The sequence below is a fragment of the Hyalangium versicolor genome (assembly GCF_020103695.1).
Classification (GTDB): domain Bacteria; phylum Myxococcota; class Myxococcia; order Myxococcales; family Myxococcaceae; genus Hyalangium; species Hyalangium versicolor.
Map to the genome: position 1 here is coordinate 136928 of NZ_JAHXBF010000023.1, position 56492 is coordinate 193419.

A 56492-nucleotide genomic window follows, 5' to 3' on the forward strand; every position below is an offset into this window, starting at 1 on the left:
CGGGTTGCGCATCTCGACGTCCAGGTCCCCCACGGGGACGCTGTAACGCGCCATGGGAGTCATCCCGACCTGCTTCCCTCCAATGAAGACCTGGCCCCAGGGGTTGGCATCCACGGTCAGCAAGCCACGGCGCCTGGGCTGAGCCGACACCTCCTCATCCACGGAGAGAGGCGGTTTGCCCCCGGCATCGCCAGCATCCAGCGTCGAATTCACCACGCCAGCATCCATGGGCTCGGATGGCGAAGCCCCAGCATCCGATGGTTCCGAGGACACCGCTCCCGCGTCCGAGAGCACAGCCTGTCCCCCTCCATCCTTCCCTCCGTCCGGCTCCCCGAGCCCTGCGCCCGAGCCGGTGGAGCCGCTCCCATCCTGTAATGGCTGGGTTCCCTGAGAGCTGTCGGGCCCCACGGGCCGAGAGCCCTCAGCCGAACCGAAGAGCAGGATCCACCCCACCCCAAGCCCCACCACCGTGAGCACTCCCACCGTGATCGCCATGGCGATCCACCGCCGCGTCCGACGCGAAGGGGGAGCATCCATGGGGACCGTCCCATCCCCCTTCTGCTCCAGGGGACGAGGAACATACGGGGCCGCATCTCCGCGCGGCTGCTCCAGCTCCGCCATCTGCGGCGCGGCCACGGTCCCCACCGGCAACACCGTCTCGGGGACGGTCCCTGACCGCGGCTCGCCCGGGGGCGGCAGCGTCCCGGGATGCGGCTCCGCCGACAGCGAGGGTGTCCCCGGATGCGCCTCCCCGGGCTGCGATGGGGCCGTCAACACATGCGCATCCAACGTCTGCCGGGAGAGGCTCTGCGTCCCCTGCCGGCCCGTGCCCCCTGCCCTGCTGGGATTGGCATTCAGCGCCGCGAACGTGCGCGAGGCCCGGTCGAGCGTCCCCACCACCGAGGGGCACACCTCACGTACCAGCGCCCCGAGCAGCTCGGCCCGCTCCTCGGCCGAGGGCGGGGGCAGCGCGTCCCGGAAAGCCCGCGCCGAGGCGAAGCGGCGGTGCGGATCCTTCTCCGTGGCCCGGGTGATGGCACTCACCAGCTCGCGCGGCAGGTCCGGCCGCAGCGTGTCCAGCATGGGCAGCGGATCATGCTGGATGGCCTGCAGCGACTCCTGCGTGGTGCCGCGCACGAACGGAGAGCGCCCGGTGGCCAGGAAGAAGAGCGTGAGCCCCGCCGCGAACTGGTCCACCCGCGAGTCCAGCCGCTCGAAGCGCAGCTGCTCCGGCGCCAGGTAGTCCATCTTCCCGCGCACCACGCCGGGCCGCGTCTGCCCCACCGCCGCCTGCACCTTGGCGATGCCGAAGTCCGTCAGCTTCACCTCGCCGTTGATGGACACCAGGATGTTGTGCGGCGTCACGTCCCGGTGGATGAGCCCCAGCGGCTTGCCGTCCGCCCCCGTGAGCGTGTGCGCGTAGTGCAGCGCATCCAGCAGCGCTCGCGCCACGTGGAGGATGAGCGGCGCGCTCAGCGTCCGCTGCTGGGCGGCCAGCACCCGCACCAGCCTCACCAGCGAGACGCCCCACACCAGCTCCATCGCCAGGAAGTAGCGCTCGTCCTCGAGCCCCAGGTCGAGGATCTGGACGATGTTGGGGTGGCTCATGCGCGCGCAGAGCCGGGCCTCGTCCAGGAACATCTTCACCACGTGCGACTCTTCCGCCAGGTGCGGCAGCAGCAGCTTGATGGCCAGCGGCTTCTCGAAGCCCTCCAGCCCACGCTGCACCGCGACGAACACCTCCCCCATGCCTCCGCTGGCGAGCTTCTCGCCCAGCAGGTAGCGCCCCAGGGGAATGCCCGTCGAAGCGTCCATCAGAAGGCCGGGAGGATCGGCGGGTTGGCGGCAATGAGCCCTGTGGCGACCGACAGCAGCGACAGCATCCCTCTCCTCGAGTCCGACGAAGCAGCCCCGACACGGTGCACTGCTTCTCACCCAGAGCGAAGTCTATATCGCGCTCGCTCCCCGAGTCGCTTTTGCCCCCCTACGCCAAAGGTGTCCCAAACGAGAGACAGATGGCCCCCCACGCATTCTCCGGACCTGAGAATGCTGTCCGAGGCCCACCCTGTCTTTTCAGGGACTTAGTGCTGGCCTGCCACAGGCTCGGGAAAGTCGCCCCAGGGGCCGAAATCGGTTAGAGGCACGAGCCAGCCATGCTCGTCTCGCTCATCATCCCCGTCTACAACGAGACCGCCACCCTGGCGGAGCTGCTCCGCCGGTGCATCGCGGTGGACTTCCCCAAGGAGCTGGTCATCGTGGACGACTGCTCCAAGGACGGGAGCCGCGAGTTCCTCCAGGAGCTGTCGGAGAAGGGGCTGAAGCTGCTGGGCGGCAACCCGCACAACCGCAACGAGCTGCGCGTCATCTTCCAGCCGCACAACCAGGGCAAGGGCGCGGCGCTGCGGCGCGGCTTCCAGGAGGCCACCGGGGACATCCTCCTCGTCCAGGACGCGGACCTGGAGTACGACCCGCGCGACATCCCCAAGGTCATCCAGCCCATCCTCGATGGCGAGGCGGACGTCGTCTACGGCAGCCGCTTCACGGGCACGCCGCGCCGGGTGCTCTACTTCTGGCACACGGTGATGAACAACCTGCTCACCATGCTCTCCAACATGGCCAGCGGGCTGAACCTCACGGACATGGAGACCTGCTACAAGGCCTTCCGCGCCGAGGTGCTGCGCTCCGTCACCGTGGAGGAGGAGCGCTTCGGCTTCGAGCCGGAGATCACCGCCAAGGTGGCCCGAGGCAACTGGCGCGTCTACGAGGTGCCCATCAGCTACCACGGGCGCACCTATGAGGAGGGCAAGAAGATCGGCTGGAAGGACGGGGTGCGCGCCCTCTACGTCATCGCCAAGTACGCGGTGAAGCGCTAGGCCCCTGTTGACCCGCGGACAGTGCGCGGGGCCCCATCGAGCACCCCGGAACACTGGACTCCTGGACTGGGGGCCAGAGATGCCTGTCCTCGGGGCGATTCTTACGTTCTGAGTGTGCTACCGAGATTCCTCCTCTACGGCTGTGCCGGGTGGGTCCTCGAGGTGTGCTTCACGGGGACCAGCGCGGCGATCTTCCAGAAGGACGCACACGGGACGGCGAAGACGTACCTGTGGATGCACCCCATCTACGGGGCCACGGCCCTGGGGATGGAGTTCCTCCACGACCGGCTGCGCTTCCTGCCACGGCCGATTCGAGCGCTTGCCTACACGGCCGTCATCTTCGGGGCCGAGTTTGCCACCGGCTGGCTGCTGCGGCGGGCGCTCGGCCGCTGTCCGTGGGACTACCGGGAGCAGGGCTGGAGCGTGAAGGGGCTCGTCCGCCTGGACTACTTCCCCTTCTGGTACGGCACGGCCCTGGCCTTCGAGCCGGCCCGAGAGGCCCTGCTGCGCATCACCAGCGAGGCCCTGCGCCAGACGCCCGAATTCCGCCATGCCGTGGCCGAGGGCGAAGTCCAGCCCCTGGCCTGCCAGGGGTCGGTCGAGGTCGAGGCTGGGGCCACCGGGGAGACGTTCCAGGAGGCCCTGAAGGCCGAGAGCCAGGCTGGAAAGGTCTTCCCTGGCTGATTGCCCTCCAGTCCACGCTCTTTTCGGAACGTGGGTTTTCTTTCCGCCCACCGCGCCGCGTAGTAGTACCTTCATGAATCGCGGCCTTTGGCTTGCTTGGGGAAATTCCGCAGGACTCCCGAAAGTTTCCGCCCCCGTATGTTCGACTGGCTCCACACCCTTTTCTCGCGTGACCTGGCAATCGACCTGGGCACGGCGAACACGCTTATCTACATCCGCGGCCAGGGCATCGTGTCCAACGAACCCTCCGTGGTCGCCGTCCAACAGGACACCCGGGGCGGCAAGAAGGTGCTCGCGGTAGGCAAGGAGGCCAAGGAGATGCTCGGGAGAACCCCGGGCAACATCGTGGCCATCCGTCCCATGAAGGACGGAGTCATCGCGGACTTCGAAATCACCGCGGCGATGCTGCGCTACTTCATCCAGAGCGCCCACAACCGCCGCACGCTGGTCAACCCGCGCATCATCATCGGCATCCCCTCGGGCATCACCGAGGTGGAGCGCCGCGCGGTGCGCGAGGCCGCCGCCAACGCGGGCGCCCGTGAGGTGTACCTCATCGAGCAGCCCATGGCCGCGGCCATCGGGGCGGGCCTGCCCGTCACCGAGCCCAGCGGGAACATGATTGTGGACATCGGTGGCGGCACGTCGGACGTGGCCGTCATCAGCCTGGCCGGCATCGTGTTCGCCAAGAGCGTGCGCATCGGCGGCGACAAGCTGGACGAGGCGATCATCCAGTACGTCAAGCGCAAGTACAACCTGCTCATCGGTGAGCGCACGGCCGAAGCCATCAAAATGGGCATCGGCACCGCGTACCCCACCGATGAAGTGATGACGATGGAGATCAAGGGCCGCGACCTGGTGGCGGGCGTGCCGCGGACGCTGACGGTGAGCAGCGACGAGGTGCGCGACGCGCTGGCCGAGCCGGTGAACGGCATCGTCGAGGCGGTAAAGCTGACGCTGGAGCGCACGCCGCCGGAGCTGGCCGGAGACATCGCGGACCGCGGCATCGTGCTGGCCGGTGGTGGCGCGCTGCTGAAGAACCTGGACACGCTGCTGCGCGAGGAGACGGGCCTGCCGGTGTTCCTGGCGGAGGATCCGCTCTCGGCGGTGGTGATTGGCGCCGGCAAGGCGCTGGAGTCCCTGGACATCCTTCGCCAGGTCACCCAGCCGGGCTGAGTCCCCGCCCGGAGTCAGGGAGGCAGAGGCGGCCGCCAACCCGGCACGCGCACGGCCTGGTAGAAGGGCCGCTCGTTGTAGTCCGGATCGAGCGCATGGCGAGCCATGCCGCCCAGGCCGTCGATCCAGCGTGCATGGGCCAGCTCCACGAAGCGGTTCTCCTCCACGGCTCGAGCGCGCACGACGTACGCGGCGGCCTGCAGTCCCGGAGGGAGCATGAGGAAGGCGGCTCCCCGCTCACCCGAGAGCGCGTAGGACTCGAGCGGCTCGCGGGCCGCCATGAGCGCGAGGCTCGAGGTGAGAAGCCGCTCGGCGGCCTTCGCGTCTTGGAGGCGTGAGAGCTCCAGGCCGAGCAGTGCGGCGGTCTCCACGTCCAGGTTCCGCACCACCGTGTCCGAGGCCAGGCGGGCCTGCTGCAAGGCCTTGTCCAGGTTGTTCACGGCCATCTCGGTGAGCACGATGGCGTCGTAGGCGGCGCGGTCGTGGATGGCGGTCAACTGTTGCTGCGAAAGGGCGCTCTTTCCCGAGAGGAGCTCGAAGAGGGCCATCCGCTCGGGAGCGGTGGTGACGCTGGGAGGGAGGACCGCTCGCGCGGTGGACTCGAGGGTCTTGGGGCCCACCACCCGGGCGAGCCGGGCGGCGAGGAGGGCGAACTCCCAGGAGCGGGATTCGGGCTTCTTCGTAAACTCGAGCACCGCGTCGGGGGCCGCGGGGATGAGACTGGTGTCGGCGACCAGGGCGCGCACGCGCAGTTCCACGTCCTCCAGGGACTCGACACTGTTGTACCTGGCCTGGTCCAGCAGGCGCAGCGCCTCCGAGGAGTCGCCGGTGGAGAACCGGAGGCGGGCCACGATACGCATGACCTCGGGAGAGTGGGGGAAGCGCTCCAGGAGGTGCTCATAGAGGGCGCGCTGCTCGCTGGGGGGAGCCACACGGGCCTCCAGGATGGCCCTCTGCTCGGACGTCGGCACCTGCCGGGCCGAGGCGCTGTAGAGGGCGTACGCCTCTTCCCGCTTGCCCAGGGCGAGGAACAGATCCTGGGCGATCCGCTGGATGGCGAGCCGTTCCGGAGGCATGGCCGCGAGTTCCTGGGCCAGGATGAACGCCTGGGACGACTGGTTGCGCACGAGAATGTCCGCGGCCATCACGATGGGCTGAAGCTGGGTAGGGTCCGCCAGGAGGAAGCTCCTGGCGAGCTCCGTGAGCTCCTGCCAGCGCTGCGCCTTCTCGTAGTCGAGCAGCCGCTGCTGCCAGTCGCCCTGCCACCGCAACTGATGTTCGTCCTCGAGGAAGGCGGTGCGGCCATCCAGCAGGCTCGGGCCGGTGCCCTTCTCCACGTTCTCGACCTGCAAGGAGGCCGCGCCCAGGATGTTGTAGACGGCGTGCTGCTTCGCCTCGAGCGAGAAGTCCTCGAAGGGTTGCTTCTGGCCCGGCCACATCGCCTCGACGCGGTAGGGCTTGCCCAAACGGAAGAAGGAATCCCGAACCCGCCCTCCGGAAGGCAGGGTGTAGGTCCTGTCGTCCACGTGAACCACCACGGGTCGCGAGAGTCCGTTGAAGATCTGCACGTCGCGGGTGATGAAGGGAGGCACGGTCACACCGAAGGCGGCGAGGCCCAGCCCCCCGAGAACCAGGGCGGTGGTCCGCCGCGAGGCGCGGGTGAGGCGTGAGGGTCCGGCGACGCGGCCGAGGACTTCGAGCTGCTCGTCCCCGTTGCGGCGGATGAGGTGATCTCCGAGCGACCAGATCGGCAGACCCAGGAGGCAGAAGGCGCGGTTGGCGATGAAGGGCGTCTCCTGCTCATCGAGGGGCGGGAGCCCGATGAACCGCGTCCCACAGCCCAGGAAGCTTCTGAGCGAAGGGGGCCGATCAGCCATGACGAAGAGGGCTCGGTTGGCGAGGAGCTCTCGAAGGGTGTCACGGGCAAGGCCTGCGGGCTCGCGGGCAAAGCGGGCGCTGAGGGCGGAGTGGACGGAGAAGGCATCCGCTCGGGCCAGCGCGAGTGAGAGCGCCTCGTCCGGCAGGAGCGAGACCATGGCGGGGGCGCGTTCGGTGAAGCCGCTCGGATCCGCTTCCAAGGGAAGGGAGGCGGCAGGAGCGTGCTCCTGGAATTGGGGTGGAGCCGGCTGGGAGGACACCCTCGACATGGCCTTATTGAACACGGAACAGGAGGGTGGAGCGCAAGGGGGGCACCTTGTGTCAGGCTGGGAGCCAGAGATGGAGCGTCGAGTTCGGAGTGAAAGAGGGGGCCGCCCAAAGGCGGACGAAGGCTTGGGGGAGGGAGGTTTCCTCCGCGCCTCGCAGCTGCTGGAGAGGGGGCAGTTCACGGAAGCGTTCCGCCTGTTCCTGGAGGCCGCGCAAGCAGGGGACTCCAGAGCACAGGTGACCGTGGGCTACCTCTACGACACGGGCCAGGGAGTCAGCCAGTCACGCACCCAGGCGCTGCTCTGGTACCGCAAGGCCTCGCACAAGGGCGTCGCATCGGCAGCCACCAACATCGCGACGATCTACCGGGATGAGGGCCGGCTGCGATTGGCGGTCCGGTGGTTCGAGAAGGCGGCTGCGCTGGGAGATGACGAAGCGCTGCTCGACATGGCGAGGCTGTACGCAGGCCCGTTGGAGGAACCCGCGATGGCCCGGAAGCTGTTGTCCCGAGTGCTCCGCGCGAAGCGGGCGAGCGAAGACAACCGGGAGCAGGCGGAGCGCCTGCTGCAAACCCTGGAGCAGCGCCAGCGCCTGAGTCGGTGAGGTGGATGTCCGCCGGACTGCTCCCGAGCTGGTCCTACCCGCATACCAGTTGGCACAAACCGCGCCCGACGGGGCCACCTCGTTCGGCTTCCGTCACGGCTCAGGCACGCTGGCCGAGCCGAACCAGTCGGCCCGGTCTCTCGGCAGTGATGGTTCCCTCTTTTTGAACAGCCCGGCCGGCGACAAAGGTGGCCACATAGCCCTCCGCTCTCTGCACGAAGCGCCTGCCTCCGCCTGGCAGATCCCTGAACGGCGCGGGCACTTGGAGCGCGAGCCTTCGCGGATCGATCACGTTGAGATCCGCCCGCATCCCGGGCGCGATGACTCCGCGATCCGAGAGCCCCACGTATCTCGCGTTGCGGGACGTCAGCATCTCGACCGAGCGCTCCACCGGGACGCGATCCCTCGCTCGATCCCGTGACCAGTAACTCAACATGAAGGTCGGGAAGCTCGCGTCGCAGATCGTCCCCACGTGCGCGCCCGCATCCGAGAGCGACGCCAGCGCTCGCGGGTGCTCCAACATGCGCCGCACCACGTCCAGCGAGCCCTCGTTGTAGTTGAAGATCGGGAAGTAGATGAGGTTCGAGCCGTCTCCCTCGCACAGGTAGTCATAGAGCACCGCGAGCGGTGGCTGCCCGCTGCGCTTGGCTCTCACCAGGAAGGAGTCCGCCAACGTCGGCTCGTAGTTCGGCCGCGTCCCGAGGGGGAACATGCGCGCGCTGATCAGGTCGATGCGCTGCAGCAGGATATCCACCAGCGGTGGGATGGGCGTTCCATCCCCCGCCAGCCGCTCGGGCTTCTCGGAGAGGATGCGCGCACGCCGAGCCGGGTCTCGCAGGGCTGCGGCCTGCTCGCGAGGTGGCAGCGCGGCGAGCTCTTTGTAGCCCGGGAAGCCAATGAACGGATGGAAGCTTGCGTCCAGCCCGAGCAGCACGCCGATGCCGCGCGCCGCGGCCTGGAGATACATCGGCAGCCCCCGCTCCACCGCCGCCTCCACGCGCTGGCGGATGGCTTCGTACTGGGCTCCGCCCGGGTCCCGCTGAAGCCACGTCATCGACAATGGCCGGCCCGAGGCGCGGGCCAGCTGCTCGACCAGCTCGAACTCCGCGTGGAATCGATTCGGGTCCCTGAGCAGATCGAAGTCGCTCACGACTTGCACCACACCGTGCGAGAGCCCCTCGAACGCCCGTGCCAACCCCGTGAGCTCCAAGGCACTGGCTTCCGAGGCAGGCGTCTCCCGGCCCTCCGCGGTCCGGTGGTTGTCCGTCCGCCCCGTCGTGAGCCCCGCCGCCCCCGCGACCAGCGCATCCCGCAGCAGCTCGCGCATGGCGGCAATGTCCTCGGGAGTCGCTGCCTCACTGGCCTCCGCCCTCTCGCCCATCACGTAGATGCGCAGCGGGTCGTGAGGCACCTGCACCAGAAAGTCCAGGCTGTGCGGCACCGCCGCCAGCGCATCCATGTACTGCGGGAAGCGCTCCCAGCCCCAGCGGATGCCCTCCGCGAGCGCCGCGCCAGGAATGTCCTCCACGCCCTCCATCAGCCGGATGAGGCGCTCCTGCCCACCGGGACGGACCGGCGCGAAGCCGACGCCGCAGTTGCCCATCATCAGCGTCGTCACCCCGTGGTGGATGCTGGGCGAGAAGGTCTCGTCCCACGTGGCCTGGCCGTCGTAGTGCGTGTGGATGTCGATGAAGCCCGGAGTCACCCACGCGCCCGTCGCATCCACGCGCTCGCGCGAAGCTTCGGTGATGCGGCCAACCTCGACGATGCGTCCATCGCGGATGCCAACATCGGTGGTGCGAGGCGCCGCGCCCGTGCCATCGACGACAGTGCCTCCCTCAAGCAGCAGATCGAGCATCTTTCCTCCTCCACAGGAAGGCCAGGGTCATTCCAGAGACGATGTGCCAGATACCCCACAGGCTGGCGATCACCACCATGCCTGGGTCGGCCTTGAACTGGACCGCGATGATGCCCAGCGCCAGCCCCGAGTTCTGCATCCCGCCCTCAATCATCACCGCGCGACGGTCTCGCTCGGGCACGCGCATCGCCATGGACGAGATCCACCCGAACGCCAACCCCAGCGCGTTGTGCAGCACTACGAGCGCGAAGCGCGGAAGGATCTGCGCGGTGAGCAGGTGGCGCTCGTGGACCACTCCGAGCACGATGAAGGCCACCAGCGCGGCAAGGCTGAGGTTCCCCAACGGCTTCTGCAGCTTCGCGGTGAGCCCCGGCAGCCAGTGGCCGAACATCAGACCCAGCCCCATCGGCACCGCGAGCAGGAACACCAAGCTGAGCCACAGGCCCGAGGGGTCCAACTCCAGCGTGCGCAGCCAGGAAGCGGTCGCCGGGTTGGTGCTGATCATCCAGCTGAAATGAAACGGCGTGAGCACCAACGCCAGCAGGCTGGCCACGGCCGAGATGCTCACGGAGAGCGCGGTGTTTCCGCCACCTTGATGGGTGATGACGTTGCTGAGGCTGCCGCCCGGGCAGGCCGCTACGAGGATCATCGCCGCCTCGACATTGGGCGGCAGGTCGAGCGCCAGGGTCACCAGCCACGTGCCCACGGGCAGCAACACGAATTGAGGGATGAGTCCGCAGATGACGCTGTGGGGCATCCGCGCGACGCGCCGGAAGTCCTCCACCCGCAGCTCCAACGCCACCGAGAACACCAGGAGCGCGAGCACGAGGCTCAACACGAGCTGCTGCGAGGACATGAAGGGGGTGGACCTCCGCAAGCGGCACCCTCGCCGCTGATGCGGTCAGCCTAACGAGGGTTGCCGGTGGCGCCTATCCCTACCCTCTCCGGACAGTGCCTCCTCGCTCGCTCCTTCCCTTCTGGACTGGGGTTTACCCCAGGGCCTGCCTCGAGTGAGGCTCCCGGGGAAAGCCCTGCACGATGCGGCAGTCCGCGGGGCCGGCACCGGTGCTGGACCGGTCCTACCAGCATACCAGTGGGTACAAACCGCGCCCGACAGGGCCCCCTCGTTCGGCGTATGAGAGCCCCACCATGGCAACGATATTCGAGTTCCTGAAGAGGGTCGAACAACGCCCAGGCATGTTCCTGTACGCTGACGAAGAGGATTGGGAACTCCAGTTTCGCAACCTGAAGATGCTGCTCATCGGCTACGAGCAGGCCCTCTGGAATCACAAGCTGGATGAGCCCGGTAGGGACTTCCTGGACCAATTCGGTGCCTACCTGTTCGAGAAGTACGGCTGGAGCTCATCGTCGGGCCCCATCGCCGCGATACTGCGCGAGACGCCCAGTCCCCACGAGGCCTGGAGGACCTTCTGGCGAGAGGTCTGGGCCTTCCGGGACTCGATGCTCAAGAACTGAGGGCGCGCACCTCGTTCAAGATGCGCGCCCTCGCCTGCTGATAACCCTGTCAGCCCGTCAGTGCTTGCCGAACTCCAGCGGCACGCCCTTGCGCCGGGCGTAGATGAACGCCTCGAGCGCCTTCATCTTCGGGTCGTCATCCGCCAGCGGCTTGCCTCGCACCGGGTTCTGGATGCACCAGTTGATCATGTCGCGCAGCATCGCCACGCGCCCCAGTTGTACCTGGTACTTCGGGTACGTCTCCGGGTGCGTGTTCGCCGCGTCCGGGTGGCACATGTCGCACGACACCGCGATGGTGCCTCCCAGCGCATCCGCGTCGTGGAACACCCGGTTGCCCTCCTCCACGAACGCCTTCGTGGACTCGGCCCAGATCGCCTCGTCCCGTTCGCTGAACGAGCCATAGGTATGGCCCGACTGGATGTTCGTCTTCAACTGAGCCCCGGCCTGAGGAGCGCCCGAGGCAGAGGTCGGCCCCGCCGTCCCCACCGAGCTGCCCGCCGCCGGCTTCTGCGGCGTGGGCGAGACCGCCGGAGGGCTGCGAGGGCCCTGTGGATTGGGGCTCGGCGGAGGCGTTGGAGCCTGCGCCACCAGCTGCCCGGACGCGGGCGCGGGCACGTCGTCCCAGTTCGCGTTCGGGTTCTTGCGGCGCCACTCTTCCATCAACTGGCCCGTCACCTGGAGTGCCTGGGAGCGAGACATCTTCCCGCCCTCCTTTACCCCCTTCACCTCCATGGCCGTCTCGCCGTCGCACAGGCCGACGACGAGGTTGCCTTTCTTCGAGGCCGGCAGCTTGTGCTCGGGCAGCGGCTTCTTCTCGAGCAGCGGCGACGGCTCGGTGGCCAGCGCCGCGCCTCCCGCGATGGACGTCAGCGCGGCGAGCGCCGTGAGGAGCTTCGTTCGGAGAGTCATATCGGCTTCCTCTCTAGTAGCTGGGGAGCTTGGTGCGCGGCGGTGCATCCGAGGCGCCGTTGGACGAGAGATAGCTCGCACGCACGGTGATCGGATTGCGCTGCCACAGGTTGTAGACCTTGTTGACGAGCCCGGACTCGAGCACGTCCACCCGCCCATCTCCGCACCCGTCGAACTGGCTGAACGGATCCGGGCGGTTCATCTGCACGGTGACCTTGGGCAGGCCCTCGGGCGCATACGGCCACGGCCACGCGGTGGACAGCATGCCGTGGAACTGGATGTTCCCAATCCGGTTGGTGAGCAACTGGTGCGTGTGCCCGTGAATCACCGTCACCTTGTCGAACGGCTTGAGGATGGCCTGCACCTCGTCCGCGTCGTCTGTCCAGAAGTTCCACGGCCGGTAGTACTTGTAGAGCGGCGAGTGGCTGAACACGATGACCGGCGTCTTCTTGTCCACCTTGGCCAGGTCCTGCTGCAGCCACGTGCGCTGCTCTCCGCCCACCTCGAAGCGGGACTGGATGCCATTGTCCAGGCCGGCGACGATCTTCATCCGCTCCATGGGAGACAGACCCCGCTCCGTCCAGAAGTCCTTCTCCAGGATGGAGTTGAGCACCACGAAGTGGATGCCCTTGTGGTCGAACGAGTAGTTGGGCGCGCCGAACAGCTCGCGCCACTTCTCGCCCATGTCGAGGAACCAGTCGTGCTCCCCGACCATCATCTTCACCGGCGCCTTCACGCTCTTGAGGATCTGCGCGCCCAGCGCCAGTTCCTCGGCCTGTCCCAGCTGCGCCAGGTCTCCGCCGAAGAGGACGAAGTCCGGCTGCGGATCCAGCGCGTTCACGTCATCCACCGCCTTGAGGATGGCGCGCACGAACCGGTCGTTCAGCTCCTTCTTGTACAGGTGCGTGTCCGAGATGTACGCGAAGGTGAAGCGCGGCTTGTCCGTGCTGCCCTGCGCCTCGGCCACCTGGACGAGCTGGAAGCTGTTCGGAGTGATGAGCCCCATGCCGGCGGCCACACCCGCGGACATGCCCGCCACGCGCAGGAAGGCGCGGCGGTCCAGCCGCTTCAACCCGTCGAACAGCTCCTGGCGCTCCTCGTAGTACTTCGTCTCGACGCTCTTGAACTTGTTGGACATGGTGCGCCTCCCCTATTTCTTCGGTGCACTCGTGTTCTGGATGGACAGCGGCGAGCCGTACACGCCAATGCCCGCCGGGTTTTTCACCTTGAGATCCGGATCGGGTGCCAGGTCCCCCACGTTCCCCTTCTTCCCGGTCGCCACGGCCGTGTCCCGCTCCGGGCGGTTGCCCTTGCGTGCCCGCTGCCGCGCCAGCTCCTGCGCGTTGAACTTGTCGAAGCGCGCATCCGTGAGCGTGAAGAGGAAGGCCACCAGGTCATCGATCTCCGGCTCGGTGAGCCCCAGCCGCTGCATCCCCCCGTCCAGGTACGGGTTCTGGATGCCTCCCTTGTTGTAGTGGTCCATCACGTCCCACAGCGTGACGAGCGAGCCGTCATGCATATACGGGCCGGTGATGCCGATGTTGCGCAGCGTGGGCGTCTTGAAGGCCCCCACGTCGTTCTCCTGCTTCGTCACCAGGAAGCGGCCCAGCTCGGAGAACTTCGTCTGGAGCGCCAGCTCGTCGATCTGCTTCTCGTCCCCGGTCCGCACCACCCGCAGGCCCTCGCGCGCCAGTTGCACAAAGTCCTGCTTGTGCGCCGCGATGCCGATGTTGTGGAACTTCTGATCCGAGAAGAGCGGTTGGGTGATGTTCGCCGCGTGGCACGAGTTACAGCGCGCCTTGCCGTTGAAGAGCGCCCAGCCATTCTTCTCCGAGGCCGTGAGCGCCTTGTCATCCCCCAGGATGAACTTGTCGAAGCGCGCGTTGCCCGAGTACTGGGTGCGCTCGAACGCGGCGATGGCCGCGGCCAGATCGTCGTAGTTCACGTCCCTCCCAAACACCTTCTGGAACTGCGCGGGGTACTCGGGCAGCCCCTTCACCTTGGCCACCACCGCCTCCGGCGAGGCCATCCCCATCTCGATGGGGTTGAGGATGGGCAGCTTGGCCTGGTCCTCCAGCATGCTCGCCCGCCCGTCCCAGAACTGCGAGGCGTTGAACATGGCGTTGAGCACCGTGGGGCTGTTGCGCATGCCCTTCTGGTTCTTGATGCCCACCGAGGTGTCCTTGCCGTCCACGAAGCCCTTGGCCGGGTCATGGCACGTGGAGCAGGACACGGAGTCATCCGCCGACAACCGCTTGTCGTTGAAGAGCTTCTCTCCCAGCGCCACCTTCTCTGGCGTGGGCTCGGCCCCAGCAGGCACCGAGATCTTCCACAGCGCCGCGGACACGCCGGGTGGCAATTTGGGTGGAGGAGGCGCGGCGCGCGGCGGCTCGGCCGCGTGAACCGCTCCAGCGCTGAGCAGGACGGCGACCGTCCAGGCGACGGAGGACCTGAGCTTCATGAGCAACCCTCCCAGGGCCGGGAGGTGTGTCGCGGCGAAGTCCGCGGAGCCCCCGGCCACAGGCATGCAGGCAAGCACCCGTCCTCCCTACCCGTCACGTTTCGACTCGCCAGACGACCCGCCAGTGTTGACCAGCCGTCACCCGGTGTTGCTTCCAAGGGAAGGTTCCGACACTCACGAGACACGAGGAGGAAGCGATGATCGACCCGGGGGAGTTGCACGAGGGAATGACGGTCAGGGACGTTGACGGGCGCAAGCTCGGCACGGTGGGCAACATGGGGGCCACGCAGTTCGAGCTGGAGCAGGGTTCGCCAGCCCGGCGCGACTTCGTGGTCCATGTGCATCAGGTGGCTCGCGTCCAGGAGCGAGACGTCTTCCTTCATCCCCACCCGCGCGTCGCGGTTCCCCCCGAAGAGGAGGAGCTCCTCCGGCGCTAGAACCGGGGCGGGGGATGGCGCCACGCCCACCCAAGCAGGCCGGCTGCCGTGGCAGGGGCCAGGAGGGAGACCGTGATGATGACCCAGTCGAGCGCTCCCTGGGCGCGTGGCGTGTTGTAGACGGCGGCCTGCCAGGCCGTCAGGCAGGTATCCAAGGCGATGACGCCGCCGAGCAACCCCGCCAGCCACGAGCGCCAGCGGTGGAGCAACCCGAAGAGCGCCCCGGTCAGCCCCACGTCGAAGAGCACCCACGCCCATTGGACACCGCGGGAGGGGAAGTGTGTCGTGCTGACGGGGAGCGCCAGCAGCACCGTCCAGGGGATGAGCAGCATCGCCAGCATGCGGACGATCAGATCCGCGCGCCGCAGCAGGGTGGACACACCGAAGCGCAGAAAGCTGCCCCGAGCGAAGGCACGCAGGGCGTCATACATGGGCCACACGTTGCTGGTGCGCGTGGGCCAGGCCAGGTGGATGACGTCCCACGCGTGTGGCCTCAACCGGGCCTTGAAGGCGCGCAGGCCCTCGAAGTCGAACAGCGCCGAGCCCCAGAACCTCGCCGCGCGCAGCCAGGGCGCCACCTCTCCCGAGAGTGGCGCCAGCCCCAGCGTCACATAGCGCCGACCGTCCTGGGCGGCGGCGCGCATGGCCGCGTCGACCATCAACTCCGTCGAGCCATTGGGCGCCCGGGGATCCCGGACCACATGCTGAAGCAGCCACCCCTGCCTTGCGAAGATGGGAGCAGCCGACAGGAAGCACACCACCTGGCCCTTCAGCTCTCCCACGAAGGCGCGGCGCTCCTCGGGGAACTCGAACGGAGAGACCTGGACGAGGAAGCCCATGGGTGCCATCCGCCGCGAGGCGAACCAGCGCTCTAGCAGCCGCTCCACCGCTCGCCGCGTGGGGTGCTCGGGATTCCTCAACTCCTCCGGAGCCACCGGGCGCACGGTGACGCCTCGGGCGCGAGCGCGGCGGAGCTGTTCGCGCAGGCTGCGGCTGGAGCGCAGCGTCTCCTCCCAACGCTGGGGCTCCCACGTCGGCTGCTCACCGATGGGCATCATCTCCACCGGGACGAACTCGGCGAAGCGCGCCTCCGTGGCGAAGAAGCAGACCCGCCGGCCCCGCGCCTGCGCCGCCGCCTCGAAGTCAGCGGCCACCTGCGCCAGGCGCTCGGGCGGACCAATGGGCGCTCCCGCCGCCACCCACGCTCCCCCCGTGTCCACGTACGCGACGCACGCATCCGCCGCGTCGTCGAACCAGTAGTGGAACCCTGGATCCAGCACCTGGAAGGAGGTGGAGTTCCAACCGTACCGCTTGAGCAGCTCGAGGACCCGATCGTGTTCGCGCTGGGGTGAGGGTTCGTCCATGGAGCAGGTTCAGGCGGGGCTCGGCACGCGCGAGCCCGGAGGAGTCCTCGTGCCTCCGATACCTTGCTCGCGTCGCAAGGCGTCGTCCAGCCGCCGCTGGTGGGCGGCGAGCAGATCGCTCCGGGTGAGGATGCCCACCACCCGTGTCGGCGCGTCGCGGCGCACCACCGGCAGGCGGCCCACCCCCTCGGACACCATGTGGTCCGCCGCCTCGCGCAACGAGCAGTCGTCGAAGACGACGGCCGCGGAACGGCGAACCACGTCGCGCACCCGCCGCCCGGCCGGCTCCGTCCCGTCCAGCAGATCCCTCCGGGTGACAACGCCCACGATCTGACCGTCCGCGCCCACCACCGGGAAGCCCTGGTGGCTGGTTCCCGCCACGCCCGAGGCAAGCCACGCCCGGACCTTCTCCAGGGCCTCGTCCGCCGCCAGGGTGACGACCTGCCGCAGCCCGAAATCCCGCACGAGCGCATGGGCCAGCGCATCCACGGCATACTCAGTGGGGACCCGAGCGCCCCGGCGAGCGATCTTCTCCGTCATGATGGAGTGCCGCATGAGGAGCGTGGAGACCAGGTAGGCCGCCGTGCACCCGCCGAGCAGGGGCAACAGGCCCAGGGGCTGGCGCGTCGTCTCGAAGGCGAACACCACCGAGGCGAGCAGCGCCCGCGAAGCGCCCGCGAAGATGGCGGCCATGCCCACCAGCGCTGCGATCCGGATGTCCACCCCCAACCCCGGGGCCAGCCATACGAGCAGGGAGCCCAGCGCCGAGCCGATTCCTCCGCCCATGGTGAAGAGCGGGGCCAGCGTGCCGCCCGAGGTGCCGCTGCCGAGCGCGATGGACCACGAGATGAACTTCATGAGGCAGAAGAACAGCATCGCCGCGCCGATGAACCGGCCGCTGATGATGTCCTCGATGTTGGTGTAGCCCACGCCCAGCGTGCGCGGGGAGAAGTACCCCACCACGCCCACCACCAGGCCACCCAGCGCCGGCCACCACATCCAATGGAGCGGCAGCTTCTCGAAGGCGTCCTCGATGATGTACACCGCGCGGGTGGCGAACACGGAGGCCAGCCCGACCACCGCGCCCAGCAGGATGTAGCAAGCGAGCGCGGCGCCTCCCGGCTGTACCAGGTCCGGCATGCCGAACGCCGGCGCGCCTCCATTGAAGGCGATGCGCACACCCGTGGCAGTGGCCGTGGCCAGCGCCACCGGGATGACCGAGCGCGGGCGGTACTCGAACAGCAGCAGCTCCACCGCGAGCAGTACCGCGGAGACGGGTGCTCCGAACGTGGCCGCCATGCCCGCCGCGGCGCCGGCCGCGAGCAGGGCCTTGCGCTCGTTCGCGGTGACCTTCAGCAACTGCCCCACGAGCGAACCGAGCGCCCCACCCGTGGCGATGATGGGCCCCTCCGCTCCGAAGGGCCCGCCGGTGCCAATGGCTACCGCCGACGACAGCGGCTTGAGGAACGTCACGCGGGGAGGGATGCGGCTCTGGTTGAAGAGGACCTGCTCCATCGCCTCGGGGATGCCGTGGCCGCGGATGGCCCGTGAGCCATAGCGCGCCATGAAACCCACCGCGATCGCGCCCAGCACCGGGATGACGATGACCCAAGGCCCCAGCGCGTGGTCCGCCGGAGAGACGGGCGCGACGGAGAGCCGGCCAAAGAAGGCCAGGTTCGTGAAGAAGTGGATGAGCCGCGTGAGCACCTGCGCCACGAAGCCCGCGGCGATGGCCAGGAGGATGGCGATGCCGCTGATAAGCACAACGCGGCGATCCACCGGCTCCAGCGCGGTGGGGGCACGCACGCTCTCCAGCGTGGGGCCCATCGAGGGAGCGATCGGGATCACTTCGGGGGAGATGCCCTCGGAGACTTGGGTGAGCTCAGGCTTCTTCATGGTTCCGTGTCCGCTTGCGGCGCCCGGCCGGCGCCTCGTCTTCGAAAAAGAGGGTAGGAGCTTCGACATCGGCGCCGCTCTCCCGGACCAGCTCCAGCAGTCCCCGGGCGAGCGCTCCACGCTCAGCGGCCTTCATGCGGCGCAACCCGGAGATGAGGCGAGCCTGGGCCATGGGCGGCGCGCGGCCCAGGAGCGTGCGCCCGGCGGGAGTGAGTGCCACCTCCGCGCGGCGGGCGTCCGATTCGGAAGTCCTCCGGCTGACGAGGCCCCGCTCGATGAGCCGGCTGACGACGACCGAGACGGAGCTCTGGTGCGTGAGCGTGCGCTCGGCCAGCTCTCCGATGGAGCAGGCCCCCGCCTCCGCCAACTGCTGCAGGACGAAGAGCTGGGCTCCGCTGATTCCCACCACCCGCTCCGAGGCCCGGGCCGACACGCGCAGCAGCCGCACGATGCGCCGGATGGAGTCCATCACCGTGCGGATGTCCTCCGTGTCCTCCGCGCCCTTCTCTCGGGAGCGCGCCGCACGCGGACGGGGATTTGTATGGGAGCCCATGTATTTCTCCGGGCCGAAGGTACGGCCCTGCGGGGCGCTTCGCAAGCACGGATGAACCGGCACGCACCTGCTCCCCCACCCGGTACCCTGACGGCCAGTGAGGCCATGGCGTCCCATAGGCCCACCTCACCCCACCGCCGTCCTGTGCCGGGTGGTGGACACCCTGCCCGGGAGATCCGATCCAGGAAGGGCCGCTCCGATTAATACAGGACAGGCATCCCTCTCCTCGCAGGAGCGAGCGATTTGAACCTTCGACTCCCTCTCGCCCGCCGGTTCGCCATGGCCGGGCTCCTCTGTCAGACGTTCCTCGGCGTGTGTCCCCTCTCCGCGCATGCGCAAGAGCAGGACGAGAGCCCCTCAGGCAACGGCCGGTTGCTCACCACCGAGTCCGCCACCGTCATCGCCCACCCGGTGCTAGGGCTGCAGCGCTCGGCGGTGCCGCTGGTGGCGGGGCTCGCATTGGATACCTCTCTGTACGCGGACCTGCTGCTGGCCCCCAACCTGGGCCTGCGCTGGGCGGTGGCGGCCGGGCCTCACCGGCTCGTGCTCGGCGCGCGCTACACGCACTTCGTGGGCGCCTCCGTCTACTCCTCCGTCGTCGAGTCCAACGAACCCGCCATCCAGAGCTTCGAGCCGAGCCTGTCGGGCCCCACCTTCTATGGCACCTATGGCCTGGTGCTGGGCCCCCTCACCGTCCAGGGCGAGGCGCGCTTCGCCCACTACGAGTCGGACTACCTGGCGGTGACGGGCGCGGCGGCCCTGCACCTCACCTCGACATGGTCGGTGATTGGCGAGGCCGGCGTGCGGCTGAAGGGCGGCTCCGAGCTGCGCGCCGCGGCGGGCGTGCGCTACGGGGGTGAGCACCTGGGCCTGGCCCTCGGCGCCGCCTACGTGGATATCGAAGACCCTGCCTTCCCCGGCGACAAGCTCCCCATCGTGCCTGCCTTTGACGTCTCCTGGACCTTCCGATGAGCCACCGACCCATGAACCGCGCGCTCTTTATCTGCCTGCTGCTGTGCTCCGCCTGCTCGGCGGAGATCTCGGTCGAGACCGAGCCCTTCAATCAGAAAGTCCCCGTCACCTCGCTGTTGGAGCCCGTCTACGCGGAGGTCGCCATCGACGTGCCGGACGAGGCGGTGGGGGACGTCATCGTGGACGAGATCTCCGCCGACCTGACGGTGGTGAACCCGGCCAAGGCGCTGACCCTGGAGACAGGAGTGCGGCTGTCGCTGAGCGGCAAGGCCACGCCGGAGGATCCCGTCCTCTACACGAACACCAACCTGCCGGCGTACTTCAACACCGCGTCCATCCTGCTGCCCACGCAGGCGTTCGCGCCGGGCCAGAGCAAGCCCTTCACCATCAAGGATCCGGTGTTGGTGAAGGCGGCGGGCAAGCCGCGCATCTGGCTCATCGTCAATAACACCGTGAAGCGGGTGGGCCTCGGCACGGACACGCTGCCGTTGGACATCCTCCTGCAGAACATCGTGTTCCGGGCCACGGTGACCAAGCCCTTCAATGGCGTGGCGGGAGGGCTGGAGGTGGGCGGGCTGTGAGCCCGGAACAACCCTGAAGAGCAGGCCGAGACAAGGTCCAACGCTGGACAGGCGTGCGGGTCGGGCCCTGGCCTGGCACCAATCTCCGTGAGCCCGCGCCTCCGTGGGGCTAGATTCCCAGCCCCTATGGCGCACCTGACCGAAGACAAGAACTTCCGCCTCCCGCGGACCGTCCTCCCCCGCCGCTATACGACCACGCTGACGCTCAACCTGGATGAGCGCTCCTTCTCCGGCACGGAGACCATCGAGTTGGAGGTGACCTCGCCCACGAGCGAGATCATCCTTCACGGCATTGCGCTCCAGTTGGGCAAGGTGACCTTCCGCACCGACAGCCGGCAGTACGCCCCCGCCTCCATCCGGGCGGTGGAGCAGAGCGAGACGGTGGTGCTCCAGTTCGAACCGCCGCTCCCCACCGGTGCGGCCTCGCTGGACGTGGAGTGGACGGGGCGCTTCACGCAGGGCCTGCGCGGTCTGTACCTGGCGGGCAAGGTGGCCGCCACCCAGTTCGAGGCGGCGGATGCCCGGCGCCTCTTCCCCTGCTTCGATGAGCCGTCCTTCAAGGCCCGGTGGGCCATCACCGTGCGGATTCCTCCCACGCCGGGGCTGGTGGCCCTGTCCAACGGCGCGGTCGTCTCGGATGTCGTCGAGGGCAATCTGCGCACGGTGAAGTTCCAGGAGATGGATGTCCTCAGCTCCTACTTGATTGCGCTGGTGGTGGGCCCCTTGGTGGGCACTCCGGAGCAGCAGGTGAATGGGGTGCCGGTGCGCACCTGGTCGCTGCCGGAGAAGGCGCACCTGACGCGCTTCGGGCAGGACGCGGCGCTGGCGGCGCTGCCTCGGCTGCAGGAGTACTTCGGGCTGCCCTACGCCTACGGCAAGGTGGATCAGGTGGGCATCCCGGACTTCGAGGCCGGCGCCATGGAGAACGCGGGCCTCATCACCTACCGCGAGGTGGCGCTGCTGCTGGATCCGGCCACCGCGCCGCTGTCGGTGCAGAAGCGGGTGGCCGAGGTGGTGACGCACGAGCTGGCGCACCAGTGGTTCGGCAACTGGGTGACGATGGTGTGGTGGGATGACTTGTGGCTCAACGAGGCGTTCGCCACGTGGATGGCCTACAAGATCGTCGACGGCTGGCGGCCGGACTGGCGCGTGTGGCTGGACTTCGACACGGGCAAGGCGGCGGCGCTGCACCTGGACGCGCTCAAGTCCACGCACCCCATCCGCGGTGAGGTGCGCAACGCGAGCGAGGCCGGTGAGAGCTTCGATCTCATCACCTACGAGAAGGGCGGCGCGGTGCTGCGGATGATCGAGGGATTCCTGGGCGAGGGCCCGTTCCGCGAGGGCATCCGCCAGTACATGCGCACGCACGCGCGCAGCAACGCGGTGGCGGATGACCTGTGGCGGGCGCTCGGGGCGGCCTCGTCCCAACCGGTGGTGGAGCTGGCCAACGCGTGGATCGGCCAGAGCGGCTACCCGCTCATCTCGGTGAAGGTGGAGGGCCGGAAGGTGTCGCTGAGCCAGCGGCGCTTCTATTCGGAGCCGGGGGTGAGCAGCGGCGAGCGCTGGCCGGTGCCGGTGGTGCTGCGCTTCGAGGACGGGGGCGGCGTGCGCGAGCACCGCTTCGTTCTGCGTGACGCGCAGACCTCGGTGACGCTGGAGGGCAGCGGCGAGGTGAGTTGGCTGTGCGCCAACGCGGGCTCCACGGGCTTCTACCGGGTGGCGTACGACGCGGACGCGCTGCAGAAGCTGGCGGCAAACCTGGGGGCGCTGGCGCCCTCCGAGCGCATCTCCCTGCTGGCGGACCGGTGGGCGCTGGTGCGCGCGGGGCAGGCGTCGGCGGCGGACTTCCTGGATCTGGCCGGCCGCTTCGGCGGTGAGGAGGACGACGCCGTCCTCGACGAGTTGGTGGGGCGGTTGGGGTACGTGGAGGCACGGCTGGTGGAGGGTGAGAACCAGGAGCGTTTCCGCCGCTGGGTGGAGAAGCTGCTGGGCCCGGCGCTGACGAAGCTCGGGTGGGAGCCGGCAGCGGGTGAGACGGATCGGGTGAAGCTGCGGCGCGCGGCGTTGGTGCGCGCGGTGGGCGTGCTGGCGCGGGGCGGAACGGCGCTGAACGAGGTGCGGCCTCGGGTGACGCGGGCGGTGGGCGGAGACAAGGCAGCGCTGGAGCCGAACCTGCTGGACAGCTCGGTGTACATGGCGGCGCGGGCGGGAGACTCGGCGCTGTTCGACACGCTGCTGGAGAAGATGAAGGCGGAGCCGGATCCGGCGACGCAGCGGCGCTACCTGACGGCGCTGGCCTCGTTCGAGGATGCGGCGCTGGCGAAGCGGGGCCAGGAGCTGTTCTTCACGGATGCGGTGAAGATGCAGGACGTGACGATCTACCTGGGCGGCCTGCTGGGCAACCGGACGGGGCGGGACGCGTGGTGGCAGGTGGTGCAGCAGCGGTGGCAGGACGTGGTGGCGCGCACGGGCGGGGCGCCCATGCTGCTGCGGCGGGTAGTGGAGGCGCTGGGAGCCCTGCGCAACCGAAAGCAGTTCGAGGAGGCGAAGGCGCTGCTGCAGGCGCACCCGGTGACGGAGGCGCAGCAGGCGATGGCGCAGACGATGGAGCGCCTCAGCCAGGATGTGGCACTGAGCGAGCGCGCGGGCCCGGAGGTGTCGGCCTGGATCAAGCGCCAGCCTTGAGCCACGGGCTCGCTCGCGGAGGCCGGCCCTTCAAGAGATGGGAGAGAAGTAACCTTGCTCTTCCCACCGCTGAGAGGCACGCTCGACGCGGAGCCGCGGCGTTACTTGCGCCTGGAGGATCATGAGCCATCCCTTCAACAGCCTGACCATCCACAGCCTGCGTGGCGTCAAGGGCCTGGAACTGCCCGGGCTAGGAGGGGTGAATCTGCTGGTGGGGGGCAACGACTCCGGCAAGACGACCGTGCTGGAGGCCCTAGCGCTCTACTGCAACCCGCTCGACATCTTCGCCTGGGACTCTCTCTCCATGGAGCGCGAGTCCCTGGGTACGATCATTGAGGGTCCGCCCCCAGGAGAAACCCGCCTGGACGCTTTGCGCTGGCTCTTTCCACAGCATGTAGTCACGGGCTCAGACGAACCGTACGAAGGCGCGGTGTCCCTCTCTGCGGATGGAACCTTTCCAATCCGCAAGGTCCATGCCCGGTATCGAGAGACACGAGGACTGGCCCCAAGACGACAGCCCCCGAGCACACACCCGTATGGCATCAAGCTGTATCCTTTCAGTTCCCGAGAACTTCATCGCGAGCGCCGCGGTGCCGAACTTGAGTTCGAGGCAACTCCTGGCTTTGAGCCAAGGGTCATCACGCTGTGGGCGGACGAGCGTTTGGATGATTCGCAGAGGGCACCGGGGCCGGTTCTTCCCTACCGGCTGCTCAACCCGTCAGAGCTCTACCTCGACTCATTCTCCGTCGCAGACTTCACGGAAGCACGATTGGCAGGACTCCAAGGCGCGGTGAAGGACCTCTTGAGAGCCTTCGACCCGCGCATCCAGGGGATCGAGATCCTCGCGCCCCAGGGCCGACCTACCCTCTACCTCCAGGACTCCGTTGCTGGGCTCGCTCCGATCAGCGCGTTTGGAGACGGTGTCCGGCGTGCACTGTCCTTCGCGTTGACGATTCCCACCGTGACGGATGGGATCGTGCTGATCGACGAGATCGAGACGGCCATCCACATCTCGGCGCTGAGCAGGGTCTTCCGCTGGATACGCGATGCCTGCCAGCAATACCGCATCCAGCTCTTCGTCACGACCCACAGCCTGGAAGCGGTGGACGCTATCCTGGGGACTGACACGACCCAGCAAGAGGACATCGTCGGTTTCCGGCTCGAACGGGGAGAGGAACACACCTCGGCGAAGCGCTATGGCGAGGATCTCCTCAAGCGCCTGCGCTATGAGCGCGGCCTCGACGTGAGGTGAGCGTGAGGTACGCCTATCTCGTCGTCGAAGGCCCTCACGATGTCGAATTCGTAGGCCGGCTCCTCAAGCCGTACCAGTTCACACGCATCAGGCTCGAATCGCGGCTGGATCCATACTGGACGCCAGTCGTGCCCACGAAGTTTCCTTTCGGTGGAGACCTGAGCCAGCGCGTGCCTGTACCCACGTTCTTCTCTTCAGTGGACGTGTCCGTCGCGGTGAATGCCGCAGGAGGAGATTCCCGGATTGCCCCCCAGGTCGAGGAGACCCTCGCCGTGCTCTCGACCAGGCCCCAGGCCATCGGTGCCCTGCTCGACGCGGACTCCCAGAACTCACCCGCACAGCGGTTCAATACGGTGCGCGCGGAGCTGAACCGGCTTGGCCTGCCCTTCCCTGCTCAGGCCGGACAGGTGTCTGCGGCCACTCCACAGTGTGGCATCTTCGTTCTTCCCGACAACCAGACCGCAGGCACCTTGGAAGACCTGCTGCTCGAGTGCGCCCGCCTCAGCTATCCGGGGTTGCTGACCTCGGCCCAGGCCCTGGTGGGAAGCGTCCGACCCGACGATTCTGCCTTCACCGCGGAGGACATGAAGGACTTCCGCAAGCCAGCGGGCTCCGAGAAAGCCACCGTGGCCTGCATCGCGGGCATCCTCAAGCCTGGCAAGGCCGTTCAGGTGTCCATCCAGGACAACCGCTGGTTGGATGAACAGACGATGAACAGCCTCCCTCGCATCAAAGCAGTGCAGCGCTTCCTCGCGGATCTCCTGTCGCTGCCGTGAGCGATCGCTGAGCCGCCCAGAGAAACCCCGGGCCCTTGAAGGAGGCCCCCCTCCGGGCGCGGTCCGGACCACCTGGTAGGGTTGTCATACCAGTTCGGTCCAGGTCCGCCGACCGAGGGCCCCTGCTTCAGGAGGAGCCCTGGGTGAGAGGCTGAGGATCGAGGTCCAGTGCCCACCAGTGGGCACCCACTGCACGAGCGTGCCCACTGAGTGCCCACCAGTGGGCACTCACGCATGTGCCCGTTCAGGGTGCCAGGCCCATGTCAGGCTCAGCCACTGACCGGGCATGTGGAAGACCCATGAGGTAGGGTGGGCCCCTGGGGGCAATGGCCCCCCGTCGGAGATCGCCCATGGGTTCGAAACAAAGTTTGCGGGAGGTGGACCCCCTCTGCCTGCCACCGGGCCTGCAGCTCGGCCCCTGGCGCATCCTGGCCTGGAGAGGACGCGGCTCCTACGGCACCCTCTACCGCGTTCAACTCGCCAGCCGTCCCGAAGCGGGCTCCTTCGCCCTCAAGCTGGCCGTGTCTCCCGGGGATGAGCGCTTCGAACGCGAGGCATGGCTCCTCCAGCGCATCCAGAGTCCCCATGTGCCCCGGCTCCACGCGCAGGGCATCTGGCGACATCCCTCTGGAGCCTTCCCGTACCTCGTCATGGACTGGATCGACGGCGAGCCGCTGTATGAGTGGTCCGCGCGTCGCAACCCTTCCTCGGCTCAGTGCGCGGGGATGCTGGCCCAGGTGGCTCGAGCCCTGGAGGCCACCCATGCCATCGGAGGCCTGCACCGGGATGTGAAGGGCGCCAATGTGCTGGTCCGTCCGGCGGACGGCCGCGTCTTCCTCACCGACTTTGGCGCCGGTGACTACCGGGGCGCCACCACCCTCACCTCGAAGCTGCTGCCCCCGGGCACTCCCGCCTACCGCAGCCCCGAGGCCTGGGGCTTTCTCTATCTGTTCCGCCGCCACCCCACCGTGCACTACCCGGCCAGCGCCTGCGATGACCTGTTCGCCCTGGGCGTCATGGCCTACCGCTTGGTGACAGATGAGTACCCGCCGTCCACCCACCCCGAGGAGGACGAGGCCAAGGTGTGGCGCGAAGGAGGCCCTGGCCCTCGGCCACCACGAGCGCTCACCGCTCGACTGAGCCCGGAGCTGGATGCGGCCATCCTGCGGCTGCTGTCCGTGCTCCCAGATGACCGCTTCGGTGGAACCGCTCGCGGAGCGGCCGAGGCGCTGATTCAGGCCGCTGGGAGCTCGGATCCCTCGGCGCACGAGCCCCTGTTCGGCTGGGGAGCCGGCCTCCCCCTGCGTTGGCGCAGCGTGGAGGTGGTCCGCCGCGCCACGGAGGCGGATGCCGCCGCGAGGAAGGAATTCGAGCTGCCCACGTTGAAGGAGCAGGCTTCGCCTCGAGCCGGGCTGGTGCCACCTCAAGCCCTCGTGCCGCAATGGAGCGCGGAGCTGGCCGTGGGATTCGCAGGGTTGCTGCTCGCGGGGCTCATCGTGGCGTTGTTCTACCAAGAGCCTCCGCTGGCTTGGAGCAGTGCGCCTCGGGAGCACCGTGCGGAAGAGAGTGCATCCGTGGGCGACGGGGCCCTCTCCGCACCCGTCGCGCTGGAAGAGACGCTCCCCACGCAAGACTCAGGGCGGGCGGTGAAGATGCCCATGCCCGACCAACCCCTGGACGGACAGCGCAGGCCACCATGCAACAAGTTCGGCGAAGTGCTCCTCAACGGCGGGTGCTGGCTCAGGGTTCCTGACATCCGCCCGCCGTGCAAGGAGGAGGGCAAAGAGGATGGGTATGCCTGGAAGGGGGCCTGCTACGTGCCCTCGTATCCTCCGCAGCGTCGCCCCACCTCGACTCCGCCGTAGGCTTCCGCGGGCCTGCCTCCCCTCTCTTGTGTGTGCACGGCGATTCCCATCGCGCTATCGGCGGCGGCGTACAGAGCTCTGTGCAGGTGCCTTTCCAGAGAGGACCACCTCCAGGAAATTGTGGACCACGGGTGAGGACTCCTCCGGACGGATCGCCAGCGTCAACCCGGCCACCGGTGCCTTCCCCGCGATCGGGATGTACTCGACGCCAGCGACGCGAATCTGCGCGAGCGAGGCCGGGACCAGCGACACCCCCAGCCCAGCGGCGATGAGAGGACCGATCGAGGAGAGCTGCGGTGCCTCGTGCCCGAGCATGGGTTCGAAGCCCGCGCTCCGGCACGCCACGATCACCTCGTCGAAGAGGCCCGGTCCGGCGTGTCGGGAGAAGAGCACGAACCGCTCTCGTGCCAACGCCGACAGCGGGAGCGCATCCGCCTTGGCCAGCGGATGACTCGTCGGCAACGCCACCACCATCGCCTCGTCCGACAAACGATGGGCCTGAACACCTTCAGGCGTGCTCCGGCCGGGCCGGATGAACACAGCATCGAGCTCGTTCCTCGCGAGGCGCTCGAGCAGGCTCGCTGTCGGCGCCTCATCGAGTGTCAGCTCGACCTCCGGATGCCGGCTCGCGAAGAGCCTGATCGAGGTGGGCACGATCGAATCGAAGGCGGCCGATCCCGTGAAGCCGACGCGAAGTCGTCCCACCTCTCCGCGTGCTCCGCGCCCAGCCGCCACCATGGCTCGCTTCGCCTGCTCGACGAGCGCCCGGGCCTCGGGAAGGAATGCGACGCCCGCCTCTGTCAGCTCCGCTCCATGGGGTAGGCGCCGGAAGAGCGTGCAACCCAGCTCCTCCTCGAGCGCTCGGATCTGCAGGCTGAGCGGTGGCTGACCGATCCCCACCTTCGCTGCCGCGCGAGTGAAGTTCCGCTCCTCCGCGACGGCGAGGAAATACCGGACGTGGCGCAGCTCCATGCCATATCTCCAAGCTATAGCGACTAGCTACCCGATATATTGGACTGTAGGTCCGCTGACCGGCAAGAAGGGCACATCAAGGAGCGGACAAACATGAGCGATGTGCCTCGCAAGACGTTTCTCATCACTGGAGCAAGCTCAGGCTTGGGCCGAGCCTTCGCGGAGGCGGCCCTGGCCGCCGGACACACCGTCGTCGGAACGGTCCGCAACGAGTCCGCGCGGGCCACGTTCGAGGCACTTGAGCCGCACCGCGCGAAGGCCGTCCTGCTCGATGTCACGGACTTCGCCCGCATCGAGCCGGCCGTCGCGAAGATCGAGCAGGACTTCGGCCCCGTCGATGTGCTCGTCAACAACGCTGGCTATGGGCACGAGGGCATCCTCGAGGAGTCCTCGATAGAGGAGTTGCGCCATCAGTTCGACGTCAACGTCTTCGGCACAGTTGCCATGATCAAGGCGGTGCTGCCCTTCATGCGCCGGCGACGCGCGGGACATATCGTCAACGTGACGTCGATGGGCGGATTCATCACCCTGCCGGGGATCTCGTTCTACTGCGGGAGCAAATTCGCGCTCGAAGGCATCACCGAGACGCTGGCCAAAGAGGTGAAGGGGCTCGGCATCAAGGTCACCGCGTTGGCGCCCGGCTCGTTCCGCACCGACTGGGCTGGACGGTCCATGGTTCGGACCGAGCGCAGCATCTCCGACTACGACGCGCTCTTCGACCCCGTCCGCCATGCGCGTCAGGAGAAGAGCGGCAGACAGGCGGGAGATCCCACCAAGGCAGCGCAGGTGCTCCTGCAGCTCGTTGCGATGGAGCACCCTCCCGTGCATCTGCTGCTCGGCAACGATGCCTTGAAGCTCGTGCGAGAGAAACTCGGAGCGCTCGAGGCGGAGATCCAGAGGTGGGAAACGATCACCCGTTCGACCGATTTCACGTAAGGCTCTTACGGACTCGGAATGCCCTGCCCCTCACCATGTGTCGATGAATCGGCGGCGGCCCTCGCGCGCCGGTCGCGGGACGGAGCGCAGGCCTCGCAGGATCCACGAGCGCGTCTCCGCAGGATCGATCACCGCATCGAGCTCCAGGAGCGAGGCCACGTTGATGGCCTTCCCGCGCTGGTGCGCCTCGGTGATCATCGCCTGGGCCATCTCCTCCCGGGCTACCGGCTCTTCAATCGCTTCGAGCTGCTTGCGCATACCGATGCGCACGGCGCCCTCCAGGTTCATCCCTCCGAACTCGCCCGAGGGCCAGGACACGATGAAGAACGGCGCGTGGAAGTGCCCACCAGCCATCGCCTGCGCGCCGAGTCCATACCCTCGCCGCAGGACCACCGTGAAGAACGGGACCGAGAGGCTGGCGGCATTCACGAACATCCGGGACACGTGGCGCACCAGAGCAGTGGTCTCGGCCTGTGGCCCCACCATGAACCCGGGCGTGTCACACAACGAGACGATCGGGAGCCCGAAGGCATCGCAGAGCTGGAAGAAGCGCGCGGCCTTGTCGGAGGCGTTCGCATCGATGGCGCCACCCAGGTGGAAAGTGTCGTTGGCGATGAGCCCGAGCGGCTGTCCCTCGATTCGCACCAGCGCCGTCACCAGACTTCGCCCGAAGTCGCGGCGCAGCTCGAGCACGGAGCCCGTGTCCGCCAGCGTCTCGATGATGGGCCTGATCTTGTACGCACGGCGGCGGTTCTCGGGCAGAACGGATCGCAGTGCCGACTGGTCGGCACACGGCCCGGGGGCCGTCGCTCCTTGGAAGTACGAGAGGTACTGCTTCGCCGCAGCTACTGCCTCCGCCTCGTCTCGCACTCGGATGTCGATGACGCCGTTGCGCGTCTGGACGTCCGCGGGGCCGATCTCCTCGGGCGCGAACGACCCGAGCCCACCGCCTTCGATCATCGCGGGGCCACCCATGCCGATGTTGCTGTTGTCCGTCGCGATGACGACGTCACAGCAGCCCAGCAGCGCCGCATTCCCGGCGAAGCAGCGCCCGGAGACAATTCCCACCCGGGGCACGAGTCCCGAGAGCGCGGCGAAGGACAGGAAGCTGGGGGTGTCCAGGGCCGCAATGGTGTGCGTGTCCGTGTCGTTCGGGCGTCCGCCACCGCCCTCGGCGAAGAGCACCACAGGCACGCGCCACTGCGCGGCGAGCGCGATCATCCGGTCGAGCTTCTGGTGCCCGACCAGCCCCTGCGTGCCAGCGAAGACCGTGTAGTCGTAGGCCATCACCAGGGTGCGTGCGCGCTCGTCATTGAAGAGGGAGCGGTTGACGGTGCCCAGGCCGCAGACGAGGCCATCCGCGGGGCTCACCCGGATGAGGTCCTCCATGGAGCGAGACGAGCGCTGCGCGGCGAGCGCGAGCCCTCCGTACTCGACGAAGCTGCCCGGATCGACGAGGTCGTCAATGTTCTCCCGGGCCGTGCGCTGTCCCGTCTTGCGTCGCCGGACCACGGCCTCCGGACGTCCCGCATCCGAGGTAGCCGCGAGCCGCTCGCGGAGCTCCGCGAGTTCGGGGCGGACCTCGCCAGGGGACGAGTTCCCGCCGTCGCCATTCGTATCGCTCATGCGCGAGGGATGATGCCTCGGGAGGCCAGCAGGCACCAGCACAGCCCTGCGAACAGAACCGGGCCGGATACACTGGGCCGCCGTGAAGATACGTCGTGGAGAGGAATGAATGATGCGAAGGCTTATGGCGGAAGGACTGGGAGCGATGGTTCTACTGGGCACGGTGGCCAGTGGCGCGGAGCCTGCGTCCAAGGCCGCTCCCGAGGTGCTCCCATTCGACGCCGCTCAGGCGCCGAAGGAGCTGGTCCAAGGCAAGGTGGTGGGTGGGGCGCGCTGGAAGGATTCGAACGGGGAGACCCTGCTCGTCCTCTCCGAGAAGCCCTTCCAACGGGCCTTCAAGCAAGGCGACATGGTGGATGAGGACGAGGGGCCGGTGAAGGGCGTGGAGCTGACAGCCCTGCTTGGCGTGCGCGAAGGCAAGAAGGTGCGCGTGCTGCGCAAGGTCTGGGAGGCCTCGCCTGGCTGCAGCTTCGACAACACCACCCACTTCCTTGCGCCCAAGGACCTCGAAGTCACAGACCTGGATAAGGACGGCGTGGGGGAGGTGACGTTCGCCTATCAGGTGCAGTGCACCAGCGACGTGAGCCCGGCCTCCCTGAAGCTGCTCATCCTCGAGGGAGGCGATAAATACATCGTGCGCGGCACCACGAAGGTGCAGGTGGCCGAGAACGAGACGATGGGCGGCGAGCGGCAGGTGGATGCCTCGCTGGAGAAAGGGCCTCCCGCCTTCCTGAAGCACGCCTTGGGGCGGTGGGAGCGCTTCGTCACCCACCGCTGGGAGCAGGAGTAGCGGCAGGACGAGGCACAGCCCGCTTCACGAGCGCCAGAACGCGGCGTGAGCCTTCGCGAATGCTTCGAAGGACCGAGGCTCATGCCCTGTGACTCGCGAGACGGTATCCGTCACCCGAGCTTCGGCGCCTTGCCGTATCCCCTCGTCGAGCTGAACGAGAAGCCGTGCGTACTGCTCCGGCATTCCCGTTCCCACCATGTGACGCCGAGCTTCGTCCGAGTCCACGTGTACGTGCTTCATGGGGCGTCCCGCCACCTGGGAGAGGATGGCCGCGATGTCGTCGTAGCTCAGTGCCTGAGGACCGGTGATGACGTGCGCCGTGTCATGCGAGGCCTCATCGGCGAGTGCCCGCACGGCCACCTCAGCGATGTCTTCGGCATCGACGAAGCCTACGCGCCCATCACCCGTGGCCGTCACCATCCGCCCCTCGCGCTTGAGGCTGCCTCCATGGTGGTGCCCCGCATCCACGAAGTTCTGCATGAACCACGACGGCTGGAGCACGGCCCACTCGGGCGCTCTCTCGTGGAGAACCCGGTGCACTGTCCCCAGCCCCGGAGCGCCTTCCGGCACGGCCGAGGCGCTGAGCAGGACGACCCGCCGCACTCCACGCTCCAGCGCGCTCTCGATGAAGGGCACCATGAGGGCCGAGGGATCCTCCACGAACGCGGGCGCCACCAGGTACATCCGCTCCACCCCGGCCAAGGCCTCGTCGTGACTGGAGGTGTCGGCCCAATCGAAGCGCACGTGCTCAAGACTGCTGTCCGGCGGCGGCGGGCTTCGGCTACCCGCCCGAACGGTCAGGCCCAACTCCTGGAGGCGAGAGACCACGCGCCGGCCCGTGTTACCCGTCGCTCCGGTGACCAGGACACGGGGAGAGCGCTCCCTTCGCGGAGTCCTCATGACGCCCTCACCATGCGCTGCAGGTTCTCCTCGCCGCCGAAGGCCTTGAGCCCCAGGAGGGGGTCCCAGTACTCGCGGTAGAACGAGATCCTTCCATCCCGCGCCTTCACCATCATGATGTAGTCCTGCTCGTATCGCCTGCCCGTGCTGGCGATGGTCGCCGAGCCATGGACCTCTCCGAAGGCCACCTCCGGGTCCGTCGTGAGGTACCGCCGGATGTTCGAGAAGACGAGCCCACGGAAGTGCTTCGGCGTTTCCACGAAGTAGCGGCGGATCGCCTCCAGTCCCTCCAGGCGGCTGGGAACGCCGAGGGACCCCGCATAGGGGAACTCGACGACAGCATCCTCGGCGAAGAGTTCCAGCCAGCGTTCGATGTCGGTACCGATGAGTTCCAGGTGGGCGTCCAGCAGGGCGCCAGCGTTGCGAGGCGTTGAAGCGGCAGTCATGGAGACAACCTCCGTGGTTCGAAGCTGGACGAAGAGATGCTCCTGAAGCTATGGACTCTCAATGCCTGCGGGTCCAAATCTATTGCCTGACCGTCCAGCTCCTCTGGATGCACAGACCGATGTCGTCTCGGACGTGCTGGAGACGATGCGGTTCACCACCCTGCTCTTCGGCCGCTTCGAGATGGGAGCGCCCTGGGCCGTACGCATGCCCCAGAAGCCGACCTCGTCCTTCTACGTGCTGGCGAGAGGCAGCATGCGGATCGAGGTCGACGGGCTGACGGAGCCCCTCCACGTCTCCGCGGGAGATGTGGTGTTGATACCGCAGGGCTCGGCGCACGTGCTCGACGACGGCTCCCGGCGGGCCCCCGCGCCTCGGGACTTCATTCCCCGGGAGCACCTCCGCGGCTCTCTGTCGGCACCGCTCCGGCTGGGAGGCGAAGGTCCAGTGAGCCTGCTCATCACCGGCTGCTTCCAGTTCAGCGCGGGCGCGCACAGTCCCCTGCTCTCCACGTTCCCTCCCGCCATCCATCTGCCGGCGCACGACACCCGCGCCTCCCCGTGGCTCTCTGCGACGGTGCAGCTCATCACCGCCGAGAGCATGGCCTTGGAGCAGGGCAGCTCCATCGTTCTCGGGAGGCTCGCGGATGTCCTGCTCGTACATGCGTTCCGCAGGCAGGCAGCGGTCGCCAAGGCACAGGGAGCGGGGCTGCAAGCCCTGGCGGATCCACAGATCGGCGCCGCGCTCGGGCTGATGCATGGGAGGCTGAGTGAAGCCTGGACCGTGGAGAGTCTGGCCGCCGAGGTGGGGATGTCCCGCTCGGGGTTCGCGGCGAGGTTCAATTCGCTCGTGGGAGAGCCCCCGCTCCAGTACCTCGCCCGCTGGAGGATGACGAAGGCGGCGCAGTGGGTGCGCGAGACGAACGACACCCTCCCCCAGATTGCCGAGCGCGTGGGCTACATCAGCGCCGTGGCCTTCAACAAGGCGTTCAAGCGGTGGCACGGCGTCGGGCCTGGCGCGTACCGCCGAGATCACCCCCTGGGACGCGGCGGCACGGCCTGAGCCCCACGGGTAGCCCCTCGGGCGGAACCACTGCTCCGAACTGGTATGGCCAGCATACCGGTTGGCTCGGACCGCGCCCGGAGGGAGCCTCCCCAGTCGCCAGGTGCTCTCAGTCCATCATCCTGGGCAGCCGCTCGGCCAGAGCGTCGATGACCACCCTCACCCGAGAGGGCAGGTGCGGCGACTGGGGCCAGAGGGCGTAGGTCTCGAAAGACAGGGCCGGGAGATCCTTCAAGAGCAGCACCAGGGCTCCGGATCGCACGCGCTCGGAGATCAGCCAGCACGGGAGCCACGAGATTCCCCTGCCCGCCACCGCAGCATCCGCCACGGCCTCGAGATCATCCATGCGGATCCGAGTGCTCAGCCGAGGCGAGCGCACGCCTCCATGGCCATCGGGGAATAGCCAGCTGCGAATCTTGCCGGCCCGCCCATAGACGACGGCCTCGTGATCGACCAGGTCCTCCAACCGACGGGGCCGCCCTCTCGCAGCGAGATAGGAAGGTGCAGCGCAGACCGTCATTCGCTGACTGCACAGCTTGCGCGCGGTGAGCCCCGTGTTGTCGGGCAGGGGACCGTTGCGCACCACCACGTCGTAACCCTCCTCGATCAGATCCACCGGCCGATCCGTGAAGGAGACATCGAACTCCAACCCCGGATGCCGGGAGGCCAGCTCCATGAGCACGGGGGCCACGCAGCGGCGCCCCAGCAGCACGGGTACGCTGATCCGCACCCTGCCCGTGGGCTCCCGCCGCGCGGAGTCCAACGCCGCCTCGGCCGCCTCCAGCTCCGACAGGGCCCGCACGCAGCGCTCATAAAAGGCGTGGCCGTCATCAGTCAGACTCAGGCTTCGGGTGGTCCGGTGGAACAACCTCACGCCGAGCCGCCCCTCCAGCCGTGCGATCGTCTTGCCCACCGCCGAGCGCGACAGCGAGAGCCGCTCTGCCGCCGCCGCGAAACCACCGGCTTCCACCACTGCAACGAAGGCAGAGACACCGCTCAAGCGATCCGTCATGACGGGCGAGGATTGTAGCCTTCCGTGCTCCAATCCTCGGACATTTTGCCGCCACTGCCGCCCATGGCTCCCCTTTATCTCTGCCGCGACGGCTCCGCGCGAGGAGCCCTCCGAAAGGGAACGACCATGGCCGAGACGATGAAGCGGTGGGTGATCGATGCGTACGGGCGCAAGCATCTCAAGCTGGAGACGGTACCCATCCCGCGCCCCGGGCCGCGAGAGATCCTGGTCCAGGCACGCGCCGTGTCGTTGAACTACCGGGATCAGCAGATCCTCGAGAGAGAGGCGGGACACCCACTCGAGTTCCCCTTCATCCCCGGCTCGGATCTGGCCGGCGTGGTCGTGGAGGTGGGAGCCGAAGTGACTCGCTTCCGCACGGGCGACCGGGTGATCACCACCTTCGTTCCGGGCTGGATTGACGGCCCGCGACCGGGCACGGCGCGCAATCCCTCCTACCTCACCTTCGGCGGAGTGAAGCAGGGCGTGCTCGCTGGCTACACCGTGCTGCACGAGGACTGGGCTGTCGCGTCGCCGGCCACCCTCACCGACGCGGAGGCGAGCACCCTGCCCGTCGCCGGGCTCACGGCCTGGTTCGCGCTGATCCACCAGGGCGCCCTGCGCGCGGGCCAGACGGTGGTGATCCAGGGCACGGGCGGCGTTGCCCTGTTCGGGCTGCAGCTCGCCCGGGCGCACGGGGCCCAGGTGATCATCACCTCCTCCGAGGAAGCCAAGCTGGAGCGCGCGAAGGAGCTCGGAGCCACCTGGGGCATCCACCGCAAGACCGAGGACTGGGTCGAGGCCGTCTGGCGTATCACCGGAGACCGTGGGGCCGATCACGTGCTCGAGATTGCCGGAGGCGCCAACCTCGGCCGCTCCATCCAAGCCACCGCTGTTGGTGGGCACGTCTGGGTCATCGGTGTCATCGAAGGCTGGGAGGTCTCCGGACCGGTGGGCCCCCTCATTCTCAAGACGGTGAACGTGCACGGAATCATGACCGGCCACCGGCGCTCGCTGGAGGAGCTGGTACGGGCGATCGATCGCATCGGCCTCAAGCCCGTCATCGACGCCGAGTACCCGTTCGCCAGTGTTCCCGCGGCGTTCAATCACCTGGAGCGAGGCCCCTTCGGAAAGATCGTGGTGCGCCTGGACTGAAAAGGCCCGGCCTCCAGAGAGGAGACCGAGCCCTGTGCTTCACGTCCGTCGAGACCGGGCATGAGCGGCGTTCAGCTGCTCCGGCAGTTGCCGGTGGCGGTGTCGCAATGACGCCCGGCGGTGCAGTCCACGTCGTTGGTGCACCGGGGCGCGCAGATCTTCTCCTCTTCGGTGCAGATGACGTTCTCGTCGCCTTCGCACAGCTCGGTGCTCTGGCACTCGCAGAACCTCTTCTCGGAGCCGCTGGCGGCGCTCACGCCCGAGCAGGACTTCGCGCTCGAGGGACAATCCGTGGCCGCCGAGCAGCTCTTGACGCACACCTTGGCGAGCGGGTGACAGAGCGAGTCGTCGGGACAGGCCTCGTCCGAGGTACAGCGGGTGAGCTCATCGGACTGCAGGGCCGAACAGCCGGCCAGGGAGAGCCCGCTCACGAGGGCTCCCAGCCACAACAGCTTGTGGAGACGCATGCGTATTCCTTCCAGGGGTATCGGCTTACTGGGCCACGGAGCAGCCCAGGTAGTAGTCGCGCATCGGCTTGCAGAAGTCGGCGGTGAACTCGCCCTTCAGCTCCCCCTGAGGGAGCGCCAGGGTGAACGTGCCGCCGAACTCCTTCTCATCCTCGGACTGGTCCACTTCGAGCTGGCCGCTGGTGGCCGTGCCCTCCAGGACTCGGACGCCCTGGAAGTCGAGCCAGTGCGCGGAGAGCTCACTGCCCACACTCCGCGTGCCCTTGTCGAAGACGGGCGTGCGGAACTCCAGTGTGGTGCCCAATTGCGGCTGCGGCAGGCAGGCCAGCCCGTCGAACTGGGTGCAGGCGTCGCCCCGATCGCTGATGAGCGCGACGGTGAACTCACCTGCCGAGATGGGAACACGCGCGAAGAGGATGGACTTCGGCTCGAGCTCGTGACCGCCGTACGTCAAGGTCTCGGTGTCATGGCCGCCGCAGGCCGCGAGCACCAGGGGCGCGAGCAACAGAAGGCGTTTCATCGGGCGTTCCCCTGTCCGTTGGAGTTCGTGGGCGCGCTGGCGGTGGAGACGGTGTCGATACCCGCGGCGGGCGTGCCGTCCGGGTTCTCGATGTATTCCCCCTTGTCGACACACAGTCCCTGGCGGACGTCACACTTCATGTCCGAGGTGCATTCGTTATCCGTTTCGCAACGGATGAGCGGAGGGCTGCAGTTCACCGCGAAGAGCGCGGAGAACAGCACCGCACCGAGAGCTGGAGAGATGCGAAGAGACATGGCGAAGTCCAAGGGTTAGAAGTTCAAGGCGAGAGAGAGCGAGCCCTCTCCCGAAGGACCGACGCTGAAGCCCGCCTGGAGCGGCGGAGGCTCGGGGACCATGACGAGGAGCTCCGTGGCGAGCGGGGCCTGCGGCTCCACCAGGGATTGAGACACCTCGGCGGACAGGCGCTCCTCGGGGCTGCGCGCCTGGGCGACACGCGCGTCCGTCTCCTTCTGGCGCGCGGCCATCTGGGCCTTGGCCGTCAGGTACTGACGGATGGAACTCTGGGTCCTGTACGCGGCGTAGCCGCCCATCGCCCCTGACAGACTGTAGAAGCCCTTGGAGATGAGCCCTCCGTAGTAGGCCCTCCGGTAGAGGCTCTGCGTCTTATCCTGGGTGGAGTGCTTGGCGGGATCCCGCAGGTCCCGCTCGGGCCCTCGTGCGAGGAACCCCGTCGCGTAGCCCAGCCCTCCGAGGAGGGCCGAGTAGACGAAGTAGCGGATGGGGAGGTTCAGCTTGGGCTCGGGCCCCGCTGGCTTCTTCTCCTCCTGCACCGCCAGTTGCTCCTGCCGCAGGGCCTGGGCTTGCTGCTTCAGGGCCTCCGCTTCCTGCTCGGCTTGCTGCTGTGTCTTGGGTTGTTGTTTCTCTTCCGTGTTCTTCTTTGCCTCCGCCGCAGTCACATTCTGGGCAGCCAGGCACACCAGGACTGTGAGTCCCAAGGCTCTCAACCGTTGCACGTTGTCCTCTCCCCCCCACGCGCAATTTTCTGTGGGGCCACTGCTGCTCGTCTTTGTCTTTTCCAAAACGCTTGGATCGCGGTGGGTCCGGAATCTGGTGGTGCGCCTGCCCTGGCGCGGCACGTCGTCACGGCATGTGAAGCCCTGCACACGCCACGTTGCTCCGCGGGCAGACGCTGCCTTTCCGGACGCACTCCATGTTCCCGAGGGCGATGGCCACCCAGAGGTGTCATCCGCACCTCACCGGCTCGAATCAGGGAGGCCTCTCATGAAACGCGTTCCGCACCAGCCGTTTGCTCTGATGTTGCTCTCCGTGCTTCTCGTCACCCCGCCGAGCGGCGCCCAACCCGCGGCGCCTCTGTTGCAGCCGGGTTCCCACCAGACACTGCGGTTGTCGGTCACAGCGACGGGCCGGACGACCCCTCGCATGAGCGAGGACGAAGCCCTCTCCCCCCTGCTGCGACAGTCCGTGATGGAGCAGGAGGCGGCGCGAGTGCTCGCGGATCCGGCTCCCAGCGTCTTCGACGACGTGGCCGTGGAGCGGGTGCTCGCCGTGGCGCGGCAACAGTTGGAGCGGACCACCGTCGCACTACCGGTGACACAGAGCCCGAAGAGCACGCGCGCCGATGGGACGTGGACGACGGTGCTGAACACGAACCTCGTCGGCTGGACGCAGGGCTTCTTCCCGGGAGCCATGTGGATGCTGCACCAGATGGGCGGTGAGCCGGCCTGGCGGAGCCGCGCGGATCAGTGGACTCGCAGCCTGGAGCTCCAGAAGACGAACACGCAGACGCATGACCTGGGCTTCAAGTTCATGCCCAGCTTCGGCCTCGCGTACCAGCTGACGGGAGATCCGTACTACCGGAGCGTGCTGCTGACAGCGGCCCAGTCGCTCGCGGCGCGCTACAACCCGACGGTGGGAGTCATCGACTGCTGCGACTGGAACTCGGCCTGGGACGTTCCCATGGTGGTCGACACGATGATGAACCTGGAGCTGCTCTTCTGGGCCTCCCGGAACGGAGGGCAGTCCGCGTGGAACGGCATGGCGCTCAACCACGCCTTGAAGACCATGACGGACCTGGTCCGCCCGGACGGCAGCACCTTCCACGTGGTGGACTACGACGGCGCGGGCCGCATCCGCTCGCGAGGCACGTTCCAGGGCTACTCGGACAGCTCCACCTGGGCCCGAGGCCAGGCCTGGGCCATCCATGGCTTCACCATGGCGTACCGCTACACGCGGGATCCACGCATGCTGCAGACCGCGCAGAAGGTGACCGACTACTACCTGAGCCGGCTGCCCGCGGATGGCATCCCCTTCTGGGACTTCGACGCGCCCACGGCTCAGCAGAGGAAGGACTCCTCGGCCGCAGCCGTTGTCGCCTCCGCGCTCCTGGAGCTCTCGGAGCTGGTGACGGCGGCGGCGGACAAGGCTCGCTACCGCGACGCCGCACTGAAGATGCTGGAGACGCTGGCCTCACCCGCCTACCTCGCATCGGGGACTTCGACGTACGCCATCCTGAACCACGGCGTCGGGAACTACCCGGCGAACCAGGAGGTCGACGTCGGCCTCATCTATGGCGACTACTACCTCCTGGAGGCAGTGCTGCGCTTCAAGCGGCTCACGAGCTCGCGAGCCATCTCCATGGGGGCCACGTGGCGGTACGACGATCGAGGCGTGGATCCCGGCGCGCAGTGGACGAATCCCGCGTTCAATGACTCCGCGTGGAGGTCCGGGCCCGCGCAGCTGGGCTACGGCGATGGGGACGAAACCACCCAGATGACTCGAACCTCCCCGAGCCAGCCCAGCGTCTACTTCCGGCGGCACGTCACCCTGGCCGGTCCGGTGACGCAGGCAGCGCTCCGGGTGATCCATGATGATGGCGTAGCGGTGTGGGTGAACGGCACGCTGGTGTTCAGCAAGTACGTCGCGAACGGGACGGCACACAGCGTCTATGCCAGCGCGACCTCCCAGGACAACGAGCTCAGCTCCAGCTCCGTGAACCCAAGCCCGTTCCGCGAGGGCGACAACGTCATCGCTGTCATGGTCAAGCAGTCCGGCGGCAGCTCCAGCGACATCTCCTTCGACCTCGAGTTGACCGCGACGACCCGGCCCTCGTCGGGTCCGCAGGGCCCGCAGGGGATCGCGTTCGGAGAATCGTGGCGCTACAGCGACAGCGGGGTGGATCCGGGGCCCCAGTGGTTCACGCTGGCCTTCAATGACTCGGGCTGGGCCATGGGACCGGGGCAGCTCGGCTACGGAGATGGCGATGAGGCCACGGTCCTGCGGCGCCTGAGCCCGGCCCAGCCCAGCGTGTACTTCCGCAAGAAGCTCACCCTGTCTGGCCCGGTGACGAGCGCCGAACTCCAGGTGCTGCACGACGACGGCGTGGCCGTGTGGGTGAATGGCACGCTGGTGTTCAGCAGATACGTCGGCAATGGCACGAGCCACGCGGTCTACGCCAGCAGCACCTCAGCGGACAATCAGGTGAGCACGGCGATCATCCCAGGCTCCGCCTTCGTCTCGGGCGAGAACATCATCGCGGTCATGGTGAAGCAGTCCAGTCCCACCTCGAGCGATGTCTCGTTCGATCTCGCGCTGACGCCGACGCTCCAGCGGTAGGCGGCGGAATGGAGGTGGGCCTGCTCGGGCTCACCTCCCCGCAGCCGGGCTCAGGAAGGCGAGCGCATCCTCCAGGCGATCCTGCCCGAAGAACAGCTCGCCCTTCACGATGAAGTTCGGTGCGCCGAAGATGCCAAGCTCCGCTGCCCGCGTCGTCTGCTCGCGCAGGCGCGGCTTGTTCTCCTCGGACTCGGCCCGCGCGAACACCGCCCGCGCGTCCGCGCCCACCTTCACGAGCAGGGCCTCGAGCAGCGCTCGCGAGGAGATGTCTTGATCCTCCGCGAAGTTCGCGGCGTAGACGGCGCGAACGAAGCCAGGGCCCCACGGCTCCTCCGCGCCCACAAGGGCGACACGTGCCGCGAGCGTGCTGTTCCGTGGGAACACGGAGGGCTTGAGCCAGGGCAGCCCATATTTCACACAGAGCCGCTCCAAGTCCCGCCACATGTACCGGCCGCGCACGGGGTTCACATTGAAGGGCGAGTCCTTGATGCCCAGTTGCTGCGAGAAAAGAGGACCCAGCAGGAACGGGCGCCAGAGGACTCGCGCGCCCACCCTGGCGGCCTCTGCCTCGATGCACATCGCGGCCACATAGGAGTAGGTACTCGCGAAATCGAACCAGAACTCGACCTCTCCGCTCATGCATTCCTCCGGGCTCGTCCGGGCTGCCATCCGTGGTAACGAGAGGTATACGCCACCTCCAGCCCCTGGACTTCGGAATGCACTCCCTCTCGTCGCCCCACCTGTGGCCGTCACCCGCTCGCAGCCTGGCCCTCGCAGTCGTCCTGCTCGCCGTCACCCCGCTTCACGCGGCCCCGCCCGCGCCCACCTCCAACCTGAGCGACCTCTCATGGATCGAGGGGCAGTGGAGGGACGAGTCCGCAACCCACCTGTCCGAGGAGATCTGGACGGCCCCCTCGGGTGACTCGCTGATGGGGATGTGGCGGTTCGTCCAGGATGGGAAGGTGCGAATCTTCGAGCTGCTGGTCATCAAGTCCGAGGACGGCAAGCTCGTGCTGCGGCTGCGCCACTTCGATCCGAAGCTCATCGCCCGCGAGGACAAGGAGCAGCCGCTGGCGTGGCCTCTCATCCGCTCCGGTCCCCGCGAGGCCGTCTTCGAAGGGGCCGAGCCCTCGGGAAAGGGCACGGCCCGGCTGACCTACCGGCGCCAGGATGAGGACACCCTGGTCGTCATCCTCGAGAAGGCGGGCAAGCCCGAGGAGTTCCGCTACCGGCGCGTGCGCCCGACCACTCCAGCGCCCAAGTAGACGGAGCCCGGCTCACTTCGCCTGGGACTGGGACTGCACCGAGTTCGCGGACACGGACGCAAGCTGCCCGATGGAGATCTCCGCCACCTTGGGCTCCAGGGCCTTGAGCTGCTTCAGCGCGGCATTGTACTCGGCTTCGGGTACCAGCCACCGGGGTGGATCATCTCCCCCGGGCGTGGGCGGATTCGGCTTCTTTGGCCCCTCCGGCGACAGGACGATGATGGCGTCCCGCGCGTCCTGGACCCGCTGGAAGGCCACGACCCGCTTTGCCACATCGGCCTCGATGACGCGCTCCAGCAACGTGAGGCGCTGGCTGGACCGCTGGAACCGGTAGACCGAGACCCCCTGCCCCTGCGTCGCTCGCACCGCGAGATCGAAGTAGGCCGGACCAACCGATGCCGCCCTCTCACTCACTGTCGATTTCGTACTCGTCGGAGCCGCGGCAGGAGCAGCCCGTGGGGGCTCGCCGGCCAACGCGGCTGTCGCGCCACCGAGCACCACGAGTGCCACGAAGATTCCACGCTTCCTTGAAGCTGTTCGCCAGGTGTTCATGATGTTCTCCCCTCCCATTACGCCAGGGGCCGGTGTTATTCCCGGCCCCGAACATCCACAGTTCCCGCGCTGCTATTCGAAGACGACGAGGTCCGACACCCAGCGCCCCGCGCCCTTCTGGAGCCAGGCCTCGCGGGTGTCTCGCAGGGCCTGAGCGGGACTCGCGCCCTTCTCCACGCGGTCGAGCAGCTCCTGGAAGACGGCGCCCACCTCGACATCCGGCACCTGGGCCGTCGGCGCCACCACCGCACGAGCCCCGGCCTGGATGAACGCCGCGGGCAGGCTCCACACGGCGTAGTAGCGCCATGCGCCCCCGTTGGCGTGGCACGCGGCGAGCAGCACCAGCGGTGAGGCCCTCAGGGAACGGCCCTGGAGATCTCCCGCCGTGAGCGCGAAGCGGCCTCCGGGCTCCGGAGAGAGTGCCAGGAACGAAGCATCCGAGAATCCCGAGCGGATCAGCCCGTGGGCATGGAACTCGACCTCGGTGGCATCGGTGAGCTCCGCGAGGACCGTCCCGGGAGTGGCGGAGGGGCCTCGCAGGTTGACCTCGCCCGGCCTCGGAGGACGGTTCCACGGCAGCAGGTGGGGCAGCTTCAACGATGCGGGCGGCTCCACATCGGAGACGATGACGTGCTTGGCGGGCGGAGTGACGGCCGGTGCCTTCACCTCCCCCACCCTGGGAACGAGGTAGCTCCAGGCCCGATCCGCTGCCAGGAGCCCCGGCCGACCTTGGAAGATGGGCTCGGCGAGCACCCGCACGGTGTCACAGCCCTCGAACGCCTCGAGCAGTGAACCCGGCACCGGAGGAAGCTCCTCGCGCAGGGTCCGGGTGCGCTGCCCCTGGTACTCGCCTCGGAGCTCGCCCTGGGGCCCCCGTGCCACGAAGAGGATCCGCTCATCCTGCCCCGCGACGGCGAGCAGGCACGAGGCTGGGGCGGCCCGCTCGAGCTCGGCGCCCAGGAGCGTGATGGCGGCGTCGAACTCGCCCGCACGCCCGGCGTCCAGCACCAGCACCTGATGGCTGTAGGACCAGGCCTTCCGCGCCTCGATGTCCGTCTGCCGCAGCTTCGCCGCTCCGGCGATGACCTCTCGCAGCGCCCGCTGGCCGGCGGCGCGATCCCGCTCAATGAGGATGCGGCCCTCGACATGTCCCAGGAACAGCTTCTGGCCTGGCGTCAGCTCGGTGTCCGCCCTCAGCGCGCGGATCCGATCCTCCGCCCGCGAAACCTCCTCGGGAGTCGCTCCGAAGCGCAGCAGATCCCCGTACACGGCGGCCTCGAACAGCGTGGGGGACGCCTCACAGCCGCGCGCCTCCTGCACCTCGCGCCGGGCACTCGCGACATCCAGCGCCTCCAGCGAGAGCAGGGCACGGGCGTAGTGGTACTCGGCGCGCCGCATGCAGTCGTCCGGCTCCCGCTGCAGGTACTCATCGAGATAGGCCCGGGACAGCGCGGGCTCATGGCTGAGACGCGCGGCGGTCATCAGGTCCGCCACGAGCAGATCCTCTTGGAACCAGTCCTCGGTCCGGCGAGCCACCGCCAGCGCTTCACGCGCGGGGCCCATGGCCTCACGGCGGCGATCCAGCTTGTTGTACAGGTCGCTGAGCACCTCCTGGAGCGCCACGCACCGATTCTCCAGCTTCGCGCGGCGGCACTCGTCGATGGCCTCCAGGAGCCGCTGCTCGGCCCGAGCCGCATCGCCGCGGGCCAGGTCCTCCGCCACCTGCACCTTCACCAGAGGCGCCCGGTACCACGCGGGATCCCCGGACGCCTGCACGAGCGATTCCAGCTCGGGGATGTGCTGGCGTTCGATCCGCAGCAGCAGGATGGCGCCCAGGAGCATGTCCTTCTCGCCCGAGCGCCGCAGCCGATCCAGGTACGCCTCCGCCTCCGCCCCCGACATCAGCATCTTCGCGGCGAGCTGGTCTCGGTACGTCTCCGAGAGGGGCGCGCGCTTCGTGAAGTCGGCTCGCGAGACGGCCTGGAGGTACTCGGAGGACAGATGCCCGCCGAACGCCTGATCCAGCGATTCGGCCAACGGCATGAGCCGGAGCACCTCCTCCGGAGCCATGGCGGCCCGAACCGCGTGGTACAGGTACAGCCGCGCCAGGCCCGGGTTGCGAGCCACCATGGCGGGAGGAAGCGGCTTGCCCTCCAGCGCGAGCGACATGCCCGCGGCATTCATGTCCAACCACGACTTGCGGCGCGTCTCGGCACCCGCTCTCAGGCCCTCGGCCAGCTGCCGCGCCTCATCGCTCCAGCCGGGCTCTCCCTTCTGGGCGACATGCTGGAACTCGGCCGCCGCAGCCAGCTGCAAGTCCATCGCCCGCAGCACCACGCCCCGGTTCCAGTGCGCACGCAGCAGGTCTGGCGCCGCAGCCAGCGCCCCATCCAGCAGCCCGAGCGCCCGTTCGAGATCTCCTCGCCCCAGCGCCGCCAGGGCGCGGTCGCTGTCCACATCCGGAGAGCGCGGTACTTGATCCAGGTAGGCCTCCGCACGCTCGGGATCTCCCGCGAGCAGGTACGCCGTGGCCACGCCGCGGAAGTCCCCTCGGTCCTGCAGCTCCGCCATCACCCGCAGGTCCGGTCCCGCGCCGTGCTCGGGCCCACCGCGCATCGTCGCCAGCTTCCGGTACCGGTCCGCGCCCGGATAACCGAGTCGCCCCTCCATGGGCCGAGTCTCCGCCTGCGCCAGCATGAGCGGATCCTCCAGCGGACGGCCCGAGCGCCACGAGCCCACCACGAGGATTCCGATCAGCGCCGCCACGCCCGCGCCGAGTGCCATCACCCGCACGCGGGGGCGGGCCCAGATGGGCTGGAACGGGCCGCGGCGCTTCTGCTGGGCGTCAGCCGCGCTGCTCACCGCGAGGCTGGCCTGGACCTGATCCTCCAACCCCGCCTGGCAGTCGGCACAGCCCGCCAGGTGCTGGCGGAAGGCCTCCGCCTCCTCGGCGGAGAGCTCGCCGTCCACGAACGCGGCCAACTGCTCACAGGAAGCTGTCATGACGCACCTCCCGTCTCCGCTCGCTTGAGCATGAGCTCCTTGAGCTTCTTGCGTGCGCGGAACAGCCGCGTGCCGACCGTCATCGCGGGGATGTTCAGTCGCCGGGCGATCTCCGCATAGGAGAGGCCCTCCATGTCCTTCAACCGCACCACGTCGCGGAACTCCTCGGGCAGCAGGTCCACCGCGTGCCAGACATCGTCCAGCGTGTACCCGGCCCAGGCTTCGGCGGGGCCTGCCTCCTCGCTCGCCACGTCCAGTTGCTCGGTGAGCTCCTGCTGGGGGTGACGCTTGTCCTGGCGGCACATGTCCAGAAAGCGACGCACGAGGATGGAGGCCAGCCACGGCAGCGGGGGCGCGCTCCGATCATAGGTATGGAACGCGCGGAAGGCGCGCTCGTAGGTGTCCTGGAGCAGATCCGTGGCATCCGCGGGGTTGCGCCCCCGGCACAGGGCGCGGGCCTTCTCCTCCAGCTTCGCCTCGCAGAGGGAGACGATCTGTTGGAACTCCGCCGCCGGGTTGGCGGGGGTGGGCAGAGGGGCTCCGGGAGGTGCCGGCTCTGCGGCCCGCGGCCGGGCCCGGGAGCGGCTGAATCGGAATGGGAACTCCACGCGGGGGCTAGTTTGCACGCGGGGAGCCTGCAGCCCAAATAAATCCACAGGTTCGCCCTCCGCCCCCTCACCTCACAGCCTGGCGGCTTCAGCAGGTCCAAGGTGGCTCATCACGTCTCTCCGTCGGGGGGTGTGTGGACATCGCCTCCCCACCACCGTTACGCCGCGGAGAGCCATTATTCCCAGGGGATTTCCCGAGGGTATTTGCTTCCTCGGGAGCGAGGCGGCGATCTAGCGTGCCGCGCACTGCCTCTTGGGGGTGAGCATGCCTGTGGTGGAATCCCGCATCGACACCGTGACCCTTTACCAGCAGGGAGCCCGTGTCACGCGGAAGCTCGTGCTGGAGTGCCCGGACGGCAAGCCTCCCACGGACATCGAGATCCCCCGCCTCCCGCTCTCGCTCTTCGATCCCACGGTGCGAGTGCGCGTGCTGTCCACGAACAGCGCTCAGGCGGATCTTTCGGCCACGAACGTGCGTGTGGGCCTGTGGATCCCTCCTCGAGAGGCTCCGCTGGAGACCGTGGACGAGGCGGCGCTGCGCTCGCTGCGCCAGCAGGTGCGGACGGTGGAGAGCCAGCTGCGCGAGCTCGAGTGGGAGATGTCCATCCTCGGCGGCATCACCATTCCGCCGCGCCCGGAGCCGGAGGAAGGCAAGCCGCCTCCGCCCTCGCCGCTCGGGGCGCGCATGGCGTTGGAGCAGTTCTCGTACGAGGGGGTGCAGAACCGGCTCACGGAGGCGCGCAAGCTGCGTGAGCAGCGGCGCAAGCTCTACGAGGACGTGGCGGTGCTGGAGCAGAAGATCGCCCAGGCCTCCACGGCCCGCGAGGTGACGGCCTCCGAGCTCTACAAGTCCGTGCACGTGCAGCTGCGCCACGGCGGCGCGACGCTCGCTCGGGCGGAACTCTCGGTGGAGTACTTCATCCCCGGCGCCCGCTGGGCCCCCAGCTACCAGTGCCGGCTGTCGCGAGACTGCCGCGAGGTGGAGCTGGTGATGCGCGCGTTGATCTGCCAGGCCTCGGGCGAGGACTGGCAGGGGGTGAGGCTGGTGCTCTCCACCGCAGCGCCGCTGACGTGGACGGAGCTGCCGGAGCTGCCCTCCATCCGCATCGGCCGGGCCCAGCCTCCTGCTTCCGCGCGCGCGGGGTTCCGTCCCGCGCCGCAGGGCGCTGGCGCGCTCTTCTCCGACTATGACCGGGACCGCTCGACGCTGCTGCAGCGGCTGCCCGCTTCGCTCCCGTATGATTTCCCGGCCCTGCCCGCGCCCGCGGATCTGGAGGAACTCTCCATCGCCCCACCGGAACCCGTCTTCCAGGAGGAGCGCATCGAGAAGAAGAAGAAGGGCTCGAGGCGGATGAAGGAAGTGGCGGTGGAGGCGGAGATGGATGACGACGCCTCGCGCGACGAAGAGGTGCTCTCAGCCGTGCGCGATAGGGCCTACGCGGAGGAGTCCTACGAGCCCGCTCCCCCTCCACCTCCCATGCCTGCTCCTGCCATGGCGCCGGCTCCCGCCGCTCGTGCGGCTCCAATGAAGGCCCTCTCCGTGGGCAGGTCCGCGGTATCGCGCGGCGGCCCTGGCAGCGCGGGGGGATCACCCACGCAGGCGGGCCTGGAGGCGGTGGTGTTCACCCACCTGCGGCTCTCGACTCCCACGGACGGGAGCAACCGCAATCGGCTCCAGCCCGTGGACTCGCGGCGCTACTACCTGGAGACGCTGGCGCGCTTCTCCGTCACCGTGACGTTCGACGTCATGGCCGTGGTGGCCGAGGCGGAGAACCGGGCCCGCTCCGCCGCGCACACCCCGCTGCCCGCGGGCGCCGTGGATGCCCGGAGCGTCGGCGGCTACTTCGACTTCAGCTACACGGCGGATGCGACGGTGGATGTGCCCTCGGACGGAGGGTTCCACTCGGTGGCGCTGGGCACCCGCTCCGGCGAGGCCAGCGTGCTCTACGTGGCCGTGCCTCGCGAGGACACCAACGTCTACCGTCAGGCGCAGGTGAGGAACCCGCTGCCCGCGCCCATGCTGGCCGGCCCGGCGGAGGTGTACGTGGGCGGAGAGTACGTGCTGTCCACCACGCTGCCCGCGGTGGCGCCGCGCGGAGACTTCAAGCTGGGGCTCGGCGTGGAGCAGGCCATCCGCTGCGCACGGAACACGAAGTTCCACGAGGCCCGCAGCGGCACGAAGATCGTCGCCACCACGGAGCTGTGGCACGACATCACCATCGATCTGGTCAACAACCTGGATCGGGAGATCGTCTGCGAGGTCCGCGAGCGCATCCCCCAGCCCGAGAAGGAGGCGGAGGTGGTGGTCGAGGAGGGCACGGTGACTCCCGCGTGGGAATCCTACACGCAGGAGGAGCGAGACCGAGCCATCGAAGGCGGCCGCCGCTGGCGCATCACCGTGCCCGCGAATGCCAGCAGCAAGCTGGAGGCCCAGTACGTGGTGAAGCTGTATGCCAACAACGAGCTCAACGGCGGCAACCGCCGGGAGGCGTGACATGAGCACGGCAATCCAACCCACCTCTGCCGCGGGCGTCGAGCGCTTCGAGCCCCCCCTCCCCACCGGAGTCACCGTGCTGGAGGCCCCGGTCCACAGCGTCACGCTGCTGGAGGATCGCGCCCAGGTCAGCCGGCGCGGCACCGTGCGAGTAAACGCGGGGCAGAACCGCATCATCGTCCACGGCGTGGCACCGGTGCTTCAGGACGTGTCCCTGCGCGCGGAGGTGCTCGCGGGGCGCTCGCGCGTGGCGGACGTGCGCATTCGCCGCGGCCTGCGCATCCGGACGGCGGACAAGCCCGAGGCGGCCCGCGTGCTGGAGGAGAAACTCGAGGCGTTGCAGCGCGAGCGCCAGCGGGTGCTGGAAGATCAAGCCAATGACCGCGCGCGCTTCGAGCGCATCCAGCAACTGCTGCACCTGGGAGCCACCGAGCTGCCCGTGGATGCCGGCTGGGGCATGGGCATGGCGTCTCAGTGGAACGACTCGTTCGACACGCTGTTCCGCAAGGCGCGCCAGCTGCGCGAGTCCACGCTGCAAGCCACCTTCACGGCGGAGCGGCTGGCGGAGGAGATCAGCGCGGTGACGCGGCAGCGCCAGGCGTTGGATCGCGTGGACCACCAGCTGGTGTCCTGGCTGGAGGCGGACGTGCTGGCCGAGGCCGCGGGCGAGGTGGAGCTGCGCATCGACTACGTGGTGCCGAACGCGCTCTGGCGGCCGCTGCACACGGCGCGGCTGGTGGGGCGAAACCGGGTGCAGCTGACCTCCTCGGCCGCCGTCTGGCAGGACACGGGCGAGGACTGGAAGGACGTGGAGCTGCGCTTCTCCACGGCGCGCTCCTCGCTGGGCACCGAGCCGCCGCTGCTTCAGCAGGACCTGCTCACCGTGAAGAAGAAGAACGAGGCGGTGGTGGTGCAGGCCCGGCAGGTGCAGGTGCAGAAGGCCGGCATGGGCAGCGCACCCGCCTCCGGGGGCTCTCGTCCCGCCGCGCCCTCCAGCGTGGATCTGCCGGGCGTGGATGACGGCGGAGAGACGCGCACCCTGCGAGCGCCGGGCAAGAGCACCGTCCCCTCGGATGGGCGGCCCAACGTCATCCCGCTCTTCAGCTCCGAGAGCGACGCGGAGGCAGCGCTGGTGACGTTCCCGGAGCTGGAGCCCAAGGTGTTCCTGCGTGCGGTGACGCGCAACACCTCGCCGAGCCCGCTGCTGGCCGGGCCGGTGGAGCTGCTGCAGGACAACGGCTTCGTGGGCTGGACGCAGACGCTCTTCGTGTCACCCCAGGAGAAGTTCGAGCTGAGCTTCGGCCCGGATGACTCGCTGCGCGTCCAGCGCGACGAGAAGAAGAGCAGCAAGCAGCACCACGTGAGCAAGTGGAACGAGACGACCACCCACATCACCGTCTACCTCTCGAACCTCTCGGGAGAGGCGCGGAAGGTGCTCGTCACCGAGCGCCTGCCTGTGTCCGAGATCGAGCATGTGAAGGTGGAACTGGACACCGAGAAGACCACCGGTGAGCCCGAGCTGGACGACAATGGGTTCTGCAAGTGGAAGGCCGAGGTCCCCGCCAATGGGCACCTGGTGATCCACCTGAGGTTCAAGGTCTCCATGGCCCCGGGAGTCCAGAGCGCCTGAGGGCCGGCGGTACGAAAGCGAGAGGCTCCATGCGCGCCGTCCAGGTCCTTCCCGTTCTGCTGCTCACCCTGGTGGCCGCCTGCAGCGGCGTTCAGACCGCGGAGGATCCCTCGAAGCCTCCGCCGCCGAAGACGACGGTGGAGATACGGAACCACAAGCAGCTCGACTTCACAGTGTACGTGATGAATGAGACGACACGCATCCGGCTGGGGATGGTGCCGGCGATGAGCAGCCGCACCTTCACCATCCCCTCTCACCTGGTCATCGACCAGGGCCGGCTGCGCTTCCAGGCCGACCCCATCGGCTCGAATGAAGTCGCGTCCACGAACGAGGAGCTCCTGGTGCATGCGGGAGAAGCGTTCTCGCTGACGATCCAGTAGCACCTTCGCTGGCCCTACCCATACGGTCCTGTGCTAGATGCACCCGTATGCTCGATCACATCATGTTGCGGGTGAAGGACTACGCCGAGTCCAAGCGCTTCTATGACGAGGTGCTCGGGACGCTCGGCTACCGGATGGTCATGGAGTTCGAGGAGGGCGGTGGGTACGGAGACACCAAGCCCTACTTCTGGATCGGTGCCGCGGGGGATCCGCATCCGCGCCTCCACATGGCTTTCGCGGCCAAGGACCACGCCGCGGTGGATGCGTTCCACGCCAAGGCGCTGGCACTGGGCGCGAAGGATGACGGCGCCCCCGGCCTGCGCCCGCATTACCACGCGTCCTACTATGGCGCGTTCGTGATCGACCCGAACGGCCACAACATCGAGGCCGTGTGCCACACGCCCGCGAACCAGTTGAAGAAGGCCGCCTCGAAGAAGTCCGCGCGCAAGGCCTCCTCTGCGCGCAAGGCAGCCCCCAGCAAGGCGGCCGCCAAGAAGAAGGCCGCCCCCGCGTCGAAGCGCGGCGGAGCTCGGAAGAAGTCCACACCCCGTCGCGGCCGCTGAGCCCCCTAGCAGCCAGGCAGCCCCTGTCGGGCGCGGTCCGTGCAAACCTGTCCACCAGTCCTACAGGTTCGGCGTGAGTCCGCGCCCCGGGGTGCCTCAGTCCTCCTTGGAATTGCCCACATAGTAGGTGGATGAAGTCTTCCGGGCCCAGGCCGTGAAGAGGAGCCGGTGCTAGCCTGAAGGCCTCATGGCCCGTCTGCTGCGGCGTGCCGGACGTGCCGCGCGCGCGTGGCTCATCTACCGGCTGGATCAGCTCCTCACCTACCCGCCTCTGGTACAGGTGGCAGCGCTGCTGCTGCTCACGGCAATCCTCATCGCGGGCTTCGCGTTCCTGGCGCGGCTGACCTTCCCCCAGGAGCCCTCGCTGCCGGATGCCACCGAAGCGCTCTGGTGGTCCGTCACCCACTTCCTGGACGGCGGGACGATGGCGACGGATCCGATGCCGATGCGGCTGCTGGCGTTGGGCGCCACGTGCGCGGGTATCCTGGCCGTCTCGCTGCTGACGGCGGCGCTGGCCTCGAAGATGGGCGAGCGCATCGCGGACATGCGCTCGGGCCTGAACCCCGTGGTCGAGCGAGACCACGTGCTGTGCCTGGGCTATGACCCGAACGTGGCGCTGGTGGCGCGGGAGATCGCGCGCTCGGGCCAGCGCTGCACGCTGGTGGTGCTGGCCCCTGAGGACAAGGACCGGATCGACGCGGCGCTGAGGCCGGCACGGCAAGTCCCCAGGCACCGGCTGCGCACGGTGGTGCGCACGGGAGACCCGCGCAACGAGCAGGCGCTGCTCCGGGTGGCGGCGCAGAACGCGCGAGCCATCATCGTGATGCCACCGGCGAACCTGTCGGATGACGATTCGGTGCAGTGGACGTTGTCCACACTGCTGGCCATGCGGCGCGTGGCGGAGGAGGGCTTCGGGGGACGCGTCATCGTCGAGGCGCGCCACACCGAGGCACGGGAACTCTTGTCGCTGGCAGGCGAGCCGGGAGTGGCGGGCCCGGGGCAACTGGCGTTGGACATCGTGGCCTCGGACGAGGTGGTGGCCAGCATCCTCGCGGCGAGCACCCGGCAGGACGGCATCTACTTCGTGCTGCGCCACCTGCTGGCCTTCGACGGCTGCGAGTTCTACGTGGAGCCCGTCCCGGAGGCGCTGGCCGGCCGGACCTTCGACGAGGCGCACGCCGTGGTGCGAGATGCCATCCTGGTGGGAGTGAGCACGGAGGATGGAGAGCTCCTCTTGTCTCCGGCCCCTTCGAGTCAGCGACGGCTGGAGCGCGCGGATCGGCTCATCCTGCTCGCACCGGGGCGAAACAGGTGGCGAGCGGGAGGAGAACTGCCCCCACCGTTGCTGCCGGAGCACTCCGCCATGCCGGACCCTGCTCCGCAGAACGTGAGCGTGGTGGGCTTCAACTCGACGCTCCCGCACCTGCTGAAGGAGCTGAGCGTGAGCCTGCCACAGGGCTCACGGGTGCAGGTGGTCGCGGGCGACAACTCTCCCCGGGCGCTCATGGTGGTGGAGAACGTGCGCACGGAGGTGGACTCGGTGCAGCTCTCGTGTGACACGCGCCCGGCGGCTCCGCTGATGCACCGGGGGCAGCACGAGATGTGCCGGGCAGACGCAGTGGTCATCCTAGGCAACGAGGATCCGCAGGACGAGAACGGCGACGCGAGCGCGCTGGCCATGCTGCTGCGGCTGAGGCACGGGCAGAAGGTGAGCGGGCACCGGGCCCGGCGCGTGGTGACGGAGGTGAGGGATCCCCGCTCCGCGGTGCACATCGCCCCGAGGCGAGGGGATGCCGTGGTCTCCAGCGACGTGGTGGCGATGCTGTTGGCGCAGGTGGTGTTGGATCCGGACGTGGCGCCCGTCTACCGGGAGATGCTCTCGCTGCGAGGCGTCGCGGTGCGGCTGGGACCGCGCCATGCCTATGTCACGGCGAGCCCGTCCACTTTCGCGCAGGTGCAGGCCAACGCGAGGGCTCGAGGCGAGGTGGCGCTGGGCTTCTACCCGGATCCGCGAGGCCAGGAGCGATCGCTGGCGCGCCAGCGATTGGAAGAGGGCGACGTGGAGCTGGGCGAGGACGCCTGGCTCAACCCGCCGAGAGACACGCCGGTGCCAGACACTGAAGACACACAGGTGGTGGTGCTGGCTCCCCTGCCCCACGGGCGGGCGAGCGGCTGTTGACGGAATGTTGAGTACGAAATAATTGCTACGGCCGCGCTTTGGGAAACCAGCAGCGCCCCGCTCATACGCGGGAGGACCGAGCCTCGAAAACACTTCAACCCTGTCACACCGGCCACGGTGCGTGGACCGGACTGCTCCCTGTCTGTCTTTTCACTCCAGAGAGAACATGAAGAAAGCCCTTCTGTTGGTTGGAACCCTGCTGTTCACCGTCACCGTGGCCTGTGGTCCTCAAGGCATCTTCACGGATGAAGACCCGGATCCACTCCAGGTATCGCAGGCTGCTCTCACGGTGCAAAACTGCACCGCACTGCCCGCAAGTTCCATCATTGCCTCGGGGAGCGAGACAGGAAACCCGGCGACCAACGCCACGGATGATCGGCTCGACACCCGGTGGAGCAACCTGGGCAAGGGCTCGTGGATCGATATCGATCTGGGCTCGGTGCAGTCCATCTCGGGAGCGGCGATCGCGTGGCATCAGGGAAACACCCGCACCAACAGCTTCATTCTCTCGGCCTCGTCGGACGGAATGAGCTACTCGCAGGTGTACAGCGGGACGAGCACCGGCACGACGACGAGCGCGGAGACGTACAAGTTCAGCACGCTGTCGACGCGGCGGCTGCGGGTGACGGTGACCAGCAGCTCGACGAGCGACTGGATGAGCATCGCGGAGATGCGGGTGTGCTCGGGGACGACGACGACGCCTCCCCCCGCGACGGCGGTGTGGACGGGCAACTTCGAGACGGGAGACCGGACGCAGTGGAGCGGCGCGCACATGGTGAACGCGGATCGACTGCAAGTGGTGTCCTCGCCGCTGCGTGAGGGCCGCTACGCGATGAAGGTGACGGTGAAGCAGGGCGACAACCCGATCAGCGCGAGCGGCAACCGGAACGAGCTGTACCGGATGACGCACGAGGCGGTGGGCTCGGAGTACTACTACCGGTGGAGCACGATGTTCGCGGCGGACTTCCCAAGCCCGAACACGTGGCAGGTGTTCACGCAGTGGCACCACGAGGGGAGCAGCGGCTCGCCGCCGATCGAATTCGTGGTGAACAACGGAAACATCAGCCTGAACTGCAGCAGCACCCAGGTCTGGAAGGCACCGCTCGTGCGCGGGGTGTGGCAGGACTTCATCTTCCACGTGAAGTGGTCGCCGAACGCGAGCACGGGCTTCGTGGAGCTGTATCACAATGGGCAGTTGGTGCTGCCCAAGCGCTCCTGCGCCACGCAGTTCTCGGGGATGTTGAACTACCTGAAGATGGGGCTGTACCGGAACTCGACGATCGCGCCGGTGGGCGTGCTGTACCACGACGGGTTCACGATGGGGAAACAGCTCTCGGACGTGCAGCCCCAGGGAGTCACCCTGAGCACCTCCGCCGCGGCGGTCTCCTCCGCGTCGGACGAGTAGCCCTCGTTTCGCCGAGGACAACAGGCGGCGGGTTCGAATCCCGCCGCCTTCACGCCGCGCCAGATCGGCCGGCGCACGATCAACAGAGTGTCCCTACCCGTCTTATGTTCGTGGTAGGCAGCGCAAGAGAACCGTGGGACGACCCTTGCGCCGGTGGACGACAGTGCCTAGCTGCATGTTCCAGGAACCTGGAATGGCACTCCCCGAGCCCACATTGAACCCGAACCAGCTCATGACGCCGAGCGAGGCCGCACGCCTGCTGGGTCTGACCGCCGACATGGTCCGCGTGCTGCATCGCCGCGGTCAGCTTCCGGCCGAACGCACGGAAACAGGGCGCCGCCTGTTCCGGCGCTCGGATGTTGAAGCACTCGCGGCCGAGCGCGCCAGAACCGGGAAGAAAGGAAGGCGATCGTCTGGGGCGCCCCAATGAATGGGAGCCCCGGGTACTTCTCTGAGGCGGACGGCCCGGAACTCCTCGCCCTTCTAGGCTCGACCGTCTCCGAGACCATCCTTGACGGACGGCACAAGCTCTTCAGAAGCACTCGTCAAGATCGCGCCGTCGTTGTGAAGATGACGGTTGAACCGCCCGACCCGGACGCCATCGCATCGCTTCGCCACGAGTACGAGCTCTTGCGCGCGCTCTCCGTGCCGGGGATCGTCAAGGTGCTGGGGCTCGCCAAAGCGGGGGAGGGGCTTGCTCTCGTCATGGAAGATGCCGGGCGCCAGAACCTCGGTGAGAAGCTCGGGTCTGGCCCGCTCTCTGTCTCGGAGTTCTTGGAGATCGCTCTTCAGCTCGCCGAGGCGGTGGCCGGTCTCCACGAGGCCCGCATCGTCCACCGGGACATCGGCCCGAGCAACATTGTCTGGGATGCGGAGTCCCGGCGAGCGACGCTCGTCGATTTTGGAATTGCGACGACTCTCTCCGCGCTCACCGTCGAGAGCACCAGCCCTGCTCTCCTCGAGGGAACGCTTCACTACATCTCTCCCGAGCAGACCGGGCGCACGGGGCGATCGATGGATTCCCGGGCGGATCTCTACTCGCTTGGTGCGACCTTCTACCGGATGCTGACCGGCTCACCGCCCTTCGCCGCGCAAGATCCGGTGGAGCTTGTCCATGCCCACCTCGCGCGACGGCCTCGTCCCCCCCATGAGGCGAACGGCGAAGTGCCCCTCGGTTTGTCGAGAATCGTCGTCAAGCTGCTCGAGAAGGAGCCCGAGCAGCGCTACCAGACCGCTGAAGCGCTCGAGGCGGACCTTCGTGAGGCGAAGAGCCAGTGGGCCAGTACGGGAAGCGTGACTCCATTTCCGCTCGCCCACCGGGACGTGCCGCGCGAGCTGACCATCCCCGACAAGCTCTATGGGAGGACCGAGGAAATCCGAGCCCTCCACGAGGCGTTCGCACGAGCTTGCGAGCATGGGCCAGCGCTCGTCCTGGTGAGCGGGCCACCCGGCATCGGCAAGTCAGCGCTGGTCAACCATCTCGAACGTCCAGTGATGGAGCGGCGCGGCTTCTTTGTCTCCGGTAAGTTCGACCAGCTTCAACGCAGCGTTCCCTTCTCGGGGCTCGCACAGGCGTTGCGGGCGCTGGTCCGCCAGCTCCTCACGGAACCGGAAGCGACCCTTGCCGGGTGGCGGGAGCGCTTCCAGGAGGCGGTGGGAACGAACGGACAAGTCCTGGTCGAAGTCATCCCGGAGCTTGAGCGCATCCTCGGCCCGCAGCCACCTGTCCTGGAGCTGGGACCTGTCGAGTCAAGGAACCGCTTTCACCGGGTCTTCATCTCCTTTCTCCGAGCCCTGGCACGGCCAGAACATCCGCTGGCATTGTTTCTGGACGACCTTCAATGGGTGGACGCGGCTTCGCTGCAGCTCCTCGAGCAATGGATGGGGGAAGCCGAGAGTCGGCATCTGCTTCTCATTGGGGCCTACCGGGATTCCGAGGTCGGCCCGGCGCACCCGCTGGCATTGTCTCTGGCCGGGATCCGCAAGAGCGGAACGCAGGTCCGTGAGATTCACCTGGGCCCCATTGGCCGCGACGACGTCGCGCAGCTCATCGCGGATGCGCTCAACGAGGACATCGTGAGGGCACGACCGCTTGCGGACCTGGTCGTGACGAAGAGCGCCGGGAACCCTTTCTTCGTCCGGCGACTCCTCCATGCGTTCCATGCCGAGAACTGGCTCCGCTTCGAGCCGCAAAAGCGCACATGGGACTGGGATCTGGCGGAGCTCGAGCGAGCGCCCATGACGGACAACGTACTCGAGCTCATGGCCCAGGCGATTGAGCGCCTCCCCGAGGAGACCAAGACGCTCCTTCAAGTGGGGGCATGCATTGGACACCGCTTCGACCTGGGCACGCTCGCGGAGCTCAGCGGGCGTTC

The 56492-nt window shown here is 68.0% G+C and carries 50 protein-coding genes and 1 pseudogene (2 of these 51 running past the window's edge); 27 read left to right on the forward strand and 24 right to left on the reverse strand.

Going from position 1 to position 56492, the window contains the following annotated elements; genetic code table 11:
- On the reverse strand, positions 1-1815 hold the 5' portion of the coding sequence (locus KY501_RS39060; RefSeq protein WP_224368979.1) for a serine/threonine-protein kinase. Its footprint begins 78 nt before the window's first position; only the first 1815 of its 1893 coding nucleotides appear in the window; the start codon lies at positions 1813-1815; its stop codon lies off the left edge, out of view.
- Positions 1816-2153: 338 nt separating this feature from the next.
- On the opposite strand from KY501_RS39060, the gene KY501_RS39065 reads away from it, so the two are divergent.
- The 3 genes from KY501_RS39065 to KY501_RS39075 all read left to right on the forward strand — a co-directional run bounded on the left by KY501_RS39065 (position 2154) and on the right by KY501_RS39075 (position 4730).
- Positions 2154-2873: a glycosyltransferase family 2 protein gene (locus KY501_RS39065; protein WP_224368980.1), complete on the forward strand. Its 720-nt coding sequence runs from the start codon at positions 2154-2156 to the stop codon at positions 2871-2873.
- A 114-nt stretch (positions 2874-2987) separates the two neighbouring features.
- On the forward strand, positions 2988-3557 hold the full coding sequence (locus tag KY501_RS39070; RefSeq protein WP_224368981.1) for a putative ABC transporter permease: 570 nt from the start codon (positions 2988-2990) through the stop codon (positions 3555-3557).
- A 138-nt stretch (positions 3558-3695) separates the two neighbouring features.
- The gene (locus KY501_RS39075) at positions 3696-4730 is read left to right on the forward strand and encodes a rod shape-determining protein (protein WP_224368982.1); all 1035 of its coding nucleotides are present in this window, start codon (positions 3696-3698) and stop codon (positions 4728-4730) included.
- 14 nt (positions 4731-4744) lie between these two features.
- Here the strand turns inward: KY501_RS39075 and KY501_RS39080 are convergent, their stop codons facing one another.
- Complete coding sequence (locus KY501_RS39080; protein ID WP_224368983.1) at positions 4745-6877, reverse strand: hypothetical protein; 2133 nt, start codon at positions 6875-6877, stop codon at positions 4745-4747.
- A gap of 124 nt (positions 6878-7001) precedes the next feature.
- Here KY501_RS39080 and KY501_RS39085 point away from each other — a divergent pair, with 124 nt between their 5' ends.
- Positions 7002-7478 carry a tetratricopeptide repeat protein gene (locus tag KY501_RS39085; RefSeq protein WP_224368984.1) on the forward strand — a complete coding sequence of 159 codons (477 nt, stop codon included), beginning with the start codon at positions 7002-7004 and terminating at the stop codon, positions 7476-7478.
- 100 nt (positions 7479-7578) lie between these two features.
- On the opposite strand, the gene KY501_RS39090 is transcribed toward KY501_RS39085, so the two are convergent.
- Together KY501_RS39090 and KY501_RS39095 are read right to left on the reverse strand one after the other, a co-directional pair.
- Positions 7579-9336 (reverse strand): N-acyl-D-amino-acid deacylase family protein, encoded by a 1758-nt coding sequence (locus KY501_RS39090; protein WP_224368985.1) that lies wholly within the window; start codon positions 9334-9336, stop codon positions 7579-7581.
- Positions 9317-10192 (reverse strand): bile acid:sodium symporter family protein, encoded by an 876-nt coding sequence (locus KY501_RS39095; RefSeq protein WP_224368986.1) that lies wholly within the window; start codon positions 10190-10192, stop codon positions 9317-9319. The genes KY501_RS39090 and KY501_RS39095 overlap by 20 nt, the downstream gene beginning before the upstream one ends.
- Before the next feature lie 293 nt (positions 10193-10485).
- On the opposite strand from KY501_RS39095, the gene KY501_RS39100 reads away from it, so the two are divergent.
- On the forward strand, positions 10486-10812 hold the full coding sequence (locus KY501_RS39100; RefSeq protein ID WP_224368987.1) for a hypothetical protein: 327 nt from the start codon (positions 10486-10488) through the stop codon (positions 10810-10812).
- A gap of 57 nt (positions 10813-10869) precedes the next feature.
- Here the strand turns inward: KY501_RS39100 and KY501_RS39105 are convergent, their stop codons facing one another.
- The 3 genes from KY501_RS39105 to KY501_RS39115 are packed head-to-tail and all read right to left on the reverse strand — an operon-like array spanning position 10870 to position 14182.
- Entirely contained in the window at positions 10870-11721 is an 852-nt protein-coding gene (locus KY501_RS39105) for a c-type cytochrome (RefSeq protein ID WP_224368988.1), read from the reverse strand.
- Between the two features lie 13 nt (positions 11722-11734).
- Complete coding sequence (locus KY501_RS39110; RefSeq protein WP_224368989.1) at positions 11735-12859, reverse strand: metallophosphoesterase family protein; 1125 nt, start codon at positions 12857-12859, stop codon at positions 11735-11737.
- 12 nt (positions 12860-12871) lie between these two features.
- Entirely contained in the window at positions 12872-14182 is a 1311-nt protein-coding gene (locus tag KY501_RS39115) for a cytochrome-c peroxidase (protein ID WP_224368990.1), read from the reverse strand.
- A 197-nt stretch (positions 14183-14379) separates the two neighbouring features.
- Between KY501_RS39115 and KY501_RS39120 the strand changes: the two genes are divergently transcribed.
- Entirely contained in the window at positions 14380-14619 is a 240-nt protein-coding gene (locus KY501_RS39120) for a DUF2171 domain-containing protein (protein WP_224368991.1), read from the forward strand.
- On the opposite strand, the gene KY501_RS39125 is transcribed toward KY501_RS39120, so the two are convergent.
- From KY501_RS39125 to KY501_RS39135, 3 genes are read right to left on the reverse strand one after another with little or no spacing between them, the layout of a single operon-like run.
- A complete protein-coding gene (locus tag KY501_RS39125; RefSeq protein WP_224368992.1) occupies positions 14616-15983 on the reverse strand; it encodes a DUF2156 domain-containing protein in 1368 nt (455 codons plus the stop codon). The two genes, KY501_RS39120 and KY501_RS39125, sit on opposite strands and share 4 nt — an antisense overlap.
- Positions 15984-15992: 9 nt before the next feature.
- Positions 15993-17879: a chloride channel protein gene (locus tag KY501_RS39130; RefSeq protein ID WP_224368993.1), complete on the reverse strand. Its 1887-nt coding sequence runs from the start codon at positions 17877-17879 to the stop codon at positions 15993-15995.
- Positions 17866-18432, reverse strand: a complete 567-nt coding sequence (locus KY501_RS39135; protein WP_224368994.1) for a MarR family winged helix-turn-helix transcriptional regulator — start codon at positions 18430-18432, stop codon at positions 17866-17868. The genes KY501_RS39130 and KY501_RS39135 overlap by 14 nt, the downstream gene beginning before the upstream one ends.
- Positions 18433-18675: 243 nt before the next feature.
- Between KY501_RS39135 and KY501_RS39140 the strand changes: the two genes are divergently transcribed.
- The 6 genes from KY501_RS39140 (at position 18676) to KY501_RS39165 (ending at position 26563) form a co-directional block, all read left to right on the forward strand.
- On the forward strand, positions 18676-19404 hold the full coding sequence (locus KY501_RS39140; RefSeq protein WP_224368995.1) for a hypothetical protein: 729 nt from the start codon (positions 18676-18678) through the stop codon (positions 19402-19404).
- Positions 19405-19415: 11 nt separating this feature from the next.
- The gene (locus tag KY501_RS39145; protein WP_224368996.1) at positions 19416-19985 is read left to right on the forward strand and encodes a hypothetical protein; all 570 of its coding nucleotides are present in this window, start codon (positions 19416-19418) and stop codon (positions 19983-19985) included.
- A gap of 126 nt (positions 19986-20111) precedes the next feature.
- Entirely contained in the window at positions 20112-22670 is a 2559-nt protein-coding gene (locus KY501_RS39150) for a M1 family metallopeptidase (RefSeq protein WP_224368997.1), read from the forward strand.
- 121 nt (positions 22671-22791) lie between these two features.
- Positions 22792-23922 (forward strand): AAA family ATPase, encoded by a 1131-nt coding sequence (locus tag KY501_RS39155; protein WP_224368998.1) that lies wholly within the window; start codon positions 22792-22794, stop codon positions 23920-23922.
- 2 nt (positions 23923-23924) lie between these two features.
- On the forward strand, positions 23925-24698 hold the full coding sequence (locus KY501_RS39160) for a DUF3226 domain-containing protein (protein ID WP_224368999.1): 774 nt from the start codon (positions 23925-23927) through the stop codon (positions 24696-24698).
- Positions 24699-25048: 350 nt separating this feature from the next.
- Positions 25049-26563, forward strand: coding sequence for a serine/threonine protein kinase (locus KY501_RS39165; RefSeq protein WP_224369000.1), 1515 nt, complete (start codon positions 25049-25051; stop codon positions 26561-26563).
- A 54-nt stretch (positions 26564-26617) separates the two neighbouring features.
- On the opposite strand, the gene KY501_RS39170 is transcribed toward KY501_RS39165, so the two are convergent.
- Positions 26618-27535: a LysR family transcriptional regulator gene (locus tag KY501_RS39170; protein WP_224369001.1), complete on the reverse strand. Its 918-nt coding sequence runs from the start codon at positions 27533-27535 to the stop codon at positions 26618-26620.
- Between the two features lie 93 nt (positions 27536-27628).
- On the opposite strand from KY501_RS39170, the gene KY501_RS39175 reads away from it, so the two are divergent.
- Complete coding sequence (locus KY501_RS39175; protein WP_224369002.1) at positions 27629-28471, forward strand: oxidoreductase; 843 nt, start codon at positions 27629-27631, stop codon at positions 28469-28471.
- A gap of 30 nt (positions 28472-28501) precedes the next feature.
- Here KY501_RS39175 and KY501_RS39180 read toward each other — a convergent pair whose 3' ends face one another.
- Positions 28502-30097, reverse strand: coding sequence for an acyl-CoA carboxylase subunit beta (locus KY501_RS39180; protein ID WP_224369003.1), 1596 nt, complete (start codon positions 30095-30097; stop codon positions 28502-28504).
- Positions 30098-30206: 109 nt separating this feature from the next.
- Between KY501_RS39180 and KY501_RS39185 the strand changes: the two genes are divergently transcribed.
- Positions 30207-30887 (forward strand): M949_RS01915 family surface polysaccharide biosynthesis protein, encoded by a 681-nt coding sequence (locus KY501_RS39185; RefSeq protein WP_224369004.1) that lies wholly within the window; start codon positions 30207-30209, stop codon positions 30885-30887.
- A gap of 24 nt (positions 30888-30911) precedes the next feature.
- Here KY501_RS39185 and KY501_RS39190 read toward each other — a convergent pair whose 3' ends face one another.
- Positions 30912-31787 carry an ergot alkaloid biosynthesis protein gene (locus tag KY501_RS39190; RefSeq protein ID WP_224369005.1) on the reverse strand — a complete coding sequence of 292 codons (876 nt, stop codon included), beginning with the start codon at positions 31785-31787 and terminating at the stop codon, positions 30912-30914.
- Positions 31784-32233: a nuclear transport factor 2 family protein gene (locus tag KY501_RS39195; RefSeq protein ID WP_224369006.1), complete on the reverse strand. Its 450-nt coding sequence runs from the start codon at positions 32231-32233 to the stop codon at positions 31784-31786. The genes KY501_RS39190 and KY501_RS39195 overlap by 4 nt, the downstream gene beginning before the upstream one ends.
- Before the next feature lie 82 nt (positions 32234-32315).
- Here KY501_RS39195 and KY501_RS39200 point away from each other — a divergent pair, with 82 nt between their 5' ends.
- Positions 32316-33293 (forward strand): AraC family transcriptional regulator, encoded by a 978-nt coding sequence (locus KY501_RS39200; protein WP_224369007.1) that lies wholly within the window; start codon positions 32316-32318, stop codon positions 33291-33293.
- Between the two features lie 109 nt (positions 33294-33402).
- Here the strand turns inward: KY501_RS39200 and KY501_RS39205 are convergent, their stop codons facing one another.
- Positions 33403-34305: a LysR family transcriptional regulator gene (locus tag KY501_RS39205; protein ID WP_224369008.1), complete on the reverse strand. Its 903-nt coding sequence runs from the start codon at positions 34303-34305 to the stop codon at positions 33403-33405.
- A gap of 126 nt (positions 34306-34431) precedes the next feature.
- On the opposite strand from KY501_RS39205, the gene KY501_RS39210 reads away from it, so the two are divergent.
- Positions 34432-35457, forward strand: coding sequence for a zinc-dependent alcohol dehydrogenase family protein (locus KY501_RS39210; protein ID WP_224369009.1), 1026 nt, complete (start codon positions 34432-34434; stop codon positions 35455-35457).
- 71 nt (positions 35458-35528) lie between these two features.
- Here the strand turns inward: KY501_RS39210 and KY501_RS39215 are convergent, their stop codons facing one another.
- Genes KY501_RS39215 through KY501_RS39230 form a run of 4 tightly spaced genes read right to left on the reverse strand, consistent with a single transcriptional unit; the run spans position 35529 to position 37418 of the window.
- Positions 35529-35924, reverse strand: coding sequence for a hypothetical protein (locus KY501_RS39215; RefSeq protein ID WP_224369010.1), 396 nt, complete (start codon positions 35922-35924; stop codon positions 35529-35531).
- 25 nt (positions 35925-35949) lie between these two features.
- A complete protein-coding gene (locus tag KY501_RS39220) occupies positions 35950-36444 on the reverse strand; it encodes a hypothetical protein (protein ID WP_224369011.1) in 495 nt (164 codons plus the stop codon).
- Positions 36441-36698, reverse strand: coding sequence for a hypothetical protein (locus KY501_RS39225; protein ID WP_224369012.1), 258 nt, complete (start codon positions 36696-36698; stop codon positions 36441-36443). The genes KY501_RS39220 and KY501_RS39225 overlap by 4 nt, the downstream gene beginning before the upstream one ends.
- A gap of 15 nt (positions 36699-36713) precedes the next feature.
- Positions 36714-37418, reverse strand: a complete 705-nt coding sequence (locus tag KY501_RS39230; protein WP_224369013.1) for a hypothetical protein — start codon at positions 37416-37418, stop codon at positions 36714-36716.
- Positions 37419-37686: 268 nt separating this feature from the next.
- On the opposite strand from KY501_RS39230, the gene KY501_RS39235 reads away from it, so the two are divergent.
- Complete coding sequence (locus KY501_RS39235) at positions 37687-40038, forward strand: glycoside hydrolase family 88 protein (protein WP_224369014.1); 2352 nt, start codon at positions 37687-37689, stop codon at positions 40036-40038.
- Positions 40039-40068: 30 nt separating this feature from the next.
- Here the strand turns inward: KY501_RS39235 and KY501_RS39240 are convergent, their stop codons facing one another.
- A complete protein-coding gene (locus KY501_RS39240; protein ID WP_224369015.1) occupies positions 40069-40677 on the reverse strand; it encodes a 2-hydroxychromene-2-carboxylate isomerase in 609 nt (202 codons plus the stop codon).
- A gap of 77 nt (positions 40678-40754) precedes the next feature.
- On the opposite strand from KY501_RS39240, the gene KY501_RS39245 reads away from it, so the two are divergent.
- A complete protein-coding gene (locus tag KY501_RS39245) occupies positions 40755-41303 on the forward strand; it encodes a DUF6265 family protein (RefSeq protein WP_224369016.1) in 549 nt (182 codons plus the stop codon).
- Positions 41304-41315: 12 nt separating this feature from the next.
- Here KY501_RS39245 and KY501_RS39250 read toward each other — a convergent pair whose 3' ends face one another.
- The 3 genes from KY501_RS39250 to KY501_RS39260 form a co-directional block, all read right to left on the reverse strand.
- The gene (locus KY501_RS39250) at positions 41316-41717 is read right to left on the reverse strand and encodes a hypothetical protein (protein WP_224369017.1); all 402 of its coding nucleotides are present in this window, start codon (positions 41715-41717) and stop codon (positions 41316-41318) included.
- A gap of 210 nt (positions 41718-41927) precedes the next feature.
- Positions 41928-44858, reverse strand: coding sequence for a CHAT domain-containing protein (locus KY501_RS39255; RefSeq protein WP_224369018.1), 2931 nt, complete (start codon positions 44856-44858; stop codon positions 41928-41930).
- Positions 44855-45484, reverse strand: a complete 630-nt coding sequence (locus tag KY501_RS39260; RefSeq protein WP_224369019.1) for an RNA polymerase sigma factor — start codon at positions 45482-45484, stop codon at positions 44855-44857. Before KY501_RS39260 ends, KY501_RS39255 begins: the two co-directional genes overlap by 4 nt.
- Positions 45485-45731: 247 nt before the next feature.
- Here KY501_RS39260 and KY501_RS39265 point away from each other — a divergent pair, with 247 nt between their 5' ends.
- The 8 genes and pseudogenes from KY501_RS39265 to KY501_RS54430 all read left to right on the forward strand — a co-directional run.
- Complete coding sequence (locus tag KY501_RS39265) at positions 45732-47960, forward strand: DUF4139 domain-containing protein (RefSeq protein WP_224369020.1); 2229 nt, start codon at positions 45732-45734, stop codon at positions 47958-47960.
- 1 nt (position 47961) lies between these two features.
- The gene (locus KY501_RS39270; RefSeq protein WP_224369021.1) at positions 47962-49590 is read left to right on the forward strand and encodes a mucoidy inhibitor MuiA family protein; all 1629 of its coding nucleotides are present in this window, start codon (positions 47962-47964) and stop codon (positions 49588-49590) included.
- Between the two features lie 29 nt (positions 49591-49619).
- Positions 49620-49970: a hypothetical protein gene (locus tag KY501_RS39275; protein ID WP_224369022.1), complete on the forward strand. Its 351-nt coding sequence runs from the start codon at positions 49620-49622 to the stop codon at positions 49968-49970.
- A 47-nt stretch (positions 49971-50017) separates the two neighbouring features.
- Positions 50018-50533: a VOC family protein gene (locus KY501_RS39280; protein ID WP_224369023.1), complete on the forward strand. Its 516-nt coding sequence runs from the start codon at positions 50018-50020 to the stop codon at positions 50531-50533.
- Positions 50534-50720: 187 nt separating this feature from the next.
- On the forward strand, positions 50721-52712 hold the full coding sequence (locus KY501_RS39285; protein ID WP_224369024.1) for a CASTOR/POLLUX-related putative ion channel: 1992 nt from the start codon (positions 50721-50723) through the stop codon (positions 52710-52712).
- A 166-nt stretch (positions 52713-52878) separates the two neighbouring features.
- Complete coding sequence (locus KY501_RS39290; protein WP_224369025.1) at positions 52879-54117, forward strand: heparin lyase I family protein; 1239 nt, start codon at positions 52879-52881, stop codon at positions 54115-54117.
- Between the two features lie 193 nt (positions 54118-54310).
- Positions 54311-54547: a MerR family DNA-binding transcriptional regulator gene (locus KY501_RS39295; RefSeq protein ID WP_224369026.1), complete on the forward strand. Its 237-nt coding sequence runs from the start codon at positions 54311-54313 to the stop codon at positions 54545-54547.
- A pseudogene (locus KY501_RS54430) lies at positions 54544-55974 on the forward strand (serine/threonine protein kinase); the annotation flags it as partial. The gene KY501_RS39295 and the pseudogene KY501_RS54430, both read left to right, overlap by 4 nt.
- On the opposite strand, the gene KY501_RS53420 reads toward KY501_RS54430, so the two are convergent.
- The gene (locus KY501_RS53420; protein ID WP_255637193.1) at positions 55867-56280 is read right to left on the reverse strand and encodes a hypothetical protein; all 414 of its coding nucleotides are present in this window, start codon (positions 56278-56280) and stop codon (positions 55867-55869) included. The pseudogene KY501_RS54430 and the gene KY501_RS53420 overlap by 108 nt on opposite strands.
- Positions 56281-56379: 99 nt before the next feature.
- Here KY501_RS53420 and KY501_RS39305 point away from each other — a divergent pair, with 99 nt between their 5' ends.
- Positions 56380-56492: the beginning of an ATP-binding protein gene (locus KY501_RS39305; RefSeq protein WP_224369046.1), read on the forward strand. 3790 nt of this gene lie beyond the right edge of the window; 113 of the gene's 3903 nt are visible here — the first part of the coding sequence; its start codon is at positions 56380-56382; the stop codon falls past the right edge of the window.

Excerpts from the sequence above, each read along its gene's own strand:
- KY501_RS39075 (WP_224368982.1), top strand. The coding sequence starts at position 3,696 with ATGTTCGACTGGCTCCACACCCTTTTCTCGCGTGACCTGGCAATCGAC.
- KY501_RS39100 (WP_224368987.1), top strand. The coding sequence starts at position 10,486 with ATGGCAACGATATTCGAGTTCCTGAAGAGGGTCGAACAACGCCCAGGC.
- KY501_RS39175 (WP_224369002.1), top strand. The coding sequence starts at position 27,629 with ATGAGCGATGTGCCTCGCAAGACGTTTCTCATCACTGGAGCAAGCTCA.
- KY501_RS39105 (WP_224368988.1), bottom strand. The coding sequence starts at position 11,721 with ATGACTCTCCGAACGAAGCTCCTCACGGCGCTCGCCGCGCTGACGTCC.
- KY501_RS39155 (WP_224368998.1), top strand. The coding sequence starts at position 22,792 with ATGAGCCATCCCTTCAACAGCCTGACCATCCACAGCCTGCGTGGCGTC.
- KY501_RS39090 (WP_224368985.1), bottom strand. The coding sequence starts at position 9,336 with ATGCTCGATCTGCTGCTTGAGGGAGGCACTGTCGTCGATGGCACGGGC.
- KY501_RS39255 (WP_224369018.1), bottom strand. The coding sequence starts at position 44,858 with ATGACAGCTTCCTGTGAGCAGTTGGCCGCGTTCGTGGACGGCGAGCTC.
- KY501_RS39065 (WP_224368980.1), top strand. The coding sequence starts at position 2,154 with ATGCTCGTCTCGCTCATCATCCCCGTCTACAACGAGACCGCCACCCTG.
- KY501_RS39210 (WP_224369009.1), top strand. The coding sequence starts at position 34,432 with ATGGCCGAGACGATGAAGCGGTGGGTGATCGATGCGTACGGGCGCAAG.
- KY501_RS39170 (WP_224369001.1), bottom strand. The coding sequence starts at position 27,535 with ATGGAGCTGCGCCACGTCCGGTATTTCCTCGCCGTCGCGGAGGAGCGG.
- KY501_RS39235 (WP_224369014.1), top strand. The coding sequence starts at position 37,687 with ATGAAACGCGTTCCGCACCAGCCGTTTGCTCTGATGTTGCTCTCCGTG.
- KY501_RS39150 (WP_224368997.1), top strand. The coding sequence starts at position 20,112 with ATGGCGCACCTGACCGAAGACAAGAACTTCCGCCTCCCGCGGACCGTC.
- KY501_RS39165 (WP_224369000.1), top strand. The coding sequence starts at position 25,049 with ATGGGTTCGAAACAAAGTTTGCGGGAGGTGGACCCCCTCTGCCTGCCA.
- KY501_RS39265 (WP_224369020.1), top strand. The coding sequence starts at position 45,732 with ATGCCTGTGGTGGAATCCCGCATCGACACCGTGACCCTTTACCAGCAG.
- KY501_RS39135 (WP_224368994.1), bottom strand. The coding sequence starts at position 18,432 with ATGGGCTCCCATACAAATCCCCGTCCGCGTGCGGCGCGCTCCCGAGAG.
- KY501_RS39290 (WP_224369025.1), top strand. The coding sequence starts at position 52,879 with ATGAAGAAAGCCCTTCTGTTGGTTGGAACCCTGCTGTTCACCGTCACC.
- KY501_RS39215 (WP_224369010.1), bottom strand. The coding sequence starts at position 35,924 with ATGCGTCTCCACAAGCTGTTGTGGCTGGGAGCCCTCGTGAGCGGGCTC.
- KY501_RS39185 (WP_224369004.1), top strand. The coding sequence starts at position 30,207 with ATGATGCGAAGGCTTATGGCGGAAGGACTGGGAGCGATGGTTCTACTG.
- KY501_RS39195 (WP_224369006.1), bottom strand. The coding sequence starts at position 32,233 with ATGACTGCCGCTTCAACGCCTCGCAACGCTGGCGCCCTGCTGGACGCC.
- KY501_RS39125 (WP_224368992.1), bottom strand. The coding sequence starts at position 15,983 with ATGGACGAACCCTCACCCCAGCGCGAACACGATCGGGTCCTCGAGCTG.
- KY501_RS39120 (WP_224368991.1), top strand. The coding sequence starts at position 14,380 with ATGATCGACCCGGGGGAGTTGCACGAGGGAATGACGGTCAGGGACGTT.
- KY501_RS39225 (WP_224369012.1), bottom strand. The coding sequence starts at position 36,698 with ATGTCTCTTCGCATCTCTCCAGCTCTCGGTGCGGTGCTGTTCTCCGCG.
- KY501_RS39245 (WP_224369016.1), top strand. The coding sequence starts at position 40,755 with ATGCACTCCCTCTCGTCGCCCCACCTGTGGCCGTCACCCGCTCGCAGC.
- KY501_RS39190 (WP_224369005.1), bottom strand. The coding sequence starts at position 31,787 with ATGAGGACTCCGCGAAGGGAGCGCTCTCCCCGTGTCCTGGTCACCGGA.
- KY501_RS39095 (WP_224368986.1), bottom strand. The coding sequence starts at position 10,192 with ATGTCCTCGCAGCAGCTCGTGTTGAGCCTCGTGCTCGCGCTCCTGGTG.
- KY501_RS39080 (WP_224368983.1), bottom strand. The coding sequence starts at position 6,877 with ATGTCGAGGGTGTCCTCCCAGCCGGCTCCACCCCAATTCCAGGAGCAC.
- KY501_RS39270 (WP_224369021.1), top strand. The coding sequence starts at position 47,962 with ATGAGCACGGCAATCCAACCCACCTCTGCCGCGGGCGTCGAGCGCTTC.
- KY501_RS39295 (WP_224369026.1), top strand. The coding sequence starts at position 54,311 with ATGGCACTCCCCGAGCCCACATTGAACCCGAACCAGCTCATGACGCCG.
- KY501_RS39115 (WP_224368990.1), bottom strand. The coding sequence starts at position 14,182 with ATGAAGCTCAGGTCCTCCGTCGCCTGGACGGTCGCCGTCCTGCTCAGC.
- KY501_RS39240 (WP_224369015.1), bottom strand. The coding sequence starts at position 40,677 with ATGAGCGGAGAGGTCGAGTTCTGGTTCGATTTCGCGAGTACCTACTCC.
- KY501_RS39280 (WP_224369023.1), top strand. The coding sequence starts at position 50,018 with ATGCTCGATCACATCATGTTGCGGGTGAAGGACTACGCCGAGTCCAAG.
- KY501_RS39180 (WP_224369003.1), bottom strand. The coding sequence starts at position 30,097 with ATGAGCGATACGAATGGCGACGGCGGGAACTCGTCCCCTGGCGAGGTC.
- KY501_RS39145 (WP_224368996.1), top strand. The coding sequence starts at position 19,416 with ATGAACCGCGCGCTCTTTATCTGCCTGCTGCTGTGCTCCGCCTGCTCG.
- KY501_RS39285 (WP_224369024.1), top strand. The coding sequence starts at position 50,721 with ATGGCCCGTCTGCTGCGGCGTGCCGGACGTGCCGCGCGCGCGTGGCTC.
- KY501_RS53420 (WP_255637193.1), bottom strand. The coding sequence starts at position 56,280 with ATGGAACGCATGGAGGAGTCGCCGGACGAAGAAAGGGTTCCCGGCGCT.
- KY501_RS39130 (WP_224368993.1), bottom strand. The coding sequence starts at position 17,879 with ATGAAGAAGCCTGAGCTCACCCAAGTCTCCGAGGGCATCTCCCCCGAA.
- KY501_RS39205 (WP_224369008.1), bottom strand. The coding sequence starts at position 34,305 with ATGACGGATCGCTTGAGCGGTGTCTCTGCCTTCGTTGCAGTGGTGGAA.
- KY501_RS39275 (WP_224369022.1), top strand. The coding sequence starts at position 49,620 with ATGCGCGCCGTCCAGGTCCTTCCCGTTCTGCTGCTCACCCTGGTGGCC.
- KY501_RS39220 (WP_224369011.1), bottom strand. The coding sequence starts at position 36,444 with ATGAAACGCCTTCTGTTGCTCGCGCCCCTGGTGCTCGCGGCCTGCGGC.
- KY501_RS39110 (WP_224368989.1), bottom strand. The coding sequence starts at position 12,859 with ATGTCCAACAAGTTCAAGAGCGTCGAGACGAAGTACTACGAGGAGCGC.